The 57671-nt window shown below is 72.4% G+C and carries 49 protein-coding genes and 2 tRNA genes (2 of these 51 cut by a window edge); 38 read left to right on the top strand and 13 right to left on the bottom strand.

Annotated elements, in window-relative coordinates; translation table 11 throughout:
• The 4 genes in view from ACIPYW_RS14800 to ACIPYW_RS14785 are tightly spaced (each overlapping or abutting the next) and all read left to right on the top strand, a layout consistent with a single transcriptional unit that may run on beyond the window.
• Positions 1–782, top strand: the 3' portion of a protein-coding gene (locus tag ACIPYW_RS14800) for a glycosyltransferase family 2 protein (protein ID WP_400414784.1). The gene continues 181 nt to the left of window position 1, outside the view; 782 of the gene's 963 nt are visible here — the last part of the coding sequence; the start codon falls outside the window, past its left edge; its stop codon occupies positions 780–782.
• Positions 779–4537 carry a glycosyltransferase gene (locus ACIPYW_RS14795; RefSeq protein WP_400414781.1) on the top strand — a complete coding sequence of 1253 codons (3759 nt, stop codon included), beginning with the start codon at positions 779–781 and terminating at the stop codon, positions 4535–4537. Before ACIPYW_RS14800 ends, ACIPYW_RS14795 begins: the two co-directional genes overlap by 4 nt.
• Positions 4524–6941, top strand: coding sequence for a discoidin domain-containing protein (locus tag ACIPYW_RS14790; RefSeq protein WP_400414778.1), 2418 nt, complete (start codon positions 4524–4526; stop codon positions 6939–6941). Before ACIPYW_RS14795 ends, ACIPYW_RS14790 begins: the two co-directional genes overlap by 14 nt.
• Positions 6929–7867, top strand: a complete 939-nt coding sequence (locus ACIPYW_RS14785; RefSeq protein ID WP_400414776.1) for a glycoside hydrolase family 16 protein — start codon at positions 6929–6931, stop codon at positions 7865–7867. The genes ACIPYW_RS14790 and ACIPYW_RS14785 overlap by 13 nt, the downstream gene beginning before the upstream one ends.
• Before the next feature lie 184 nt (positions 7868–8051).
• Here ACIPYW_RS14785 and ACIPYW_RS14780 read toward each other — a convergent pair whose 3' ends face one another.
• The 4 genes from ACIPYW_RS14780 to ACIPYW_RS14765 all read right to left on the bottom strand — a co-directional run bounded on the left by ACIPYW_RS14780 (position 8052) and on the right by ACIPYW_RS14765 (position 11965).
• On the bottom strand, positions 8052–9242 hold the full coding sequence (locus ACIPYW_RS14780) for a glycosyltransferase family 4 protein (RefSeq protein WP_400414773.1): 1191 nt from the start codon (positions 9240–9242) through the stop codon (positions 8052–8054).
• Positions 9239–10771 (bottom strand): lipopolysaccharide biosynthesis protein, encoded by a 1533-nt coding sequence (locus ACIPYW_RS14775; protein WP_400414771.1) that lies wholly within the window; start codon positions 10769–10771, stop codon positions 9239–9241. The genes ACIPYW_RS14780 and ACIPYW_RS14775 overlap by 4 nt, the downstream gene beginning before the upstream one ends.
• Positions 10768–11712 carry a beta-1,6-N-acetylglucosaminyltransferase gene (locus tag ACIPYW_RS14770; RefSeq protein WP_400414769.1) on the bottom strand — a complete coding sequence of 315 codons (945 nt, stop codon included), beginning with the start codon at positions 11710–11712 and terminating at the stop codon, positions 10768–10770. The genes ACIPYW_RS14775 and ACIPYW_RS14770 overlap by 4 nt, the downstream gene beginning before the upstream one ends.
• Before the next feature lie 91 nt (positions 11713–11803).
• On the bottom strand, positions 11804–11965 hold the full coding sequence (locus ACIPYW_RS14765; protein ID WP_290131417.1) for a hypothetical protein: 162 nt from the start codon (positions 11963–11965) through the stop codon (positions 11804–11806).
• Between the two features lie 147 nt (positions 11966–12112).
• Here ACIPYW_RS14765 and ACIPYW_RS14760 point away from each other — a divergent pair, with 147 nt between their 5' ends.
• Complete coding sequence (locus ACIPYW_RS14760) at positions 12113–13429, top strand: glycosyltransferase family 2 protein (RefSeq protein ID WP_400414766.1); 1317 nt, start codon at positions 12113–12115, stop codon at positions 13427–13429.
• 386 nt (positions 13430–13815) lie between these two features.
• Here the strand turns inward: ACIPYW_RS14760 and ACIPYW_RS14755 are convergent, their stop codons facing one another.
• Positions 13816–15150, bottom strand: a complete 1335-nt coding sequence (locus tag ACIPYW_RS14755; protein WP_400414764.1) for a glycosyltransferase — start codon at positions 15148–15150, stop codon at positions 13816–13818.
• Between the two features lie 325 nt (positions 15151–15475).
• On the opposite strand from ACIPYW_RS14755, the gene ACIPYW_RS14750 reads away from it, so the two are divergent.
• The 13 genes from ACIPYW_RS14750 to ACIPYW_RS14690 all read left to right on the top strand — a co-directional run bounded on the left by ACIPYW_RS14750 (position 15476) and on the right by ACIPYW_RS14690 (position 28834).
• Positions 15476–16765: an ABC transporter substrate-binding protein gene (locus ACIPYW_RS14750; RefSeq protein ID WP_400414762.1), complete on the top strand. Its 1290-nt coding sequence runs from the start codon at positions 15476–15478 to the stop codon at positions 16763–16765.
• A 147-nt stretch (positions 16766–16912) separates the two neighbouring features.
• Positions 16913–17887: a carbohydrate ABC transporter permease gene (locus ACIPYW_RS14745; protein WP_290134219.1), complete on the top strand. Its 975-nt coding sequence runs from the start codon at positions 16913–16915 to the stop codon at positions 17885–17887.
• Positions 17884–18795 (top strand): carbohydrate ABC transporter permease, encoded by a 912-nt coding sequence (locus tag ACIPYW_RS14740; protein WP_290131421.1) that lies wholly within the window; start codon positions 17884–17886, stop codon positions 18793–18795. The genes ACIPYW_RS14745 and ACIPYW_RS14740 overlap by 4 nt, the downstream gene beginning before the upstream one ends.
• A gap of 5 nt (positions 18796–18800) precedes the next feature.
• The gene (locus tag ACIPYW_RS14735) at positions 18801–19244 is read left to right on the top strand and encodes a hypothetical protein (RefSeq protein ID WP_400414760.1); all 444 of its coding nucleotides are present in this window, start codon (positions 18801–18803) and stop codon (positions 19242–19244) included.
• Positions 19245–19264: 20 nt separating this feature from the next.
• Entirely contained in the window at positions 19265–20284 is a 1020-nt protein-coding gene (locus tag ACIPYW_RS14730) for a LacI family DNA-binding transcriptional regulator (RefSeq protein ID WP_400414758.1), read from the top strand.
• 109 nt (positions 20285–20393) lie between these two features.
• Positions 20394–21029, top strand: a complete 636-nt coding sequence (locus tag ACIPYW_RS14725) for an MBL fold metallo-hydrolase (RefSeq protein WP_400414756.1) — start codon at positions 20394–20396, stop codon at positions 21027–21029.
• A gap of 159 nt (positions 21030–21188) precedes the next feature.
• Positions 21189–21264: transfer RNA gene (locus tag ACIPYW_RS14720), tRNA-Glu, on the top strand.
• 70 nt (positions 21265–21334) lie between these two features.
• Positions 21335–21410: transfer RNA gene (locus tag ACIPYW_RS14715), tRNA-Glu, on the top strand.
• Positions 21411–21679: 269 nt separating this feature from the next.
• Positions 21680–23002: a reverse transcriptase family protein gene (locus ACIPYW_RS14710; protein WP_400414754.1), complete on the top strand. Its 1323-nt coding sequence runs from the start codon at positions 21680–21682 to the stop codon at positions 23000–23002.
• 83 nt (positions 23003–23085) lie between these two features.
• Positions 23086–24609, top strand: a complete 1524-nt coding sequence (locus ACIPYW_RS14705) for a pyridoxal phosphate-dependent decarboxylase family protein (RefSeq protein ID WP_400414751.1) — start codon at positions 23086–23088, stop codon at positions 24607–24609.
• Positions 24606–26039 carry a lysine N(6)-hydroxylase/L-ornithine N(5)-oxygenase family protein gene (locus ACIPYW_RS14700; RefSeq protein WP_400414750.1) on the top strand — a complete coding sequence of 478 codons (1434 nt, stop codon included), beginning with the start codon at positions 24606–24608 and terminating at the stop codon, positions 26037–26039. The genes ACIPYW_RS14705 and ACIPYW_RS14700 overlap by 4 nt, the downstream gene beginning before the upstream one ends.
• Complete coding sequence (locus ACIPYW_RS14695) at positions 26036–28375, top strand: GNAT family N-acetyltransferase (RefSeq protein ID WP_400414748.1); 2340 nt, start codon at positions 26036–26038, stop codon at positions 28373–28375. The genes ACIPYW_RS14700 and ACIPYW_RS14695 overlap by 4 nt, the downstream gene beginning before the upstream one ends.
• 51 nt (positions 28376–28426) lie before the next feature.
• On the top strand, positions 28427–28834 hold the full coding sequence (locus tag ACIPYW_RS14690; protein WP_400414746.1) for a RidA family protein: 408 nt from the start codon (positions 28427–28429) through the stop codon (positions 28832–28834).
• A gap of 13 nt (positions 28835–28847) precedes the next feature.
• Here ACIPYW_RS14690 and ACIPYW_RS14685 read toward each other — a convergent pair whose 3' ends face one another.
• Complete coding sequence (locus ACIPYW_RS14685; RefSeq protein WP_400414745.1) at positions 28848–29708, bottom strand: RimK family alpha-L-glutamate ligase; 861 nt, start codon at positions 29706–29708, stop codon at positions 28848–28850.
• 109 nt (positions 29709–29817) lie between these two features.
• Here ACIPYW_RS14685 and ACIPYW_RS14680 point away from each other — a divergent pair, with 109 nt between their 5' ends.
• Genes ACIPYW_RS14680 through ACIPYW_RS14670 form a run of 3 tightly spaced genes read left to right on the top strand, consistent with a single transcriptional unit; the run spans position 29818 to position 31225 of the window.
• Positions 29818–30252, top strand: coding sequence for a fluoride efflux transporter FluC (locus tag ACIPYW_RS14680; RefSeq protein ID WP_400414743.1), 435 nt, complete (start codon positions 29818–29820; stop codon positions 30250–30252).
• Positions 30249–30623: a fluoride efflux transporter CrcB gene (gene crcB / locus ACIPYW_RS14675; RefSeq protein ID WP_400414741.1), complete on the top strand. Its 375-nt coding sequence runs from the start codon at positions 30249–30251 to the stop codon at positions 30621–30623. The genes ACIPYW_RS14680 and crcB overlap by 4 nt, the downstream gene beginning before the upstream one ends.
• Positions 30620–31225, top strand: coding sequence for a histidine phosphatase family protein (locus tag ACIPYW_RS14670; protein ID WP_400414739.1), 606 nt, complete (start codon positions 30620–30622; stop codon positions 31223–31225). Before crcB ends, ACIPYW_RS14670 begins: the two co-directional genes overlap by 4 nt.
• Positions 31226–31307: 82 nt before the next feature.
• Here the strand turns inward: ACIPYW_RS14670 and ACIPYW_RS14665 are convergent, their stop codons facing one another.
• On the bottom strand, positions 31308–32375 hold the full coding sequence (locus tag ACIPYW_RS14665; RefSeq protein ID WP_400414737.1) for an FUSC family protein: 1068 nt from the start codon (positions 32373–32375) through the stop codon (positions 31308–31310).
• A gap of 206 nt (positions 32376–32581) precedes the next feature.
• On the opposite strand from ACIPYW_RS14665, the gene leuC reads away from it, so the two are divergent.
• The 6 genes from leuC (at position 32582) to ACIPYW_RS14635 (ending at position 39058) form a co-directional block, all read left to right on the top strand.
• On the top strand, positions 32582–34051 hold the full coding sequence (gene leuC, locus ACIPYW_RS14660; RefSeq protein ID WP_400414735.1) for a 3-isopropylmalate dehydratase large subunit: 1470 nt from the start codon (positions 32582–32584) through the stop codon (positions 34049–34051).
• Positions 34051–34647, top strand: coding sequence for a 3-isopropylmalate dehydratase small subunit (gene leuD / locus ACIPYW_RS14655; RefSeq protein ID WP_400414734.1), 597 nt, complete (start codon positions 34051–34053; stop codon positions 34645–34647). Before leuC ends, leuD begins: the two co-directional genes overlap by 1 nt.
• Positions 34647–36014, top strand: a complete 1368-nt coding sequence (gene murA, locus ACIPYW_RS14650) for a UDP-N-acetylglucosamine 1-carboxyvinyltransferase (RefSeq protein WP_290131437.1) — start codon at positions 34647–34649, stop codon at positions 36012–36014. Before leuD ends, murA begins: the two co-directional genes overlap by 1 nt.
• A gap of 5 nt (positions 36015–36019) precedes the next feature.
• Positions 36020–36838 (top strand): 1-acyl-sn-glycerol-3-phosphate acyltransferase, encoded by an 819-nt coding sequence (locus ACIPYW_RS14645; RefSeq protein ID WP_290131438.1) that lies wholly within the window; start codon positions 36020–36022, stop codon positions 36836–36838.
• Positions 36839–36929: 91 nt separating this feature from the next.
• On the top strand, positions 36930–37943 hold the full coding sequence (locus ACIPYW_RS14640; protein ID WP_400414841.1) for an NAD(P)H-dependent glycerol-3-phosphate dehydrogenase: 1014 nt from the start codon (positions 36930–36932) through the stop codon (positions 37941–37943).
• Between the two features lie 29 nt (positions 37944–37972).
• On the top strand, positions 37973–39058 hold the full coding sequence (locus ACIPYW_RS14635; RefSeq protein ID WP_400414731.1) for a D-alanine--D-alanine ligase family protein: 1086 nt from the start codon (positions 37973–37975) through the stop codon (positions 39056–39058).
• A gap of 190 nt (positions 39059–39248) precedes the next feature.
• On the opposite strand, the gene ACIPYW_RS14630 is transcribed toward ACIPYW_RS14635, so the two are convergent.
• Positions 39249–39734, bottom strand: a complete 486-nt coding sequence (locus ACIPYW_RS14630; RefSeq protein ID WP_400414729.1) for a DUF3515 family protein — start codon at positions 39732–39734, stop codon at positions 39249–39251.
• Positions 39735–39758: 24 nt separating this feature from the next.
• Here ACIPYW_RS14630 and thiL point away from each other — a divergent pair, with 24 nt between their 5' ends.
• Complete coding sequence (thiL, locus tag ACIPYW_RS14625) at positions 39759–40754, top strand: thiamine-phosphate kinase (protein WP_400414727.1); 996 nt, start codon at positions 39759–39761, stop codon at positions 40752–40754.
• Positions 40755–40877: 123 nt separating this feature from the next.
• On the opposite strand, the gene ACIPYW_RS14620 is transcribed toward thiL, so the two are convergent.
• Positions 40878–41441 carry an RsmD family RNA methyltransferase gene (locus tag ACIPYW_RS14620; RefSeq protein WP_400414725.1) on the bottom strand — a complete coding sequence of 188 codons (564 nt, stop codon included), beginning with the start codon at positions 41439–41441 and terminating at the stop codon, positions 40878–40880.
• A 96-nt stretch (positions 41442–41537) separates the two neighbouring features.
• On the opposite strand from ACIPYW_RS14620, the gene ACIPYW_RS14615 reads away from it, so the two are divergent.
• The 7 genes from ACIPYW_RS14615 (at position 41538) to ACIPYW_RS14585 (ending at position 50762) form a co-directional block, all read left to right on the top strand.
• Complete coding sequence (locus tag ACIPYW_RS14615) at positions 41538–43772, top strand: ATP-dependent DNA helicase RecG (protein ID WP_400414723.1); 2235 nt, start codon at positions 41538–41540, stop codon at positions 43770–43772.
• 33 nt (positions 43773–43805) lie between these two features.
• Positions 43806–44300, top strand: coding sequence for a pantetheine-phosphate adenylyltransferase (gene coaD / locus ACIPYW_RS14610; RefSeq protein ID WP_400414722.1), 495 nt, complete (start codon positions 43806–43808; stop codon positions 44298–44300).
• Positions 44301–44373: 73 nt separating this feature from the next.
• Entirely contained in the window at positions 44374–44946 is a 573-nt protein-coding gene (locus ACIPYW_RS14605) for a YceD family protein (RefSeq protein ID WP_400414720.1), read from the top strand.
• 44 nt (positions 44947–44990) lie between these two features.
• Positions 44991–45194: a 50S ribosomal protein L32 gene (rpmF, locus tag ACIPYW_RS14600; protein ID WP_022905230.1), complete on the top strand. Its 204-nt coding sequence runs from the start codon at positions 44991–44993 to the stop codon at positions 45192–45194.
• Positions 45195–45207: 13 nt separating this feature from the next.
• Complete coding sequence (gene rnc, locus ACIPYW_RS14595) at positions 45208–45978, top strand: ribonuclease III (RefSeq protein ID WP_400414717.1); 771 nt, start codon at positions 45208–45210, stop codon at positions 45976–45978.
• A gap of 3 nt (positions 45979–45981) precedes the next feature.
• Complete coding sequence (gene mutM, locus ACIPYW_RS14590) at positions 45982–46953, top strand: bifunctional DNA-formamidopyrimidine glycosylase/DNA-(apurinic or apyrimidinic site) lyase (protein WP_400414714.1); 972 nt, start codon at positions 45982–45984, stop codon at positions 46951–46953.
• Positions 46954–47018: 65 nt separating this feature from the next.
• Complete coding sequence (locus ACIPYW_RS14585) at positions 47019–50762, top strand: chromosome segregation SMC family protein (RefSeq protein ID WP_400414712.1); 3744 nt, start codon at positions 47019–47021, stop codon at positions 50760–50762.
• 181 nt (positions 50763–50943) lie between these two features.
• Here the strand turns inward: ACIPYW_RS14585 and ACIPYW_RS14580 are convergent, their stop codons facing one another.
• The gene (locus ACIPYW_RS14580; RefSeq protein ID WP_400414710.1) at positions 50944–51969 is read right to left on the bottom strand and encodes a TerC family protein; all 1026 of its coding nucleotides are present in this window, start codon (positions 51967–51969) and stop codon (positions 50944–50946) included.
• 208 nt (positions 51970–52177) lie between these two features.
• On the opposite strand from ACIPYW_RS14580, the gene ftsY reads away from it, so the two are divergent.
• Together ftsY and ACIPYW_RS14570 are read left to right on the top strand one after the other, a co-directional pair.
• On the top strand, positions 52178–53047 hold the full coding sequence (gene ftsY, locus ACIPYW_RS14575; RefSeq protein WP_400414707.1) for a signal recognition particle-docking protein FtsY: 870 nt from the start codon (positions 52178–52180) through the stop codon (positions 53045–53047).
• Positions 53048–53165: 118 nt separating this feature from the next.
• Positions 53166–53324: a DUF4175 domain-containing protein gene (locus tag ACIPYW_RS14570; protein WP_141399257.1), complete on the top strand. Its 159-nt coding sequence runs from the start codon at positions 53166–53168 to the stop codon at positions 53322–53324.
• Positions 53325–53566: 242 nt separating this feature from the next.
• Here the strand turns inward: ACIPYW_RS14570 and lipA are convergent, their stop codons facing one another.
• Together lipA and lipB are read right to left on the bottom strand one after the other, a co-directional pair.
• Positions 53567–54550 (bottom strand): lipoyl synthase, encoded by a 984-nt coding sequence (gene lipA, locus ACIPYW_RS14565; RefSeq protein ID WP_400414704.1) that lies wholly within the window; start codon positions 54548–54550, stop codon positions 53567–53569.
• Entirely contained in the window at positions 54547–55302 is a 756-nt protein-coding gene (gene lipB / locus ACIPYW_RS14560) for a lipoyl(octanoyl) transferase LipB (protein ID WP_400414701.1), read from the bottom strand. Before lipB ends, lipA begins: the two co-directional genes overlap by 4 nt.
• A gap of 95 nt (positions 55303–55397) precedes the next feature.
• On the opposite strand from lipB, the gene ffh reads away from it, so the two are divergent.
• Positions 55398–56963, top strand: a complete 1566-nt coding sequence (gene ffh, locus ACIPYW_RS14555) for a signal recognition particle protein (RefSeq protein ID WP_400414699.1) — start codon at positions 55398–55400, stop codon at positions 56961–56963.
• Between the two features lie 113 nt (positions 56964–57076).
• Here ffh and ACIPYW_RS14550 read toward each other — a convergent pair whose 3' ends face one another.
• Positions 57077–57671, bottom strand: the 3' portion of a protein-coding gene (locus ACIPYW_RS14550) for a glutamate--cysteine ligase (protein ID WP_290131454.1). The gene runs 536 nt beyond the window's last position; 595 of the gene's 1131 nt are visible here — the last part of the coding sequence; its start codon lies off the right edge, out of view; it ends in the stop codon at positions 57077–57079.

Below are 57671 nucleotides of genomic sequence, written 5' to 3'. Positions count from 1 at the left end.
ACACCGAGGACCGCGGGCTCTCCGGTGCCCGGAACACCGGCGTCGCGCTGACGGACGCCGACGTCGTCGCGTTCCTCGACGACGACGCCACGGCGGACGCCGACTGGCTCGGCCACCTGCTCGCGGCGCTCGACGACCCCGAGGTCGTCGGGGTCGGTGGACGGGCGACCCCCTCCTGGCCCGACGCGACCGGCTCCGGGCCCTACTCCGACGAGCTCCTCTGGATCGTCGGCTGCAGCTACACCGGCCTCCCCGAGACCGCGGGCGACGTCCGCAACGTGATCGGGTCGAGCATGGCCTTCCGCCGCGAGGCGATCCTCGCGGCCGGCGGCTTCCGCTCCGGCATCGGCCGGGTCGGTAACCAGCCCCTCGGGTGCGAGGAGACGGAGCTCTGCATCCGGCTCGCACAGGCCCGTCCGGGCAGCCGGATCCGCCACGAACCGCGCTCGAACGTGTCCCACCGCGTCTCGGCGGACCGCGTCACGATGCGGTACCTGCGCCGGCGCAGCTACTACGAGGGCATCTCGAAGGCCGTGCTGAGCCGCCGCGTGGGGACGGGCGACTCGCTGTCGAGCGAGTCCACCTACCTCACCCGGGTCATCCCCGGTGCCGTCGCCCGCGAGTTGCGCCGCTTCGGACGGGGTGGTGGCGTCCGTGCCGCCGCGATCGTGCTCTCCGTCGTCTCGACCATCACCGGGTACGCCGTCGGACGGATCCTCGGAGGCGTCGTCGTCTCCGCTCCCGTCACGCCCGCCGTCCGCCAACCGATCGGTACCCCATGACCAGGACGACCCTCACCCGGGTGCTCCGCCCGGTCGTCGACACCTCGCTCGTGCCGACCTGGGACGGCGCCGTCTGGATCGGCGAACTCGACCGGGCCGAGCTCCACGGCGCCGGACACCGCGACGCGATCGGGCTGGCCGGCGCCGACGGCTACGGCCGCGCCCGGCTCCTCGTGCGGGACCGCGGCGAGCCCGTCGGGTTCGTCGAGGCCGAGGTGACCGACCGTCGCCGGATCGGACCCTCGATCGAGCTCCGCACCCTCGAGCGTGCCGTCCGGCACATGCCCACCCCGGAACGACGACCGGCCGCTGATCAGGCGTTGCCGTCCGTCACCGTGGTGCTCTGCACGGACGGGGACGCGGGGGAGACCATGCGCTCCGTCCTCGCCCAGCGCGGCGTCGCCCTCGACGTCGTCGTGGTCTCCGCCGGAGCCGACGGCGACGGTCGCACCGAGATCGCCGGTCGGACCGTCACCACGGTGCCCGCCCCGACCGGCGGGCTCGCCGCCGCGCGGAACGCGGGACTCCTCGCCGCCACCGGCGACGTCGTGACCTTCCTCGGCTCCGGAGCGGTCGTCGACCCCGACTGGGCGGCGGCGATCGCGGCACCGTTCGTGCTCGACGACGACGTGGCCTGCGTCACCGGTCTCGTGCCCACCGCGGAGATCCGGACGCCCGCGCAGCGCTGGCACGACGAGCACACGCCCGCTGCCCGCACGATCCGCCGTCGGGTGTTCCGACTCGGCGACGAGCCCGGCGACACACCGCTGCACCCCTTCGCCGCGGCCGCCTACGGCACCGGCGCCAACCTCGCCGTCCGCCGACGGGCCGCACTCTCGATCGGGGGGTTCGACACCGCGTTCGGACCCGGGACCCGGGTCGGCGGCGGCGACGACCTCGACCTCTTCACCCGACTGCTGTTCGCGGGTTCCGCGATCGCCGTCGAACCCGCCGCGATCGCCTGGGTGCGGCCCGCGGACGACACCTCGTCGCTCCGCCGGACCGCCGCCGCGCACGGCCACGGACTCGGAGCCTGGATGACCAAGAACGCCCTCGACCGCGACACCGTCGCAGCGACCGTCGACTCCGTCCCCGAGGCCATCGCCGCGTTCGCGCGGCTGGGGCTCGAGCAGGGCGACGCGGTCACCGAGCTCGGCGGTGGGAGCGGTCGTCGTGCGGCGGGTCGTCCGGCCGTCGCTTCGGCTGCGTCCGGTGCGGATGCGGACGCTGGTGCTCGTGCCCGTGCCGGTGGTGCGCGTGCTGGTGCCCGTGCCGGTGGTGCGCGTGCTGGTGCCCGTGCCGGCGATGTGCGTGCTGGTGCCAGCGTTGCTGGTGCCGGCGCCGTGGCCGGGACCACCGGTGCATCCGGTGCCGCCGACGGCGCTGCGGCCGCGACTGCGGGCCCGGCGCTCGCCGGGGTCGAGGAGGCCTGGAACGACACGTCCCGCCGCCTGCGCCGCGTCGAGCGCCGCTCGGTCCTCGTGGCGCCGTTCCTCGCGCTCGCCGAGCGTCTCGGCGGAGCCGGCACGATCGACCGCACGCGACACGGCCGGCACGAGCTCGCCACCGTCGCGCCCGCGCCCGTGCTGCCCGGTGCGATGGGACCTGCGGCACGCCTGACCGCCGCCGGCCTGGTCGTCGTGACCCTGCTCGTCGCCGCGGTCGGCGCGGCGTTCGACCTGCCGGTGGTGCGGGGCTCCGCGATCGGCGTCTTCCTCTTCGCCGTGGTCGGTGTCGCGCCGATGCTGCTCCTGCGCCCGATGCCCCTCGCACGCTTCGCGCTGTTCGCGGTCACGACGTCGATCGTCGGCACCATCGCGATCGGCTACACGATGGCCACGGCCGGACTGTGGGCGCCCGTGGTGCCCTTCGCCGCGGTGGTCCTCCTGGTCGCCGTCGCGGTCGCCGCCGCGGTGCCGCGGGACCTCCGTGACCTGCACCGGCAGCGCCTCGAGCGCGCCGCCGCGGGCGGGGCGGAGCGTCGGTGGACCTGGACGACGACCGGCACGGTCACGTCTGCGTCGCTCGTCGGCCTCCTCGTCGTGGTGGTCACCGCGATCACGCACGTCGGCGACCCGGTCCCCGACGGACTCTTCGGGTCGCTGGGCATCGGACTGCCGATCGGCCTCGCGATCGTCGTCGCCGCCGCCGTGGTCGCCCTCGTGCGCGGCCGGGGTGTCGCCCTGCCCGTCGTCGTGCTCGGCGGTGTCGTCCAGCTCGCCCAGGCGATCACGTACGGCATGCCCACCGTCATGGCGGCCGCACGGCACGTCGGGGTGCTCGAGTACATCCGGCAGTTCGGCCGCACCGACCCCGCCGCCGACATCTTCCAGACCTGGTCCGGCCTGTTCGCCGGCGGTGCCTGGGTCGCCGACGTCGGCGGCATCGTGAACGCGATGACGATCGCCGCGTGGGTGCCCGTCCTGCTCGCGTTCTCCACGACCATCGGCGTGGGCGTGCTCGCCGCGCACTGGCTGCCGGGCGCACGGCGTCCGTGGATCGCAGCGTTCCTGACCGCCATGACCGGGTCGCTCAACACGACCTACTTCTCGCCGCAGTCGACCGGCATCCTGCTGTCGGTCGCGATCCTCGTGCTCGCCACCGGTGTGCTCCGGCGGGTCACCGTGACGGGGGAGGACGGGGAGCCCACGACGATCATGCGTCCGCAGCCGGTGGGGCTGTCGCGTCTGCTCGGGATCGGTGCGATCAGCGTCGTGCTCGCCGTGACGCATCAGATCTCCCCGTACCTCACCGTCGCCGCCATCGTCGTGCTCGTCGTCTTCCGCATGCTGCGTCCGTGGTGGGTCTCGCTCGTCGTGCTCGTGCCGGCCGTCGTGTTCGCCCTGCTCAACGGCAGCATCCTCGACAAGTTCCTGTCGCTCGCCGCCGTGGGGCAGGTGCTCACCAACGTGCAGCCGCCGTCGCACGACATGACCGTGCTGCCGAAGCCGCTCGTGACGCGGCTCGCGTTCGACGTGCCCGCCGCCGCCCTCGTGGTGCTCGGGCTCGCGGCGATCGTCACCGTGCTGCTCCGCCGCGACCGCGTGCACTGGGGGCTGCTGCTCGCTGCCGCGAGCCCGATCTCGCTGCTCGTCGCGACGAACTACGGCCAGGAGGGCATCTTCCGCGTGGTCCTCTTCGCGACGCCCTGGATCGCCGTCCTCGCGGCCGGACTCCCGGTGCCCGGCGGGCGGTTCGCCCCCGTCGGTCGGCTCGTCACCCTGGCCGGACGCCCGGTCGCCGTGCGGTTCGTCGCCGCCACCGCACTCATCGCGGGCATGGTCGCCGTCGGGTCGTTCGGACAGACCGCCCTGGACTGGAACCGCGTCCCCACGCGCAGCCAGTCGGAGGCCACGCAGTACTACGACGCGACGGCGCCGAAGGGCTCGATCATGCTGCTCACCGGCTCGGCGAACGCCGTCCCGAGCAACACCGGCGCCCGGTACTTCGACGTCGGAGCGCTCTCCCGCGAGGCCTTCGGGGCGTACCCGGCGAGCGAGGGCTACGACGCCACCGCGGACGTGTCGAACATCACGCGGAAGCTCGTGAGCACCTGGTCGGCGACGAAGTACTACGCCCTCGTGGCCGCACCGTTCGGCGCCTACGACGAGCGGTACGGCTACCAGAGCGACGCGGACTACCGGAAGCTCGCGGCCGCCATGGCCGACTCGCCGTACTGGACGCCCGTCTGGTCGAAGGGCACGACCGTGGTCTACGAGCTCACGACCGAGGGCATGCGCCATGCCGCGAGGTGAGGCACCGCACCGACGATCGCCGCGGACGGCCCGCCTCGTCACGGCGGCCGTCACCGCCCTGGCACTCGTGCTCACGGGGACGACCGTCCTCGGCGCCCGTGCCGCGGCCGGTGCCGTGACGACCGACCCGGTGTCCACCGCGGACTGCCGGGCCGGTCGCGTGCTCGACGTGGTCGCCCACCCCGACGACGACCTGCTCTTCCAGGGCACCGACCTCCGCGCCAGCATCGACTCGGGCGCCTGCGTGCGAACGGTCGTCGTGACGGCGGCCGACGGCGGGTACCCCGCGTGGTACTGGCGCGAGCGGCAGACCGGTCTCGTCGCGGCGTACGCGGCGATCGCGGGTGTCGACCCCGCCACCACGACGTCCACGCTGACCGTCGCCGGCAAGACGCTCCGGCTCGAGACCCTCACCGCGGACCCGCGGATCAGCCTCGTGTTCATGGACCTGCCGGACGGCAACCTGGGCGGCAACGGCTTCTGGGCGACGGGCTACACGGGCCTGCAGCAGCTCTACCAGGGCTACGCCTCGACCCTCGCGACCGTCGCGGACGCCCCCAACCCGGCGACCTACACGCTCGCCGAGCTGCGGGCGACGATCTCCGGACTCCTCGACGGGTACGCGCCGACGGCCGTCCGCACGCTCGACCACGCGGGCGGGTACGGCGACGGGGACCACAGCGACCACCACACCGTGGCGTACCTCGCGAACGAGGCGCAGCAGCGGTACACCGGCGCACACACGTTCACCGGGTACCTCGGCTACACGATCGAAGGGCGCCCGACGAACCTGACGTCGCAGCAGGTCGCCGCGAAGTCGTCCGCGTTCTTCACCTACGCCGCACACGACAGCGAGACGTGCGCCACCTGGGAGGCCTGCGCGCCGCCACGGCCCGAGTCGGCGTGGCTGCAGCGGCAGTACACCGTCGGACAGGCAGACCCCACCGCGCCGACGAACCCGTCGACACCGGGCAGCGACCGCACCGACGTCACCGGTTCGGCCACGGTCACCGCGAGCGCGCAGAACGCCGCCGACGGGCAGACCGCCGCCAAGGCCGTCGACGGCGTGGTGTCCGGCTACCCGGCGAACCCGTCCGCCGAGTGGGTCGCCCCGAACGGGCGCGCCGGCACCTGGCTGCAGCTCTCGTGGGCGTCGGCGAAGTCGCTCACGAGCGTCGACCTCGCCGACCGGCCGAACGGCGACGACCAGGTCACCGGCGGGACGCTGACGTTCTCGGACGGGTCGAGCGTGACCGTCCCCGCGCTGCCGAACGCCGGCGCGGTCCAGCAGGTCACGTTCCCGTCGCGGTCCGTGACGTGGGTGCGGTTCACCGTCACCTCGGTGAGCAGCAGCACGCAGAACGTCGGCCTGGCGGAGATCCGCGCGTTCACCGCCGCGTCGACGACCCCGCCGCCGACCCCCACGCCCACGACGTCGGACGTCACCGCGGCGGCGTCCGTCACCGCGAGCGCCGAGAACCCCGCCGACGGACAGACCGCGGCGAAGGCGGTCGACGGGGTCGTGTCCGGCTACCCGGCGAACCCCGCCGCGGAGTGGGTGGCGCCGAACGGTCGCGCCGGCACGTGGATCCAGCTGTCCTGGACCTCGGCGCGGAAGCTGGTCGAGGTGGACCTCGCCGACCGCCCGAACACGACCGACCAGGTGACCGGCGGGACGCTGACGTTCTCGGACGGGTCGAGCGTGACGGTTCCGGCGTTGCCGAACGGCGGTGCGGTGCAGAAGGTGGTGTTCCCCGCCCGGTCCGTGACGTGGGTGCGGTTCACCGTGACCTCGGTGAGCAGCGGGACGCAGAACGCCGGGCTCGCGGAGATCCGGGCGATCGCGACGTCGGACTCGACGACCCCGACCCCGACCCCGACTCCGACGCCGACCCCGACCCCGACTCCGACGCCGACTCCGACCCCGACGCCGACTCCGACCCCGACGCCGACCCCGACGCCGACCCCCACTCCGACGCCGACGCCTGGTGACGTCACGGGCTCGGCCACCCCGACGGCGAGCGCGCAGAACGCCGCCGACGGGCAGACCGTCCAGAAGGCCGTGGACGGCGTCGTGTCCGGCTACCCGGTCAACCCGTCGGCCGAGTGGGTCGCCCCGAACGGCCGCTCCGGCACCTGGATCCAGCTCACCTGGTCGTCGGCGCAGAAGCTCGGACGGATCGAGCTCCACGACCGACCGAACACGACGGACCGGATCACGAGCGGCACCCTCACGTTCTCGAACGGGACGAGTGTCCGCGTGGGATCGCTGCCGAACGACGGGTCGACCCTCAACGTCGACTTCACCGGTCGGTCGGTCACCTGGGTGCGTTTCACGGTCACGGGCGTCTCCTCCGGCACCCAGAACGCCGGACTCGCGGAGGTGCGCGCGTGGACGAGCTGATCCGCACCACGACCGCGGACCCCGGAGCGGTCCGGCCGTCGACGGTCGACCCCGCGGCGGCATCGGCGAACGGCGCACCGCCCGCACACGGCACCGGGCTCTCCCGTCACCGCCGTCCCGGCCGCCCGGGTCGCCGCAGCGTCGCCCTCACGGTGGGCGCTCTCGTCGTCACCGCGGGGATCGTCGCGGCGGCTGCGACCGGGTCGTCCACGGGCAGCGCCGTCGACCTGAGCGGTGAGACCATGCCCACCGCGGCCGCCTCGGGGTGGAAGCGCGTGTTCTCCGAGGACTTCGCCGAACCGACCGCGACCGGCGGCTTCGAGAAGCCCTACGCCGACCGGTTCTCCGTGTACCACGGCTTCGCGGACACCGCCGGCACCGGCCGGTACTCGGCATCCGCGCTGACGGCGCACGACGGCGTGCTCGACATGCGGATGCGCACCACCGCGGGCGGGACTCCCCTCGCGGGCGGCATCGTGCCGCTGGTCGACGGGAAGTGGGGCGGCCAGACCGCCGGCCGGTACAGCATCCGACTCCGGAGCGACGAGGTCGACGGGTACGGCGTCGCCGTCCTGCTCTGGAGCGACCGGAACGTCTGGGCCGACGGCGAGGTCGACTTCCCGGAGGGGGCGCTCGGTGCGCCGGCGTGGCTGAACGTGCACTGCCTCGTGGACCCGGCGGAGAAGTGCATCCACCAGGAGACGGCGGCCTCGCTCAAGGACTGGCACACGTACACGATCGACTGGACGCCGCAGCGGATGACGTTCTCGATCGACGGTCGGCAGATCGCGTCGACGGACAAGGACATCCCGACGATGCCGATGCACTTCGTCGTGCAGGCCGGCTCGCTCGGTGGGGTGCCGCCGAAGGCGTCGGACGGCTCGCTGCTCATCGACTGGATCACGGTCGACGTCCCGGAGTCCTGACCCGCGACGCGATCGGACGCGGCGTCTCGCCGTGACGGATCCGGCCGTGAGGCGGACGGGAGGCACGGATCACCTCCGCCACGCGCCGCACGATCGCCGTGGAGCTGGCTCCGCGCGAGCGGAGCGTCCGGCACGCGGGGCACGGGCGGCTCGGGCAGTGGCCGACGGCGGACGAGGGGCGCGGTCAGCGCCCCGCGTGCTCCTCGAGCGCCGCGAGCAGCGCCGCGACGTGTGGGGTCCGACCGTAGCGGGCGCTCACGTGGGCCCGGCCGCGCGCGCCCAGCGACGGGTCGGCGGCGGCCTCGGCGAGGACCTCGACGATCCGTCCGGCGAGGGCGTCCGGGTCGGTCGGGTCGACCGTGTACCGCGCCCACTCGTCGGAGAGGATCTCGGCTGTGCCGCCCGAAGCGGCCGCGACGACGGGCGTTCCCGCGGACATCGCCTCGACGACCGTGCGGCCGAAGCCCTCCGGCTCGATCGACGGCACGACGACGAGGTCCGCCGCGTGCAGGAGCGGCAGCACGTCGTCGCGCTCGGGGAGCACCACGACGCTGCCGTCGGGCAGCGCGTCGACCGCCTGCTGGACGGGTGCCGTCTCGTCGGGGTAGAGCGCGCCCGCGAGGACGAGGACCGGTGCGGTCGGCGCGGAACCGGCCGTGGACGGGCCGGCGACCCGCTCGCGGACGTGGGCCGCCGTGCGGACGCGACTCCATGCCTCCAGGAGGGCCACGACGCCCTTGGCTCGGCTGAGGCGACCGTAGTAGAGCACGACGGGGGCGTCGGCCGGCAGGCCGAGCCGCTCGCGGGCAGCGCGCGTGTCGTCGGCCGTCGGGGGCGGGAACTCGGCGGTGTCGACGCCGTTCGGGACGATCGTGATCCGGTCGCGCGGCGCGCCGACCGCGGCCCACGCATCGGCCATCGCCGACGAGACCGCGAGGTAGCGGGTCCGTCCGCCGGCGAACGGACGGAGGCGCCCGTAGTTCGGGGCGTGGTGGAGGTGGACCGCGAGTGGCACGCGCGACACCGCGGACAGGACGCGGCCGTAGGGCAGGTACTCGGGCCGGTTCAACCAGATCACGTCGGGTCGCCAGCTGCGGATGCGGAGGCCCTCGCGGACGAAGCGGAGGACGTCGCGGAACGCCGTGCGGACGCCGAAGCGCGGGTCGGTCCCGTGCACGAGGCGCACGCCGAGTCGCTCGTAGGGCGGGCGGCCCTCGCCGGGGCGGGCCATCTCGTCGTCCCGGTGCCAGACGACGACGTCGTGGCCGGCCGCGACGAGTTCCTCGGTGTCCTCGAGGACGCACCGCTCGAGCCCACCGGTGATCGCCAGCCCGGAGGTGACGAGGGCGATGCGCAGGGGGCGTGCGGTGGTCATGAGGACCCTCCTCGGGCAGCTCGGAGACGACGGATGAACCAGGGCAGGCAGGCGAGTGCCCCGGCGAAGCGGAACCAGTTCCAGAAGACGTCCTGCGGGACGAAGAGCGACGCGACGGCCACGGCGAGCGCAGCGGCGACCGGCACGGTGACGCGCCAGCCCGGACCCTTCCACTCGCGGCGGTCGGGGAGGGACGCCTGCTGCAGGACGGCGAGCACGACGTACGCCACGACGGTCGCCACGGCGGCGCCGGACAGCCCGAGCCACGGCACGAGGAGGAGGTTCGCGCCGATGTTCACGACGCCCGCGATCGCGGCGATCACCCCGACGGCGACACCACGCCGCTCGATCACGAGCAGTCGGCCGGTCGCACCGCTGGCGACGACGGGCAGGGCGGTGACGGCGACGATGAGGACGACGACGGTCAGCTCGTGGACGCGGTACGAGGCGGGCGCCAGGATCGGCAGGGCCACCGGCGAGACGAGGGTCACGGCGAGGAGCACGGGCGCGAGCATCTTGTAGAGCTCGTCACGGGCGTGCATGGCGAGCTCGCGGCGGGCGACGGCGTCGCGGAGGGCGGCGAAGTGCGGGGCCCATGCCTGGTTGGTGAACGACAGCAGGAGGATGACGGCCGACCCGACGACGTAGGCGATCTGGTAGCGCGCCACCTCTTCGGGGCCGAGGATGCGCTGCACGACGATGCGGTCGCCGGCGTTGAGGACGAAGTACGACAGGTTGCCGAGCGCGATCGGGATGCCGAGGCGGAAGGCGCGGGCGGTGGTGGCGCGGTCGAACAGACCGGCGATCCGGGGCCGGGTGGCCGCGACGCCGATCACCATCGCGATGCCCTGCGCCACGACGCCGCCCCAGGCGTAGGTGACGGCGTCGGCGTGCACGAAGGTGAGCAGCCCGAGGCCGATGATCGAGCCGCCGATCGACGACAGCAGGCTCGTGACGGCGAACACGCGGATGCGGTCCTGCGCGACGAGGAGCGCGAGCGACAGTTGCACGACCGCGGCGGGTCCGACCCAGAGCACGGCGATGAGGAGCAGCGGGTGCTGCCCGACGAAGCCGGCGGCGTCGCCCCAGACCGGGATCGACGCGAGCGCGACGACCGTGACGAGCACGGCGGTCGTGATGCCGACGCTCAGCAGCCCTCGCGCGCGACGGTCGTTCCCGTCCTCGGCGCGCTGCAGGACCGCGGCCTGGTCGAGGCCGGCGACCGCGAGGACGCCGAGCGCCTGGTAGAGGGCGATCGCGGACGCGAGCACGCCGAACTCGGCCGGCGGCATGAGGTGCGCCAGGACCGGGGAGATCAGGGACGAGACGACGAGCTGCATCGACCAGACGACGACGTACAGCAGGCCGCGCCCGAACAGCTTCGACGAGACCGTGCGGGTCGTCCCGGTGTCGGCTCCGCTGGTGGGCTCCGCGGTGCCGGACGGACCGGACGACGCGGCCGCACGTGCTTCCCGTGCCTCGCGTCGCGTCGCCGGCCGGTCCGTGCGGGTCTCCTGCGGCACGCTCACCGGACGACCGCCCGACGGTCGACGGCGGTCGTGTCGCGGCGGGCCGTCGCGCCCGCTTCACGCAGCCCGAACGCCGCGTCGACGAGGTCGAGCAGCTCCGAGCTCCGGTCCGTCGAGAACTTCCGGGCGAACAGCTGCGGTGCCCGACGCGCCTCGGCCGAGGGCTGCGTGCGCCACTCGAGCAGCCGTCCGGCGTCCGCGAGGGTCAGCCACGGCGGGCTCTTCATCGCGGAGCCGTCCCACCCGATCCACCACAGCGAGTGCGGCACGTGGGCGTCACGGAAGCCCGGCGTCAGCGACTCGGTCCAGAGCACGGACGGCACGAAGGTCTCGTCGGCGATCCACACGCGCTGCCAGAACCGGACGAGGTCGGGGCGGGTGTCGACGGCGCGGACGACGGCCTCGGCGTGCGCGCGGGCGAGGACCTTGAGCTGCGAGCCACCGGCCGGCGTGAGGTCACGGGGGAGTCGGCGCGGGACGGGCACGCGCACCATGTGCTTCCGCCACGCCCAGTGCGGGTAGCGGAGTCGCGGCAGACCGCCGCCCCGGCCCCACTCCGCGTACGGCAGTGGGTGCACGCCGAGGAACGACGTGCCACGGTGCTGCTCCAGCAGCGCCGTGAGCTCAGCGGGGTTCCCGAGCGGGTAGTCGCTCCCGGTCAGGACCGCGACGTGCGAGGCGTCGGTGGCGGCGAGTGCCGCCCGGTAGCCCTCGACCTCGGCGGCGACGTTCTCCCACTTCGCCCACCCGGTGCGCATCCGCGGCAGCAGCCGGACGCGTTCGGGCAGGTCGGTGGTCATCGCGGTCCACTCCGACTCGGGCGTGCGCGCGTCGACGTGCAGGAACACGGGGAACGGTGCGAGCGCCTCGATCAGGCGTCGGACGTGCGCCGGGTCCTCGTGGGCGAGGACGACGCACGCCACGGCGGGGGAGTTGGCCATGACCGCGACGCTACGGTGGCCGCAGGACCCCGACAAGGCGGGGTCGGACCGGGTGCGGGGAAGCAGCGGTTTCCCGCACCCAGGCTCCTGATCAGCGCTTCTTGCGGAACTTCGGGCAGTCGCAGAGCGCGCAGTCGGTGCCGGGGCGGTAGTGCTCGTGCGCCTCACGAGGGTGTCCGCACACGCACGTCACGGTGTCGTCGAGCACGACCTCGAGGAGCGTCCCGGACTCGTTCGTCGGGCCCAGCGGCATGCGTCCTCCTCGTGCCCCCGACCAGACGCCCGGGGATCCCCACGATCCTAGGGGAGCGGGGCTGTCAGGTGGCGGCAAACCGCAAGGTCCGCGCACCCGCGCGCGACCGTCGTTGACCGCCGCGCGACAGCACCGGAGCATCGGAGCATGACCGACCGTCCCACGATGACCGGCGTGCTCACCCTGCAGCCCGCGATGCCCGCTGCGGACGCACCGACCTGGTCCGGTGCCGCCTGGGTCGGTGCCGTCGACCGGGGCGAGGCGCTCGCGGCCGACGCCGTCGTCCTCGCCGGGGCCGAGGGGTTCCGCCGCGCGCGGCTCCTCGTCCGGGACGGCCGCGAACTCGCGGGCTCCGTCGACCTCGCGGTCGGCGCGGACGGTGCCCTCGACCCGGCCGAGACGGCACGCGCGCTGCGCGCCCTGCGCACCACGAGCCTCCCGGCCGCCCCGCAGGGTCCGACCGTCGGTCGGATCACCGTCGTCGTCGCGACCCGGGATCGACCGGACGACGTCCGCCGCTGCGTCGCCTCGGTGCTCGCGTCCGAGTGGGACGACCTCGAGGTGATCGTCGTCGACAACGCACCCAGCTCCCACGCGACCCGCGACGTGGTCGCGTCGTTCACGGAACCTCGCCTGCAGTACGTCCTGGAGGCCCGTGCCGGGGTCTCGCGCGCACGGAACGCCGGTCTCGCGGCGGCCACCGGCGACGTGGTCGCCTTCGTCGACGACGACGTGGTCGTCGATCGGTGGTGGGCAGCGGCGATCGCCGAGGCGTACGCCCGCAACGCGGACGTCGTCTGCGTGACCGGGCTCGTGCCGAGCGGTGAGCTCCGGACGCCGACGCAGCGCTACTTCGACGAGCGGGTGACCTGGGCGCGCAACACCGAGCGCCGCGTGTACCGGACCGCGGCGCCGCCCGCGGACCTGCCGCTCTTCCCGTTCTCGGTCGGCGCGTTCGGGACCGGCGCGAACATGTCCCTCCGTCGCGCTGCGGCCCTCGAACTCGGCGGGTTCGACGTCGCCCTCGGTCCGGGCACCCCCGCGCGTGCCGGCGAGGACCCCGACCTGTTCACCCGGGTGCTGTTCTCCGGTGGGGCGCTCGCCGTCGAGCCCTCGGCGATCGTGTGGCACAAGCACCGTGCCGATCGGGAGGCCCTGCGCTCCCAGGCCCTCGGCTACGGCACCGGGCTCGGGGCGTGGGTCGCGAAGCTGATGACCCGCCCGGGTACCGCGGTCGCCGTGCTCCGGCGAGCCGTGGGGGCGCTCCGGCAGCTCGGGGCGCTCGGCCAGGGCAACGGTGGTGCGGGTGGTGCCGATCAGGTGTCGGCGGCGGTGGACTCGGTCGGCGGGTGGCCGGTGGACGACGAGTTCCGCGCCGCGACGGCCGGACTGAAGCGCGCGGAGCTCACCGCGGCGCTCGGCGGCCCGTGGCGGTACGTGCGCGGGCGGCTCGCCGCGCGGTAGCGATCGGGCGGGCGCGGAGCCGGTGCGGGTCGGTGCGGGTCCGGGTCCGCCGGGCGACGGAACGCGCGCGTTCCGACGTCCCGCACGTCGATCGACGCGCGGATCGTCGCACGATGCGCCCGCACGGACCGGCGAGGGACGGTTGCGACGTCGCGTCGGTGTCAGGCCATCGCGGGTGGGTGCGGCGGGTGGGCCGCGAGTGCACCGCGGGTGCTCCGGCGGCCGCTGTGGATCGACGTCGTCGCGGTCGCACGACGACGGCCGCGTCGCTGGTTGCGGGCGCCGGTGTTGCACGCGCGCTGGAGCGACACGTCCGCTGTCGTACGACGACGGACGTGTCGTCCAACAGCGGTCCCGCGCGGCGCGCCACAGCGCCCCGCGCCGGCTCAGGGGCGGAAGCGCCCCTCCTCGACGTCCCGCCAGAACCGACGGCTCCGCAGGTACGCGGCCGGACCCGCCGGGAAGCCCCGGAACTCGTGGTACGCCAGGGACCGCGGGATGCTCGTGGTCGAGGCCTCCGTCACGGTCTCCGGAGCCGCGTCCCGCTTGCCCGCGAGCCGGGTGACGAGCTGCTTGAGCTTGACCTTCGCCGCGATCGGCATCAGCCGCGTGAGGGCCGTCAGGTGCCGTCGGTCCTTCACGATGAGCGCGCACATGAGCGCGGTGAACCCGACGCCGTTCGAGTGCAGCTGGTGGTGGAGCCCCTCGAGGTCGGCACGGTGGGTGTGGTGCACGACGGCCTTCGGTTCGAAGCCGATCCGGCCGCCGCCCCACAGGATGTCGATGAAGATCGCGAGGTCCTCACCCCCGCGGGCGGGGACCCCGGCGCCGAGCACCGGGTCGAACCCGCCGGCGGCACGGAACGCCGAGGTCCGGACGGCCCAGTTCGCGCCGGCTCCGTACCCGCCGATGCCGTACACGGCGAAGTGCTTCAGCACGCGGCCGTCGGGCGCGATCGCGCGGGCGCGGGCGTTGCGCATCGCACCGGGGACGTCGTCGGGGACGATGGTGACCGGCTCGAAGGTGCGCTCGCCGCTGAACCCGCCGTAGTACGCCTCGTACCAGATCTGCGCGGGGGTGGAGAGCTCCTCGGGCAGGATGAGCCCCGTCACCGCGGACAGCGCGGGTTCGCGGACGAACCGCGAGCCGATCATCCGGAGCCACTGCGGGCTGATCCGGACGTCGTCGTCGGTGAAGGCGATGACCTCGCCCTTCGCCGCCGCGACCCCGGCGTTCCGCCCGGCCGAGCACCCCGGGCGGCGCTCGACGACGAGGCGGACGTTGTGCCCCTCGAGGATCCGGGGGAGCTGGTCGTCCGCCGGCACCTTCACGCGGTTGTCGACGATGATGACCTCGTACCGCGGGTAGTCGAGCTGCTCGAGGACGGCCAGGAGCGTCGTGATGGTCTCGATGCGCGCGACGATCGTCGACACGACGACCGAGATGAGCGGGAGGTCCTCGTCGGGCACCGGCGTCGACGCCTCGGCGCCGGCCGTGGTCCCCGCGGTCTGCGCCACGAGCGGCTCGACGGCGCGCCGGGCATCAGCGGGGTCGTCGGTGAGGAGCACGTCGAGCGTCGTCACCGGGAACCCGCCGCGGTAGCCGACGACGAGCGCCGAGGAGCCGTGGTGGTCGGCGACGAGCTCCGGGAGCGGCGCGTCGAGGTCGAGGCTGACGACCCGACGTGGGCCGGGCACGGTGACGGGAGGGATCAGGGCCATGTCCGCGACGCTACGGAGCCTGCGGGCACCGGACAACGGCGCGACCGGGTGACGGCGGTGTTCGTGCGGAACCCCGCACCGGTGCCCCGCACCCCGCGCAGTGACGATCCCAGGAACGACGGGAGAGTGAGCGCACACTTTCGGCAGATTCGCAGAAACCTCCCGGTGGAAGGTCATCACGAGCAGGTCACGGAACCAATGCAACCGGTTGCGGAACGTCGTTCGCGGGCGTAGCTTCCTCCGTCAGCAGGCACCGCCGCCTGCTCCAGGCAGCGTCATCGCACCCGATCGGGGCTCCTGGTGATCTCGATGAGGAGACAACCCCGTGAAGACAACACGTGCCAAGGTGCGGTTCGCCTCGGTCGCCGGCATCGCCGCGATCGGGCTCGTGCTCACCGGCTGCTCGAGCGGCGGGTCCGCGAACTCCGGCGACGCCCAGAACGGCCAGGACAGCCGCGGACCGATCACCTACGTGCAGGGCAAGGACAACTCGAACGTCGTCCGCCCGCTGATCGCCAAGTGGAACAAGGCGCACCCGGACGAGAAGGTCACCTTCAAGGAGCAGTCCGACCAGGCCGACCAGCAGCACGACGACCTCGTGCAGCACTTCCAGGCGAAGGACGAGAACTACGACGTCGTCGACGTCGACGTCGTCTGGACCGCGGAGTTCGCCGCGAAGGGCTGGCTGACGCCGCTCACCGGCAAGATGAAGATCGACACGTCGAAGCTCCTCCCGGCGACGGTGAAGACCGCGACGTACAACGACACGCTGTACGCAGCTCCGCAGACGTCGGACGGCGCGCTGCTCTACTACCGCAAGGACCTCGTCAAGACCCCGCCGACCACGTGGGACGAGATGATGAAGGACTGCTCCATCGCGAAGGAGGCCGGCATCGGCTGCTACGCCGGACAGTTCGCGAAGTACGAGGGCCTCACCGTGAACGCCTCCGAGGCGATCAACGGCTCCGGCGGCTCGGTGCTCAGCAAGAGCGGCTCTCCGGACGTCGACACCTCCGACGCCAAGGCCGGTCTGCAGAACCTCGTCGACGCGTTCAAGGACGGCAACATCCCTGCCGAGGCGATCACGTACCAGGAGGAGCAGGGCCGCACCGCGTTCGAGAACGGCAAGCTCCTGTTCCTGCGCAACTGGCCGTACGTCTACAACCTCGCCAAGACCGACGGCTCGTCGAAGGTCAAGGACACCTTCGGCATCGCCCCGATCCCCGGCAAGGACGGCACCGGCGCCTCGACCCTCGGTGGTCACAACGCCGCGATCAGCGTCTACTCGAAGCACAAGGCGACCGCGCACGACTTCCTCGAGTTCCTGGAGTCGAACGACACGCAGAAGTTCTTCGCCACGCAGGGCTCGCTCGCCCCGGTGGTCGGTGACCTGTACACCGACTCCGAGCTGACGAGCAAGCTGCCGTACCTGCCCACCCTGCTGAAGTCGATCGAGTCCGCGGAGCCCCGCCCGGTCACGCCGTTCTACCCGGCCGTGACGAAGGCGATCCAGGACAACACCTACGCGGCCCTCAAGGGCTCGAAGAGCGTCGACGAAGCCCTGAAGGACATGCAGGACGCCCTGAAGACGGCGACCAGCGGCAACAGCAACTAGCGGCTCGCGCCGCGTCGGACGGGAGGCACGGTGCCAGCGTGCACCGTGCCTCCCCTCCGCCTCCACTCGCGTCCCGACACCCGGCAAGGAGGCCGTCACGTGTCAGCAGCAACCGAGATCCCCGCCGCCATCCCCAACCCGACGGGGATGGAGCCGCCGAAGCGGCGGAAGGGCGGCCTCAACGCCGAGCACGGCCGGTGGGCCGTGTACCTCATCGGCCCGACGATCGTGCTCCTCGCCATCGTCATCGGCTACCCCGTCGTCAGTGCCGTCATCCAGTCGTTCCAGCTCGACGCCGGTCTCGACAAGGCGACCGGGCTCTTCGTGGCCGGCGGCTTCGCCGGGGTCACGAACTACGTGCACTGGCTGGGGCAGCAGTGCGGCAACACCGCCTGCCCGCCCGGCAACCTCGGGTCCCAGTTCTGGACCGCGATGGGCAACACGTTCTTCTTCACGGTCGTGACCGTCGCCCTCGAGACCGTCATCGGCGTGTGGATGGCGATCATCATGAACCGCAACTTCAAGGGCCGTGCCTTCGTCCGCGCCGCGATCCTCGTGCCGTGGGCCATCCCGACCGCCGTCACCGCGAAGCTCTGGTACTTCATCTTCGACGCGAACGGCGTCCTCAACCACGTCATCGGGCACCAGGTCCTCTGGTTCTCGGGGGAGTGGGCGTCCCGGTGGGCGATCATCATCGCCGACACGTGGAAGACGACCCCGTTCATGGCGCTCCTCATCCTCGCCGGGCTCCAGCTGATCCCGGACGAGGTCTACGAGGCCGCGAAGATGGACGGCGCGTCGACGATGCAGCGGTTCTGGAACATCACGCTCCCGCTCGTCAAGCCGGCGCTCATGGTCGCGGTGCTGTTCCGTGTCCTCGACGCCCTCCGCATCTACGACCTCATCGCGATCATGACCGGCGGTGGTGGTGGGTCCGGCAACGCGACCGTCTCGCTGTCGGTGCTCGTCGTCGACCAGATCCGGCAGGGGTTCAACTCCGCGTCGGCCCTCTCCACGATCACGTTCCTCGTGATCTTCCTCGTCGCGTTCATCTTCGTCCGGTTCCTCGGCGCGAACGTCGTCCAGACCCAGGCAGCCCAGCAGAAGGGTGAACTCCGATGAGCATCGCAGCAGACCGGCCCCGTTCCACGACGCGGCCCCGTGAACGCGAGGTCGACCGCACCCAGGTCCGGATCCAGCGCCACACCGGCCAGAAGCTCCGGACCGGCATCCAGGCCGTCGTCATCGCCGTGTGGTGCCTCCTGCCCTTCTACTGGATGGTCGTGACGTCGTTCCGTGACGTCGGGTTCACGTTCGACCCGACACCGTGGTTCACGCACTTCACGTTCGCGAACTACGAGACGGCGTTCTCGACCGCGCTCGGCAACCACCTCGGACGCGCACTGCTCAACAGTGTGTTCATCGGCATCACCGTGACGGTCATCGCGCTGCTCGTCGGCACGAGCGCCGCGTACGCGCTGGCACGGCTCGAGTTCAAGGGGAAGTCGCTCATCGCCGGTGCGATCCTCGCCGCGTCGATGTTCCCGGGCGTCGCGCTCATCTCGCCGCTGTTCCAGCTCTTCACGGACATCGGCTGGATGGGCACGTACCAGGCCCTGATCCTGCCGAGCATCTCGTTCGTGCTGCCCCTGACGGTGTACACGCTCGCGAGCTTCTTCCGGGAGATGCCCTGGGACCTCGAGGAGGCGGCCCGCATCGACGGCTGCACGCGGATCCAGGCGTTCCGACGGATCATCATGCCGCTCGCCGCCCCCGCCGTGTTCACCACCGCGATCCTGGCGTTCATCTCCTCCTGGAACGAGTACCTCATCTCGTCCCAGCTGTCCTCGGACGCCACCCAGCCGGTCACGGTCGCGATCGCGTCCTTCGCCGGGTCGCAGCCGCACCAGGAGCCCTACACGGCGGTGATGGCGGCCGGCACGATCGTGACGATCCCGCTGGTCATCCTCGTGCTCGTGTTCCAGCGGCGCATCGTGGCCGGCCTCACCGCCGGCGGCGTGAAGGGCTGACGACGATGGCACAGCGCGGCCCCACCCGTCCCACCGCCCGGATCGAGGAGGCGATCGGCTTCGTCGGCACCTTCGGCGTCCTGTTCCTCGGGGTGACCGTGTTCTGCGAGGTCACGGGACGGCCGGCGCTCGGTTGGGCCCTCACCCTGCTGGCGGCCGTCGTGGCGATCGTGCTGCTCGACCGCTGGCGGGTGTCCGTGCTCCGGCGGCACCACGAGGCCACCGGCGAGGTCGACGGCGCCGGTGCGGTCCCCGGGCGGGCCGCGCCGGTCCGCCGCGCACCGACCGCACCGGACGGGCACGCGCACGTCGGCTGGGACGAGGTCGCGGCCCGCGGGCGTCGGCTCGGCCGCGACGCGCGCCCGACCGGCGTCGTCCGGTCCGCCTCGGTCGCACCGGTCGCCCCGGCCAGCCGCTCGGGGGCCGCGGGTCGCCCGGCGGACGGGTGACGCGCCTCCAGGCCGGACCCATGGGCATCCAGGAGATCGCCACCGTCACCGGACTGTCGAAGTCCACGGTGTCCCGCGCGCTGCGCGGCCTGCCGTCGGTGGCCGGACCGACGATCGACCAGGTGCGACGGGTCGCCGACGAGCTCGGGTACGTCCCGAGCTCGGCGGCGGCCGGCCTCGCCACCGGCCGGCAGCGCGCCGTCGGTGTCGTCGTCCCGGTGATCGACCGGTGGTTCTACGTCAAGGCGCTCGGCGGGGTCGACGCGGAGCTCCGCCGGGCCGGGCACGACCTGGTGCTGTACAACCTCGGCGGGGCCGGGGGCGACCGCGACCGAGCGTTCCGACGCTCGATGCTCCGGCACCGGGTGGACGCCCTCGTGCTGCTGTCGCTCGTGCTCGACGAGACCGAGCGGACCGAGCTCGAACTCACCCGCCACCCGATGATCGTCATCGGCGGACCGGCTCCGGGGCTGCGGAACGTCGGGGTCGACGACGCGGTGGTGTCGCACCTCGCCGTGCAGCACCTCGCGTCACTGGGGCACCGGTCGATCGCGTACATGGGCGGTCAGGACGAGGACGGGATGAACGTCGCCGTCCCGTACCTGCGGCACGACGGGTTCGTCGACGCCATGACGGCCGCGGGCTGCGACGTCCGGCCCGAGTGGATGGTCGACGGCCGCTTCTCGTTCGCGGGCGGAGCGGACGCCGGCGCCGCGCTGCTCGGCGCCGGCGTCGGCTCCGGGTCCGGCTCCGCGCGACCCACGGCGGTGTTCTGCGCGTCCGACGAGATGGCCCTGGGACTCCTGTTCGCGGCGCAGCGTGCCGGTCTCCGGGTCCCCGAGGACCTCTCCGTGATCGGGGTCGACGGCCACGAGTACGGCGCGACCGTGGGCCTGACCACGATCGCGCAGGACCCGGAGGCGCAGGGACGGACGGCTGCGCGTGCCGTGCTCGCGGAGGTCGAGGGGCACGGGTCGGAGCCGCTCGGGCCGGCGACCGCGGAGCTCGTGGTGCGGGGGACGACGGCACCGCCGCGGTGACGTGCAGCGCCGCCGCGGTGACGTGCAGCGCCGCCGCGGTGACGCGCAGCGCCGCCGCGGTGACGCGCAGCGCCGCCGCGGTGACGAGCCCGCGCGTAGGGTCGCGGGCATGGAGGTCACGAAGCTCGAACACGCGTGCCAGGTGCTCACCCGCGACCGGGCCCGGCTCGTCCTCGACCCGGGGAACCTCACCCGGCCGGTCGACACCACGGGCGTCGTGGGCGTCGTCGTCACGCACGCCCACCCCGACCACGTCACGCCCGAGCAGGTCCAGCGGATCCTCGCCGCGAACCCCGGCGCCGTCGTCATTGGCCCCCCGGGGGTCGCGGATGCGCTCGCGGACGATGGCATCCGGGTCGACGTGGTCACCGACGGGGAGGCCCGCACCGTCGGACCGTTCGACCTCACGTTCCACGGAAGCCGGCACAACGTCATCCACTCGAGCATCCCCGTGATCGACAACACGGGCGTGCTCGTCGACGGACGGCTCTTCCACCCCGGCGACGCCTACACGGTCCCCGCCGTCCCGGTCGAGGTGCTCGCCACCCCGATCGGCGCACCCTGGCTGCAGATCGGCGAGCTCATGGACTGGGTCGCCGCGATCGCGCCGAGCCGGGCGTACCCGATCCACGAGGCGACCCTCTCCGAGGTCGGCCTCGGCATGCACGTCGGCCGTCTCCGCGAGGTCGTCGAGCCCGCCGGTGCCGTGACCGTGCTCGCCCCCGGCGACACGACGACCGTCTGACGGACGGTCGCGGTGAGACGGCCTGGAGGCGCGCCTCCCGTCCGTCACGCACCGCCGCGTCACGTCGTGGCCGGGCCGCGGATCGACGGCACACCCGGGCGACACGCCTCGTTTTGGCGCGGAGCGAGCGCTGTGCCATACTTGTCGAGTTGTCGGAACGGCCCCATCGTACAGCGGCCTAGTACGTCGCCCTCTCACGGCGGTAACGCGGGTTCGAATCCCGCTGGGGTCACCAGCAGTGGGTCACCACAGGTGGCTCATTCCGAGTCCGACAACGAGTGCGTCCCGCTCCCGAGCAGGACCACGGCCCCATCGTACAGCGGCCTAGTACGTCGCCCTCTCACGGCGGTAACGCGGGTTCGAATCCCGCTGGGGTCACCACCGGAACGCCCCGCTCCTGCAGGAGCGGGGCGTTCGTCGTTCCGCGAGCGGTGCAGCCCCGGCGGCGCGTCGTCACCGGTCTCGCGTACGGTGAGCGCGTGGAGTTCCCGGGGGAGGCGGATGACGTACGCGGTGCGTCGTCCTCTCCGGGGTCACCCCGGGGTACGCAGGACCAGCAGGACACCACGCCCCGAGCGGGCGGGCGCGCTCCGCGCGCGCTGCCGCACGGAGGCACCGACGGGTCCCCCGGGAACGCCACGCCCCTCGACGTGATCGCGGTCGCCCTCGCCGACGGGTTCCTCGCGGCCGAGGGCTGGGACCTCGCGATGCTCCGGGCGGCGGGTCACGACGTGGTCGGACCCGAGCGGTCGTTCGTCGGCGCTGCCGTCGTGGCCGCACTCGAGGCGTTCCCCCGACCGCCGACGGACGCGCCCCGAGCCCTCGCCGACGTGCTCGTCACGACGCCCCGGCTCGTCTCCGAGCACGCGCGGCGGATCGGTCGTCGCCCGGTGGCCGTCCTCGCGCGGCGGGTCGCCCCGGTCCGGGCCGGACGGCACGTCGAGGGGCCGCTGGTCGTCGACACACTGCCCGAACTCGCTCACGCGCTCGACCTGACGGTGGGTCGGCTCCTCTGGCTCGCGGACACGAAGGGGTGGAACCGGCGTGCGGACCCCGACGGTCCGCTGCACCACTACCGGCACACGTGGACGGTCCGTCCCGGCCGGACGCCCCGGCTGCTCGAAGCGCCGATGCACCTGCTCCGCCGGGCGCAGCGGACGGTCCTCGACGAGCTGCTCGCGACCCTGCCGGTGCACGAGGCGGCGCACGGCTTCGTCCCCGGGAGGAGCGTCGTGACGAGTGCGGCGCTCCACGTCGGGACCGAGGTCGTCGTGACGATGGACCTCACCGCGTTCTTCGCCACGGTGCGGGCGCCGAGCGTGTACGGCGTGTTCCGGCGCGCCGGGCTCGCGGAGCCGCTGGCGCACGTGCTCACCGGGCTGTGCGTGCACGAGGTCCCGCAGCACGTGTTGCGTGCGATGCCGAGCGGTGGCGCCGGCTCCGTCGACGAACGGTCCGCGCTGCGCCGTGCCCTGGCCGAGGCGCACCTGCCGCAGGGCGCGCCGACCTCGCCGGCGCTCGCGAACCTCGTGCTCCGGCACCTCGACGCCCGCCTCGCCGGGTGGGCCGCTGCTGCCGGAGCGACGTACACGCGGTACGCCGACGACCTGACGTTCAGCGGGGGAGCGGCACTCGCAGCCCGGGTGGGGGCGTTCGTCGCCGGGGTCGAGCGGATCGTGCGGGACCAGGGCCACGCGGTCAACCCGCACAAGACCCGGGTCCGGCGTCGCGGGGTCCGGCAGTCGGTCACCGGCGTGGTCGTCAACGACCGGCTGTCGCCCGGCCGCGCCGAGGTCGACCGACTGCACGCGATCCTGCACAACTGCGTCCGGTCCGGTCCGGACTCACAGAACCGGGACGGCCACCCGGAGTTCCGCGCGCACCTGCTCGGCCGTATCGGATGGATCGGGCAGACGCACCCCGGGCGAGCGGCGCGGCTCCGGGCGGAGTTCGACCGGATCGACTGGGGCTGACGATCCGGGCCCCAGGGTGGAACGACCGTTCTTCCTCCGTTCGAGGTTCTCTTCAACGAGAAGTGAGGTTAGCCTTACCTAACGTGAACAGCGTTACACCTCAGCTCGAAATCCTCGACACCGACCGCGCCGACCGGTACCGCGAGGTCGTGCAGGCCACCGTCGCCCGCACGGCGGACCGGTTCGCCACGGTGTCCTCGCCCACCACCGACACCCCGGCACCGGAGCTCCGCGACCGGATCGCCGCGGTCGACCTCGACACCCCGCTCGGCACCGCCGAGGCCGCTGTGGACGAGGTCGACCGGCTCTTCAGCGCCGAGGCGGTCTGGTTCCACCACCCCGACTCGCTCGCACACCTCAACTGCCCCGTTGCCCTGCCCGCGGTCGCCGCCGAGGCCGTGCTCGCCGCGGTCAACCCCTCCGTCGACACGTGGGACCAGTCGCGCATCGGCACCGAGATCGAACGCCGGGTGGTCCGATGGGCCGCGGAGACGATCGGGTTCGCGGACGGCGACGGGGTCTTCACCTCCGGTGGGTCGCAGTCGAACCTGCACGCCCTGCTGCTCGCCCGCCAGGCCGCGACCAGCGCGCCCGCCGTGACCGGGCGGCGTGGCCGGCCGGTGCTCGAGGACCTCGTCGTGTTCGCCACCGCGTCGAGCCACTTCAGTGTCCGGAAGTCCGCGATGGTCCTCGGGCTGCCGGAGCACGCGGTCGTCGACGTCGCGACGGACCCCTCCGGCAGGATACGCCCGGACGCCCTGGCCCACGCGGTCGCCGACGCCCGCCGCGAGGGTCGTGTGCCGATGGCCGTCGTCGCCACCGCCGGGACCACCGACCGCGGCTGCATCGACCCGCTCGAGCCGATCGCCGACGTGTGCGACCTCGAGGGCGTCTGGCTCCACGTCGACGCCGCGTACGGCTGCGGGCTGCTCGTGTCCCCGACGCGCCGACACCTGCTCGCCGGCATCGAACGAGCTCGGAGCGTCACGGCGGACTTCCACAAGTCGTTCTTCCAGCCGGTGTCCTCGAGCGCACTGCTCGTCCGGGAGCCGGCGGACCTCCGACGCGCCGCGTGGCACGCCGACTACCTCAACCCTGAGGACGCCGTGGAGCCGAACCAGGTCGACAAGTCCCTGCAGACGACCCGCCGGCTCGACGCGCTGAAGCTCTGGGCGACGCTCCGGGCGAGCGGGGCCGCCGCGATCGGGCGGGCGTTCGACACCGTGCTCGACGTCGCCGCCCTGGTGCACGAACACGTCCGACGACACCCCGACCTCGAGCTCGTCGCCCGGACGCAGCTGAGCACCGTGCTGTTCCGCTGGCAGCCGGACGACGTGACCGACGACGAGGCGGACACCCTCGTCGCCCCGCTCCGGGCTGCGCTCCTGGCCGAGGGACGGGTGCTCGTCGCGAAGACCGTGATCGACGGCCGACCGTGCAACAAGCTGACGCTGCTGAACCCCGGGACGAGCGCGGAGCAGGTCGCCGCGGCGCTCGACCACGTGACCGCGACGGCCGGACGGCTGCACGCCGAGATGCGGGCAGCGCAGCACGCCGCCCAGCACGCCGCCCACCATGCCGCCCAGACGACGGGAGCCGCGCGATGACCGCCAGCACCGGCACCAGCACCACGAGCACCGGCACCACGGACGCCGTGTACGACGTCGTCGGCATCGGCATCGGACCGTTCAACCTCGGTCTCGCCTGCCTCACCGACCCGCTCGACGACCTCGACGCCGTGTTCCTCGACCAGGCCGACGGCTTCGCCTGGCACCACGGCATGATGCTCGACGACGCCACGATCCAGGTCCCGTTCCTCGCCGACCTCGTGACGATGGCTGACCCGACGTCGCCGTTCACGTTCCTCGCCTGGCTCAAGGAGACCGGCAGGCTCTACCCCTTCTACATCCGCGAGGACTTCCACCCCCTGCGCATGGAGTACGACGCCTACTGCCGCTGGGCAGCGGACCGACTCGACACCCTGCGATGGGGCCGTCGGGTCGTCGCGGTCGAGCACGACGAGGCCACCGACACCTTCACCGTGCACGCCGAGACGGCCGACGGACCGGAGCGCTACCGGGCCCGCCACGTCGTGCTCGGCGTCGGCACCGAGCCCGCCGTGCCCGAGGCGCTGCAGGGGCTCGGCGGCCCCGTCGTGCACTCCGCGGGGTACCTCCACGCCCGCGACGACCTCCGCCGCGCCGACTCGATCGCGGTCATCGGCAGCGGGCAGTCCGCCGCCGAGGTCTACCGCGACCTCCTCGAGGGCATCCGCGACGGCGGGTACCACCTCGACTGGATCACCCGCTCGCCCCGGTTCTTCCCGATGGAGGACACCAAGCTCACCCTCGAGATGACCAGCCCGGAGTACACCGACCACTTCCACGGCCTGCCACGCGAGGTCCGCGACCGACTCGGGCGCGAACAGCGCGGGCTGTACAAGGGCATCAGCGCCGACCTCGTCGACGAGGTCTACGACACGCTCTACCGCATCAGTGCGCGCGGCCCCGTCCCGACGACCCTCCGGACCGACACGAGCGTCGTCGCCGCCGAGTGGCTCCCCGACCGCGACCGCTACCGCCTGACCCTGCGGCACGGACAGCTCGGCACGGAGGCGACCCACGAGGTCGCCCGGCTCGTCCTCGCCACCGGCTACCGCCCACGCACGCCCGGGTTCCTCGCCCCGGTGGAGCACCTCGTGGCCCGAGACGACCGCGGTCGGTTCGCGGTCGCGCGCGACCTCCACGTCGACACGCTCGGCGGCCGCCTCTGGGTGCAGAACGCCGAGGAGCACACGCACGGCCTCACCGCCCCAGACCTCGGCATGGGCGCGTGGCGGAACGCGTCGATCATCCGGTCCGTCACGGGGCGAACCGTGTACGGCCTGGAGGAACGGATCGCCTTCCAGGAGTTCGGCCTGCCCGGTGGGCGGCCGGCGCCACAGCCGCGGGTCACCACCGACGCGCCGGCGACCGCCCGACCGGTGGACGGCGCGGCCGCGGCCGCTCGCCGCGCGACTGCGGGGGTCTCGGCGTGAGCGCCCCCGCGACGCTCGCCGACACGGCGGACGCCGCCACGGGCCTCCCGTCCGTCCAGCCCGTCGACCCGGACCGCGACGCCGCCGTCGTCCAGACGTGGCTCGCACACCCGGCGTCCGTGTGGTGGGGGATGTCCGACCACGACGTCCCGGCGGTGCGCGCGTCCCTGCGCGCTGTGCAGGACGACCCCGCGCAGCAGGGCTGGCTGCTCCTCCGACACGGTGCGCCGATCGCGTACGCCGAGACGTACGACCCGGCCGTGGTGCTGCTGACCGACGTGTGGGACGCCGTACCCGGCGACGTCGGGATGCACCTGCTCGTCGCGCCGCCGCCCGCCGACACCGCACCGGGCGGCGGCCGGGTGCACGGCCTCACCACCGCCGTGATGCGCGCCGTCGTCGAGCACTGCCGTGACGCGCTCGGCGCTCGCCGGGTCGTGATCGAGCCGGACGTCCGGAACACGGCGGTGCAGCGGAAGAACGCCGAGGTCGGGTTCCGGGCGCTCCGCGTGGTCGACGTCGACGGCAAGCGGGCGATGCTGTCGGTGCTCGACACGGCACGGATCGGGGTGCCCGACGACGACGGTCCGGCGGCGCACCTCCGCCCCGAGCACCTCGAGCCGGCCGAGCGGCACCTCGTCGCGAAGGCGATCGCCGAGTTCACCCACGAGCGACTGGTGAGTCCGCGCCCGGACGGCGGGGAGTGGGTGCTCGACGCCGGCGACTCGACCTACCGCTTCCGCGCCCGCGTGCACGCGCTCGAGCACTGGTCGATCGACGAGACGTCGCTCACCCGCACCCGCGACGGCCGCCCGGCTCCGCTCGACGCACAGGACCTCGTGCTCGCCCTGCACCACGTCCTCGGCATCCCCGACGAGCTCCTCGGCACCTACCTCGAGGAGATCGCGTCGACCCTCGCGAGCGCCGCCGCGAAGCACCGCCGCGGTGGACCGTCCGCCGCACAACTCGCCCGCGGCCGGACGGACGGCGACGTCGTCGCGTCGTTCCAGGACGCCGAGGCCGCGATGACCGAGGGGCACCCCGCGTTCGTCGCCGCCAACGGCCGCATCGGGTTCGGACTCGACGAGTACCGGGCCTACGCGCCGGAGTCCGGCGGCCGCTTCCGCTACCGGTGGCTCGCCGCCCGCCGGAAGCACACGCACCTGGCGCTCGCCGCGGGCCGCACCGAGGAAGCCCACTGGCAGGCCGAACTCGACCCGGCCACCGTCGACCGGTTCCGGGACACGCTCGAACGACGCGGGCTCGACCCGGACGAGTACACGTGGTTCCCGGTGCACCCGTGGCAGTGGCAGCACCGGATCGCCGTCACGTTCGCGCCGGACCTCGGCCGGCAGGACCTCGTCGACCTCGGCGAGGGACCGGACGACCACCAGCCGCAGCAGTCCGTCCGCACGGCGTTCAACCGGTCGCGTCCGGAGCGCTCGTACGTGAAGACGGCGCTCGCCGTGCAGAACATGGGGTTCCTCCGCGGGATGTCACCCGCGTACATGCGGAGCGCGCCGGCCGTGAACGACTGGGTCGCCGAGCTGGTCTCCGGTGACCCGGTGCTCGCCGACGCCGGGTTCTCGGTGCTCCGCGAGCACGCCGCCATCGGCTACACCGGCGACGCCTACCACCGCGTCGACGTGGTCTCGCCGCAGCGCAAGATGCTCGCCGCGCTCTGGCGCGAGAGCCCGGTGCCCCTGCTCCATCCCGGGGAGCGGCCGATCACGATGGCCGCACTGCTGCACCGGGACGCTCGGGGCCGGTCCGTCGCCGCGGCCCTCGTCGAGCAGTCCGGGCTGGACGCGGCCACGTGGGTGCGCCGGTACCTCGACGCCTACCTGCAGCCGGTCGTCCACTGCCTCACCGAGCACCAGCTGCTGTTCATGCCGCACGGCGAGAACCTCGTGCTCGTCCTGCGCGACGGGGCGGTGTCCCGGGTGTTCATGAAGGACATCGGGGAGGAGGTCGTGGTCGTCGGGGACGTCCCGGTGCCGGTGGGGACCGAGCGGATCGTGCAGCCGGTGGACGACGACGAAGCGGCGCTCGGCGTGTTCACCGACGTGTTCGACGGGGTGCTCCGGTACCTCGCAGCGATCCTCGACGAGGACGGGGTGCTGCCGGGTGCGGTGTTCTGGCGGCTCGTCGGGGAGTGCGTGGACGCTGCCGCAGTCGGACGGGCGCGGCCGATCGACCTCCGCGCGCCGGACTTCGAGCACTCGTGCCTGAACCGGTTGCAGCTGAAGAACACCGTGCAGATGGTCGACCTGACCGGGCAGACGGAGTCGCTCATCCGGGCGGGGCGGATGCCGAACCCGATCGGACGTCGCTGACGGCGGGGCGTCGGCCTGGCGCTGCCACCGGGAGCCTGGCAGGGTCGGACCATGCCCTCCGCCGTGCAGCTCATCCGGTCCGCAGCGCTGAGCGACGTCGCGGAGTACGCGTACGCCGCGACGGCACCGGCGGGGGCACGGCTCGTGTTCCTCGCCGGAGCCTGCCCCCTCGACGCCGACGGTCGGACCGTGGCTGTGGGGGACCACGCCGGACAGGCCGGACAGTGCGTCGCGAACCTGCGGACGGCGCTCGCCGCGGCGGGGGCGTCGGTCGAGGACCTCATCAGCACCCGGGTGCTCGTCGCGTCGTCGCGGCAGGCGGACCTCGTCACGGCGTGGGAGGTCGTGCGGCGGGCGATGGGCGACCACGACGTGCCGAGCACGCTGCTCGGCGTCACCGTGCTCGGGTACGACGACCAGCTCGTGGAGATCGAGGCGGTCGCAGCGGTCGTCGACTGAGCGGTGCCCGGCGTCAGCCGGTCAGTGCCGCCGCGAGTCGGTCAGCGGCGCCCGGGTCGGCCTGGGGCAGGAAGAGCGAGGGTTCGACGAGCTCGACCTCCAGCACGAGCGAGGACCCGTCGTCCGCGCGGACGAGGTCGACCCGGGCGTACGGCAGGACGCCGAACCGGGCGGTGACGACGGCCACGGCTGCCCGGGCGACCTCGACCTGCTCGGCCGTCGCCACGTGCGGTGCGTTCACCTCGGCGGCGAACAGGTCCTCGATGAGCGCGGCCTCGGGCAGGGCGACCCGCTTGCTCGCCGCGTGGCTGTACGTGCCGCCGAGGAACACGAGCGGCCACTCGCCCTCGACCGGGACGGAGTGCACGAACGGCTGGACGAGCACGACCTGGCCGGCGTCGTGCAGCGCCCGCACGTGGTCGGCGGCAGCGCCGTGCTGCGTCGGCCCGTACGCCGCCGCCCCGCGACTCCCGGCGCCCACCGCGGGCTTCACGACGAACCGGCCGTCGGGGAACGCCGGGGTCTCGCCGGGTCGGACGAAGGTGGTCGGCGTGATCGGGACCTCGGCGTCGGCGAGCTCGCCGAGGTACTGCTTGTCGGTGCTCCAGAGGACCGCGGGCAGCGGGTTGACGAGCTCGGTCTGCTGCTCCACCCGGTGCAGCCACGCGACGAACTCGTCGAGTCGGTCGTCGTAGTCCCAGGTGGACCGCAGGACGACCCGGTCGTGGGCGGACCAGTCGACGTCGGGATCGTCCCAGTCCACGACGTCGACGGTGACACCCGTCCGTCGGAGTGCCGCGAGCGCGAGGTCCTCGTCCTCGTCGAGTCCGCGAGCGGGGGCGGTGGTGACCCAGGCCAGGGTGGAGATGCGCACTCCGCCAGTGTGGCGGCTCCGAGTACGCGGCGCGCTACAGTGCACCCGCCGCGGTTCCGTGCCCGTGCCCGTGCCCGTGCCCGCGCCGTCGTCCCTCGAAAGGAGACCCGTGCCCCACGACCGACCCGTCCACCTCCGCTGGCGTTCCCTCGGCCTCGTCGCCGTCGGCGGTGCGATCGGCACCGGCCTCCGTGCGCTGCTCGCCGCTGCGTTCCCACCGGGCGACGGCATCAGCTGGACGATCCTCGTGATCAACGTCGTCGGAGCGTTCTGCCTCGGGCTGCTGCTCGAGGCCCTCGCGCACCGCGGTCCCGACGTCGGCCGGCGCCGCGGTCTCCGGTTGTTCGTCGGGACGGGCGTGCTCGGCGGCTTCACGACGTACAGCACCCTCGCGGACGACACCGCGCAGCTGCTCGACGCTGGTCGCTGGGCGGCAGGGAGCGGCTACGCGCTCCTGTCGGTCGTGCTCGGACTCGCGGCGGTCGTCGCCGGGTTGTGGCTCGCCGCGGTGCTGCGGCCGCGTCGTGCGGGGGGTGCCTCGTGAACCCGCTCGAACTCCTGGTCATCGCGGTCGGGGGCGGGGTGGGGGCTGCCCTGCGCTTCGTGCTCGACGGTGCCGTGAAGGCGCGGGTGACCGGGTTCCCGCTCGGCACGCTCGTCATCAACGTCTCCGGATCGCTCGTGCTCGGCGTCCTCACCGGGGCGGGACAGTCCGGAGCGCTGGCCCTCCCGGTGGTCGCCGTGCTCGGGACGGGCATGATGGGTGGGTACACGACGTTCTCGACGGCGAGCGTCGAGACCGTGCAGCTCCTCCGATCCGGCAAGCCCCGGCTCGCCGTCCTGAACGGCCTCGGGATGCTCGTCGTCTCGGTCGGCGCAGCCGCGCTCGGCCTGCTCATCGGAAGGAACACATGACCTCGGAACGCCCCGGCGAACTCGTCCTCGTCCGTCACGGAGAGACGGAGTGGTCGAAGAGCGGGCAGCACACCGGCCGCACCGACATCCCGCTCACCGAGAACGGTGTCGAGCAGGCGGAGCGAGCCGGCCGGTACCTCGCGGACCGCACCTTCGCGCTCGCGCTGTCGAGCCCCCTGCAGCGCGCTCGACGCACCGCGGAGCTGGTCGGGGTGGACCCGGAGCTCGACGAGGACCTCTACGAGTGGGACTACGGCGCCTACGAAGGACTGACGACCCCGCAGATCAAGGTGCTGCGTCACGGCCCGTGGGACCTCTGGACCGACGGGGTCCCCGCCGGCGAGACACCCGGTGAGAACGCCGCCGAGGTCCGGGTCCGCGTCGAGCGCGTCCTGAACCGTGTCCGTCCGGTGCTCGCCGAGGGTGACGACGCGATCGTGGTCGCGCACGGACACGTCCTCCGCGCGCTCGGGGCCGCCTGGATCCGTCTGGCGCCGCAGGACGGGGCGGTGCTCAAGCTCGGCACCGCGACGGTGAGCTCGCTCGGCTACGAGCACGGCCGCCCCGTCATCGACTCCTGGAACGTGGAGCCGCGCGACTGAACTCCCGCCGGAACCAGGGTCCGGACACCACACCGCGGGATGGCGCGGTGCTGTGTCCGGACCCTGGTTCCGCGCGTCCGCCTCAGACGGTCGGGATCGCGCTCGTCGCACCCAGCGGACGGCCCCGGCGACGTTCGATCGCGCGTCCGACGAGGAGCAGCGCCACGCTGACGAGCGCCCCGAGCACGGTCTGCGCGATGCGGTCGAGCGCGAGGAGCTCCGGCGCCTCGGGCAGGCTCAGCCACGACACCGCGAGGGCGAGCGGCGTGAGGAAGAGCAGCGTCACGGCGTACCGCCGCGCGACGAAGATCTCGGCGAAGAACTGCCCCACCACGGCGATCACGACGATCCACCACACGCTCGGCTCGAGCAGCAGGATGCCGACCGCGATGACCGTTCCGCCGACGGTCCCGATCACACGCTGCCACGCACGGCGGAGCGTGTGCCGCTGCCGGAGCGCCGGGAGCGTGGACACGACCGCGATCACCGCCCAGTAGGGGTGCCCGAGCCCGGGGAGCGCCTCGGCGATGCCACCCGCCACGAGCGACCCGACGACGTTGAGGGCGACGGTCTCACGGAGTGCCGGGGTGCGGAGGACGTCGAGGGAGCGGTGCTTCCGCGGCGCGAGCGGCCGGAACCGGTGCGGTGCCCGCGGGTGGAGCACCCGTCGGAGCACGGCGCCCGACATCGCCACCGCCCACGCCCACGCGACCGAGCAGATGATGACCACCAGCACCGTCGGGACGTCGGCCGGCCGGAGCGGCACGAGCGCGGACACCACGAACGCGAACACCGGGAAGATCGGCTGTGCGGGGATCGTCCGGAGCACGGTGAGCGTGCACACGGCGACGACGAGCACGACCACGAGTCCGACCGCCTGCAGCCAGAGCGGGTGCCCGAGGAGCGCGACGCCCACGCCCGCGAGCATGCACACCGTCTGCAGTGCCCCGGCGACACCCGTCGTGACGGCGCGCTGCCGGTAGGGCTCGGTCGCACCGAAGATCGCGGTGAACCCGGCGAACATCGCGAACGCCGCGTAGCCGGGCATCCCGAGGGCGATGAGCACGGCGAGCGGTGCGCCACCGGCGATCGCGGCGCGTGCTGCGCCCTCGAGGTTCACGGTCCGGGTCGAGTGCGCAGGTGTCGTCATGTCGTGACCCATCCTCCCACCGCGACGGGTGTCGCCGACCCGCGCCGTGCCTCCCGGCGGTGGGGGCAACCCGCCCTGAGGCTCGTGGCGGGGCCCGCCACGGGCCTCCAGGCAGTGCGGACGCACGTTGGTATACCAACCTGCTAGACTCGGCGGACCGAGCCGCGACAGCGGCGTACCGACGTCAACGAGGAAGGGCCGGGCCGATGGGAAAGACGCTCGCCGAGAAGGTGTGGGACGACCACGTCGTGGTCAAGGGCGAGGACGGCAAGCCGGACCTCCTCTACATCGACCTCCACCTCGTGCACGAGGTCACGAGCCCGCAGGCGTTCGACGGTCTGCGCCAGGCCGGCCGGCCGGTGCGACGCCTCGACCTGACGATCGCGACCGAGGACCACAACACGCCGACCCTCGCGATCGACCGGCCCATCGCCGACCCGACGAGCCGCACCCAGATCGAGACGCTCCGGCGCAACTGCGCGGAGTTCGGCGTTCGCCTGCACTCGCTCGGTGACGAGGAGCAGGGGATCGTCCACGTGGTCGGTCCGCAGCTCGGCCTGACGATGCCCGGCATCACCGTCGTGTGCGGCGACTCCCACACGTCGACCCACGGCGCGTTCGGCGCGATGGCGTTCGGCATCGGGACGTCCGAGGTCGAGCACGTCCTCGCGACGCAGACCCTGCCGCTCAAGCCCTTCAAGACGATGGCGATCACGGTCGAGGGCACCCTGCGCCCCGGCGTGACGGCGAAGGACATCATCCTGGCGGTCATCGCGAAGATCGGCACCGGCGGCGGGCAGGGCTACGTGCTCGAGTACCGCGGCTCCGCGATCCGCGCGCTCTCGATGGAGGGCCGCATGACGATCTGCAACATGTCGATCGAGGCCGGCGCCCGCGCGGGCATGGTCGCTCCCGACCAGACCACCTACGACTACGTGCAGGGCCGCGACCACGCGCCGACCGGGCAGGACTGGGACGACGCCGTCGCGTACTGGGAGACCCTGCGCACCGACGACGACGCGGTGTTCGATGCCGAGGTGTTCATCGACGCGGACGAGCTCGAGCCCTTCGTCACCTGGGGTACCAACCCCGGTCAGGGCGTCTCCCTGTCCGAGAACGTGCCGGACCCGTCCGACTACAGCGACCCCAACGACCAGGCCGCCGCGTCCCGCGCGCTGGAGTACATGGACCTGCAGGCCGGCACGCCGATGAAGGACATCGCCGTCGACGCGGTGTTCATGGGCTCGTGCACGAACTCCCGCATCGAGGACCTCCGGGCCTTCGCGTCGATCATCCAGGGCCGCACGAAGGCACCCGGTGTCCGCGTGATGGTGGTGCCGGGCTCCGCGCGCGTCCGGCTCGAGGCCGAGGCCGAGGGGCTGGACAAGGTGTTCACGGACTTCGGTGCCGAGTGGCGGTTCGCCGGCTGCTCGATGTGTCTCGGCATGAACCCCGACCAGCTCGCGCCGGGGGAGCGCTGCGCCTCCACCTCGAACCGCAACTTCGAGGGCCGGCAGGGCAAGGGCGGGCGGACCCACCTCGTGTCGCCGCTCGTCGCCGCCGCCACGGCCGTGCGCGGGACGCTGTCGAGCCCGTGGGACCTGGAGACCGACGATGCGATCGCGGCGGCGACGGCCGCCACCGCCACCGCCACCGCCACCGAGGGGAAGTTCTGATGGAGAAGATCACCACCGTCACCGGGATCGCCGCGCCGCTCAAGCGCTCGAACGTCGACACCGACCAGATCATCCCCGCGGTCTACCTCAAGCGCGTCACGAAGACCGGCTTCGAGGACGCCCTGTTCGCCGGATGGCGCCAGGACCCCGACTTCGTCCTGAACCAGCCCGAGTACCAGGGCGCGAAGGTCCTGGTCGCCGGGCCCGACTTCGGCACCGGATCGTCCCGCGAGCACGCCGTCTGGGCGCTCCGCGACTTCGGGTTCCAGGTCGTCGTGTCGTCCCGGTTCGCGGACATCTTCAAGGGCAACGCCGGCAAGCAGGGGCTCGTCACGGCGATCGTGACCGAATCGGAAGTCGAGGCGCTCTGGGCCGAGATCGAGCGGAACCCCGGGGTCTCCGCGACGGTCGACCTCGAGGCGCAGCGCGTGTCGCTGGGCGATGTGAACGTGCCCTTCGAGATCGACGCTTACACTCGTTGGCGGTTGATGGAAGGGCTCGACGACATCGGGCTCACCCTCCGTGACGAGACCGCGATCACGGAGTTCGAATCCCGCCGCTCCCGTTGGCGGCCGAAGACATTGCCGGTGAAGTAGTGAACTCTCTCGTACAGGACGCCGCAGCCGCTGGGGCTCGCGTGGGGCTCAAGTCGGACGAGATCGTCATCCGTGGCGGCAAGCCGCTCGTGGGACGCATCGAGGTCCGCGGGGCCAAGAACCTCGCGACGAAGGCCATGGTGGCGGCACTCCTGGGCGACACCCCGTCGATCCTCAAGGACGTCCCGGACATCTCGGACGTCAAGGTCGTCCGCGGCCTGCTCGAGGTCCACGGCGTGCGCATCACGGATCCTGCACGAGGCGAGCTCATCCTCGACCCGTCGAACGTCGAGTCGGCGCACTTCGCCGAGATCGACGCGCACGCCGGGTCGAGCCGCATCCCGATCCTGTTCTGCGGCCCGCTGCTGCACAAGCTCGGCGAGGCGTTCATCCCCGACCTCGGCGGCTGCCGCATCGGCGACCGCCCGATCGACTTCCACCTCGACGCCCTCCGGGCGATGGGTGCCGTGGTCGACAAGCAGGTCAACGGCATCCACCTCACGGCACCGGACGGTCTGCGCGGCGCGAAGATCGAGCTGCCCTACCCGAGCGTCGGCGCGACCGAGCAGGTGCTGCTCTCGTCCGTCCTCGCCACGGGCGTCACCGAGCTCCGCAACGCCGCGATCGAGCCCGAGATCATGGACCTCATCGCGATCCTGCAGAAGATGGGCGCGATCGTCACGGTCGAGCCGAACCGCACGATCTTCATCGAGGGCGTCGAGTCGCTCCGCGGCTACACGCACCGCGCGATCAACGACCGCAACGAGGCCGCGAGCTGGGCCTCGGCCGCGCTCGCGACCAACGGCGACATCTTCGTCGAGGGCGCGAAGCAGCAGGAGCTCATGACGTTCCTCAACGTCTTCCGCAAGGTCGGCGGCGGGTTCGACATCCAGGAGGACGGCATCCGCTTCTACCGCGAGCGCGAGGTCCTCCGCCCCGTGGTCGTCGAGACGGACGTGCACCCCGGGTTCATGACGGACTGGCAGCAGCCGCTCATCGTGGCACTCACGCAGGCGGACGGCCAGAGCATCGTGCACGAGACCGTCTACGAGAACCGCTTCGGCTTCACCGACGCGCTGAACGAGATGGGCGCCGACATCGTCGTCCACAAGGAGGGGCTGCCCGGACACGACCGTCGCGTCGCCCGCCGCCCGTTCGAGCAGGCCGCGGTCATCACCGGTCCGACCACGCTCCACGCCGCGGACGTCCGCGTGCCGGACCTCCGCGGTGGCTTCAGCCACCTCATCGCGGCGCTGACCGCCGAGGGCGAGTCGCGCATCTCCAACGTCGGCATCATCAGCCGGGGCTACGAGCACTTCATCCCGAAGCTCCGCAAGCTCGGCGCCGACTTCGACTTCGCCGGCTGAGCGTCGTGGCTGCTTCGGGTGACGGCCTGGAGGCGCGGCGCGGCTCCGCCTCGCAGGTCTCGACCGGTCTGCCCAACCCTGGGCGCCGGTGGCGCCGCGGTGAGCTGAACACCGCGTTCCGCATCACCGCGTCGGTGGTGATCCCGGTCTTCCGGTTCTCCGCGCGCTACCACTGGCACGGGCCGAAGCGCCTGCCCGAGGGCGGCGCCTTCGTGCTCGCACCGAACCACTTCACGAACATCGACCCGCTCGTGGTGGGCACGGCCGTCTGGCTGTCCCGCCGCGCGCCGCGGTTCCTCGCGAAGGCGTCACTGTTCAAGGTCCCGGTGTTCGGCAAGCTCATGTCCGGCATGGGGCAGATCCCGGTCGAACGCTCCGGCCGGACCCGGCTCAGCGACCCGCTCGGCGGCGGCAAGTCCGTCATCGAGCAGGGCGGTGCGATCATCGTCTACCCCGAGGGCACGCTGACCCGTGACCCCGACCTCTGGCCGATGCGCGGGAAGACCGGCGCGGTCCGGATCGCCCTCGAGAACGACGTGCCGCTCATCCCCATGGCCCACTGGGGCACGCAGGGGATCATGGCGCGCTACGGGAAGAAGCTGAAGCTGTTCCCGCCGACCCGTGTCGACGTCATCGTCGGCGACGAGGTCGACCTCTCGGCCTACCGCGGCCGTCCGATCGACCAGCAGATGCTCGTCGAGGCGACCGGGATCGTCATGCAGCGCATCACCGAGCTGCTCGAGGAGCTCCGCGGCGAGCAGGCGCCGGCGACCCGCTGGGACCCGGCCGCGAACAACCAGAAGGAGACCGGCAAGTTTGAGTGACCAGGGACCGGGCCTCCGCCCGCACGAGGACCACCCGGACCCCGCGGTCGCCGCGCCCGGAGCCGTCGACACCGCAGCGATCCGCGTGGTCATGCAGACGACCGACAAGCCGCGGGTCGCCGTGATCGGCGCCGGCAGCTGGGGGACCACCTTCGCGAAGGTGCTCGCCGAGGGCGGGGCCGACACCATCGTGTGGGCGCGTCGCCCCGAGGTGGCGCGCGAGATCACCGAGACGAAGCGGAACTCGGAGTACCTGCCGGGCATCAACCTGCCACGGACGCTCACCGCCTCGACGTCGCTGTCCGCCGTGCTCGACGGTGCACAGCAGGTCTACGTGTCGGTGCCGTCGCAGTCGCTGCGGTCGAACCTCGCCGCGATCGCGCCGCTCCTGCCCGAGGGGGTCCCCGTCGTCAGCCTCATGAAGGGCGTCGAGAAGGCCACCGGGCTGCGGATGAGCGAGGTCCTGCACGAGGGGCTCGGCATCGACCGTGACCGCATCGCCGTCGCGAGCGGTCCGAACCTCGCCCTCGAGATCGCCCGCCGGCAGCCCACCGCGGCCGTCGTGTCCTCGTCGTCGCTCGACACCGCCACCGCGGTCGCCGCGGTCGCCACGAACCCGTACTTCCGGTCGTTCATCAACACCGACGTGATCGGCACCGAGTTCGGCGGTGTGCTGAAGAACCTCATCGCGGTCGCCATCGGCATCGTGGACGGCGTCGGCTACGGCGAGAACACGAAGGCTTCGATCATCACGCGCGGCCTCGCCGAGATGACCGAGTTCGCGGTGTCGCTCGGCGCGCAGCCCTCGACGCTGTCCGGTCTGGCCGGCCTCGGAGACCTCATCGCCACCTGCCAGTCGCCGCTGTCCCGCAACAACACCGCGGGCCGTCTGCTCGGCCAGGGCTACCGCTTCGACGAGGTCGTCCGGCAGATGAACCAGACCGCCGAGGGGCTCGCGTCCGTCGCGCCGATCCTCGAGCTCGCGGCCGCGAACGGCGTCGACATGCCCATCGTCAGCCAGGTGGGCGAGGTCCTCGCCGGTAGGCTCGACCCGCGCAACATCGCGCCGCACCTCACCGAGACCGACGAGCCCCAGGGCGAGTGACGGGTCCGCGACCACCCAGGGGGTCCTCCATGGCCAAGACCACCGTCGCCGTCCTCTTCGGCGGCCGTTCCAGCGAGCACGCGATCAGTTGCGTGACCGCCGGCGGGATCATGGACGTCGTCGACCGGGACGCCTACGACATCGTGCCGATCGGGATCACGAAGGACGGCGCGTTCACCCTGCAGGTCGACGACCCGGCGCGCTGGGCGATCCACGACCGCCACCTGCCCGAGGTCCTCGACAACGGCACCCGGGTGGCGTTCCCGACCTCCCCGGCGTCGCGGGACCTCGTCGTGTCGCACGCCGACGGCACCGTCACGACGGTGCCCGACGTCGACGTGGTGTTCCCGATCCTGCACGGTCCGTTCGGCGAGGACGGCACGATCCAGGGTCTGCTCGAGATCGCCGGCCTGCCGTACGTCGGCGACGGGGTGCTCGCGAGCGCCCTGGCGATGGACAAGCACGTGGCGAAGGCCGTCCTCGAACACGCCGGCCTGCGGGTCGCTCCGTGGACGACCGTGCTCCGTCGGCAGTGGGCGTCCGACCCGGTGGACGTCGCCGAGTCGGTGGCCGCGCACGGGTTCCCGGTGTTCGTGAAGCCCGCCCGGGCCGGTTCGAGCATGGGCGTCTCGCGGGTGGACGAGCCGTCGCAGCTCGGTGCCGCGATGGACCTGGCGTTCGAGCACGACTCGAAGGTGATCGTCGAACCACGGGTGGTCGGCCGCGAGGTCGAGGTCGCCGTGCTCGAGGGCCGCGACGGGGTACCGCGCACGAGCCTCCCCGGCGAGATCGTCGTGCCGGAGGACGGCTTCTACGACTTCGAGTCGAAGTACCTCGGCGGCGACGAGTCGCTGCTCTGCCCGGCGCCCCTGACCGAACCGCAGACCGACGAGATCCGCTCCATCGGTGCCCGAGCGTTCGAGGCCGTCGGCGGGGCCGGGCTCGCCCGGGTCGACTGCTTCCTGACCGACGACGGCTTCGTGGTCAACGAGGTGAACACGATGCCGGGGTTCACGCCGCTGTCGATGTACCCGCGCTGCTGGGCGGCCACGGGTGTCTCGTACGGCGAGCTCGTCACCGAGCTCATCGAGCTGGGCCGCGCGGCCGTTCGCTGAGTCGTCGCCGGCCGGGGTGGCGCGGGCGGGCCGGACGCCGCGAGCCGAGTCTCGTGCTGGGCGACAGGTCTCGCGCGCATCGGCACGAGATCGGTCGCTGGCCACGAGACTCGTGCCCATGGCCACGAGACTCGTGCCCATGACGACGAGACTCGTGCAGGCGCGGCCGAGTCTCGTACCCGCGAGTGCGTCAGCCGTTGACCTCGGACGGGTCGAGGCATCGGTGCCCGTCCTTCGGCAGCGTCGACACCGCGGTCCCGATGTCCTGCAGGACCTGGTCGGTCGCCTTCGAGGACTCGATGACGACCTGCACCGCAGGAGACCGGCCGAAGGTCGTGTACACGATCTGCGCGCCACGGTCGTCCCGGATCCAGTCGACCGACCCCTTCGAGAAGCACGGCAGGTCGGACACGGTCGGCACCGCGACGCCGCAGTGGTAGATCGCCACAGCCGGGTCGCCCCACGCGGCGGTCGACTGGGCGTCGGTGTTCCGCAGCGCGGCGTCCTGGCCGACGACGCTCGGCAGCCGCACCTGGGCGTCGGCGCACGCAGCGGCGTTCGCGGACGGTGCCGCGGTCATCGAGACGGCGTTCGTGCACCCGGTGAGCCCGGCGGCGAGGGCGATCGCCACACCGACGATCGCGGTGGTGCGGGTGGTGCGGCGAGCGGTGTCCATCGACGTCCAGGCTACCGTTCTCGTGTGGACGCGCAGCACCGGGACCAGCCCGCACCGACCGTTGGGGAGGTCGGCGAGCTCGACGTCCTCGACCGCATCGTCCGACGACTCCCGGTCGGCGCCCCGATCGTCGGCCCGGGTGACGACTGCGCGGTCCTCGCCGCTCCCGACGGCCGGTACGTCGTGACCACGGACATGATGGTGCACGGCCCGGACTTCCGCTGGGCGTGGTCCTCGCCGGAGGACATCGGCTGGAAGGCCGCCGCGACGAACCTGTCCGACGTCGCCGCGATGGGCGCCCGGCCGACCGGGCTCGTCATCGCGCTCGCGGCCCCGCAGGACACGCCGGTGACCGTGCTCGAACGGTTCGCCGACGGGGTGCGTCTCGCGGTCGAGGCCCTCGCCCCCGGCTGCGGCGTCGTCGGCGGCGACCTCTCCACATCGTCGACGTTCACGGTCGCGGTCACCGCGTTCGGTGACCTCGCCGGTCACGCGCCGGTGCTCCGGTCGGGCGCACGCCCCGGTGACGTCGTCGCGGTGTCCGGAGAGCTCGGCCGCGCCGGCCGCGGGCTCGCACGGCTCTTCCGCGACGGGGTGGACGGGGCCGGGGAGCCCTCGCGCACCGCGACGGTCGCGAGCGGTGCCGACGCCGATCCGGACGTCGCCCGGCAGCGGCGCCCGGTCCCGCCGATCGGTGACGGCGTGCTCGCGGCGGAGTCCGGCGCCACCGCGATGCTGGACCTCTCGGACGGGCTGGCGATCGACGGTGGACGGCTGGCGCGGGCGAGCCGGGTGACGCTCGACCTCGATCCGCGGGCGGTCCCGGACGCGTTCGTCCTGCACGGCGGCGAGGACCACGGGCTCCTCGCGACGTTCCCCGCCGAGGCCGTCCTGCCCGGGGGCTTCCGCCGCGTCGGGGAGGTGCGGGACCGTGCCGGGCACGACGTCCTCCGCGGCGGCGAAGCGGTCCCGACGACCGGCTGGGACCCCTACGCGGACTGGGACGGTGCGACGGGCTGAGCTGCGCCCGCACCGCGCGCGACACGACCTGCCTTGCGACCTGTCCCGTCCCGTCGGCGGAGGCGAGCTGAGCAGGCGGAGCCGACCCGTGCCTCCAGGCCGGCCACACGACGAGCGTGACGCTCAGACGGCGGCGACCACGGCCTCCCACGCGACGGTCTCCCCGTAGCTGCGCTTGCTGAACGGCTCGAGGCCCGCCGGCCACGTCGGCTCCGGGGACCGCTTGCTGCGCTCCACGACGACCACGGCGTCGCGCGTCAGCCGTGGCACGAGTGCCTCGAGCACCTCGCCGATCTCGTGCTCGGTGACCTCGTACGGCGGGTCGATGAACACCAGGTCGAACGTCCGCACCGTCTGCCGCAGGAACCCGAGCGCGGGTTGCGCGTGCACGTCGATCCGCACGCCAGGCACGCGCTTCTGCACCGCGCGGGCGTTCTCCTTGCACACCGCCGCCGCGCCGGACGCGCGGTCGACGAGGACGACCTCGACCGCGCCGCGCGACGCCGCCTCGAGCCCGAGGGCACCCGTGCCCGCGTAGAGGTCCGCCACCGCCGTGTCGTCGACCAGCCCCCGCGACTCGAGCGACGAGAACAGCGCCTCGCGCACGCGGTCGCTCGTCGGCCGGGTGCCGGACTTCGGCACCCGGAGCGTCGTGGAGCCTGCGGCGCCGGCGATGATGCGGGTCATGCAGCCACCGTACCGGCCCGCGACGACGCCCCGGCGTTCTCCACAGGCCGGCCTGGAGGCACGGTGCGCGTCGGTCGTGCCGGGTAGCGTTGTCGTGTGGTCACCACCGGTCCGAACGCTGCCCCGGCCGCGCCCGCGCCGTCTGCCGACGGCGGGCTCGACACCCGACTGTCGAGCGTGCTCGGCGGCCGGACCGCGAGCGCCGTCGAGAAGGCCTTCGGGTACCGCACGGTGGGGGAGCTCCTCGAGCACGCGCCGCGCCGGTACGCCGAGCGTGGCGCCCTGACCGCGCTGGACTCGCTCGCGATCGGCGAGTCGGTGACCATCGTCGCCGAGGTCGTCGACGTCCGCGAGCGCACGATGCGTGCCCGTCGGGGGTCCATCCTCGAAGCCAAGATCGGCGACGGCAAGGGCCTGCTCACGCTCACGTTCTTCAACCAGGGCTGGCGCACGAAGGACCTCGTGCCGGGGGCGCGCGGGGTCTTCGCCGGCAAGGTCGGTGACTACCGCGGTGCCCGGCAGCTCGCCCACCCCGACTACGAGCTGTTCGACCGCGACGACCCCCGCTCGCTGGCCGACCCCGGCTCGGACGAGGCCATCCGCTGGTCGCGGCAGCCGATCCCGATCTACCCGGCCACCGCGTCGCTGTCGTCGTGGCAGATCGCGAAGGCCATCGGCGTGGTGCTCGACACCCTGCCCGACCTCGACGACCCGATCCCGGCGTCCGTCCGCGCCCGGCTCGACCTCGTCCCCTACCGACGTGCGCTCGAACTGCTGCACCGACCCGAGAAGGTCGCGGACTTCAAGCGCGCGCAGGACGCCCTCCGCTACCGCGAGGCCTTCGTCCTGCAGACCGCCCTCGTGCAGCGCCGGATCGCCGCACGCGCGGTGGCGTCGACCTCGCGGTCGGCGTCGCCGGGCGGCATCCTCGACCGTTTCGACGCGACGCTGCCGTTCACGCTCACCGACGACCAGCGCTCCGTCGGGGCCGAGATCGCGTCGGACCTGGCCGGCACCTGGCCGATGCACCGGCTGGTCCAGGGCGAGGTCGGATCCGGCAAGACCCTCGTGGCGATCAGGGCGATGCTCACGGTGGCGGAGTCCGGCGGGCAGTCGGCGCTCATCGCCCCGACGGAGGTCCTCGCCGCGCAGCACCTGCGGTCGATCGTGAAGTTCCTCGGGCCCGACCTCGCGGCCGAGCTGCGTCCGGTGATCCTGACCGGGTCGCAGTCGACTGACGAGCGTCGACGTGCCTTGCTCGCGGCGGCGTCCGGCAGCTCACGGCTCGTCGTCGGGACGCACGCGCTCCTCGGTGACCGGGTCGACTTCGCCGAACTCGGACTCGTGGTGGTCGACGAGCAGCACCGCTTCGGCGTCGAGCAGCGCGAGGCCCTGCGCACCAAGGGCCAGACGCCGCCGCACGTCCTCGTCCTCACCGCCACGCCGATCCCGCGCACGGTCGCGATGACGGTGTTCGGCGACCTCGACGTCTCCACCATCGCCGGGGTGCCGTCGGGCCGCGCCGGCGTCGAGACCTTCACCGTCGGGCTCGCCGAGCACCCCGGCTGGGAGACGCGCATCTGGTCGCGCATGGCCGAGGAGCTCGCCGCCGGGCGTCAGGCCTTCGTGGTGTGCCCGGCGATCGACGACGTGCACGCCGAGGACGACGGCGAACCCGCACCCGAGGCCCCGGCCGACGACGACACGCCGAAGCGCGCCCCGGCGACGGTGCTCGCGACGGCGGAGCGCATGCGGCAGATGCCGGTGCTCGACGGCCGCCGCATCGAGGTGCTGCACGGGCGGATGACCGCCGACGAGAAGGACCGCGTCATGACGATCTTCGCCGCAGGGGGCATCGACGTCCTCGTCGCGACGACCGTCATCGAGGTCGGGGTCGACGTGCCGAACGCCTCGATGATGGCGGTGCTCGACGCCGACCGGTTCGGGGTGTCGCAGCTGCACCAGCTCCGTGGGCGCATCGGCCGCGGGCAGTACGCCGGCGTGTGCCTGCTCGTGACCACGGCCGAGCCCGAGTCCCCGTCGCGGGAGCGCGTCGACGCCGTGGCCGCCTCCGACGACGGGTTCGAGCTCGCGCGGGTCGACCTCGAGCTCCGGCGCGAGGGCGATGTACTGGGCGAGCGGCAGTCCGGCGGTCGTTCGTCACTCAACCTGCTGCGCGTCGTCGAGCACGCCGACCTCATCGTCGACGCTCGCGAGGAAGCCGAGCGTGTCCTCGAGCCGGACCCGGAGCTGGAGGGGCACCCGGCGCTCCGGGAAGCCCTCGCCCGACGCCTGGACGAGTCCGACGCGGCCTTCCTCGGCAAGAACTGAGCCGTCTGCCGGGCGCCAGGTAGGGTCGCTGGCATGGCGCAGATCGCGGTCGTCCCCGGCTCCTTCGACCCCGTGACCCTCGGGCACCTCGACGTGATCGGGCGTGCGGCGGGACTGTTCGACGAGGTCCACGTCCTCGTGGTGCACAACCCCGACAAGAAGCCCGCGATGTTCGAGGCCGCCGAGCGGGTCCGGCTCATCGAGGAGTCACTCGTCGAGACCGGCGTGCGGGACAACGTGCGGGTCGGAGAGTGGACCGCCGGGCTCCTGGTGGACTACTGCCGGCAGGTCGGTGCGACGGTCCTCGTGAAGGGTGTCCGCTCGGGCGAGGACGTCGCGTACGAGACCCCGATGGCGATCATGAACCGACACCTCGCCGACGTCGAGACGGTGTTCCTGCTGCCCGAGGCATCACGCGCCCACGTGTCGAGTTCGCTCATCCGGCAGGTGGCGACCCTCGGGGGCGATGTCACCCCGTACGTGCCCGAGGTGGTGGCGCGCGCCCTGTCGGAGCAGACGGCCCGCTGACCCGGGCATCCGGCGAGGACACGCGGGCCGCCCGCCTCGACGTACCGTCCGGATGCCGCTAGGCTTGTCGATCGTGTCTTCCCCCGTGAACAGCCCCTACGCCCTGCGCGTGCGCGACCTCGCGCACCGTCCGGGCGAGATGCGCGAGCACTCGCTCGACGTCGAGGTGCCGGACGCGATGGGTGCCGGGGTCATCTCCGTCCGTCAGGGCGCGCCGATGCACCTCGACGTCCGCCTCGAGGGGCTGCGCGAGGGCGTCCTCGTGTCCGGACACGCGTCGGCCGAGGCGTTCGGGGAGTGCTCCCGGTGCCTGATCGAGATCAGCGAACCCGTCGAGGTCGATTTCGCGGAGCTCTTCGCGTACGATGTCTCGGAGGATTTCGACTTCTTCGTTCGCGATGACCACGTGGACTGCGAACCGGTCGTTCGAGATGCGGTGGTGCTGTCGCTGCCGTTCCAGCCGGTCTGCCGACCGGACTGCCCAGGCCTCGACCCGGAGACGGGTGAGCGTCTGGCTGACCTCGAGGAACACACCCCTCGCGAGGTCCTGGACCCGCGCTGGGCCGCCCTGAGCGGTTTCCAGCCGACCGACGACAGCAACACCCCTGACCAGAGCCCCGAGGGCGACGGCCGCACGTCGGCCTGAACCGCCCTCGCCACTGACCACCGACCAACCGAAAGAGAACCACCATGGCCGTTCCCAAGCGCAAGCAGTCCCGTGCCAACACGCACGCCCGTCGTTCGCAGTGGAAGGCCGCGCCGGTCCAGCTCGTGAAGACGATCGAGAACGGCAAGGTCACCTACAGCCTCCCGCACCGTGCGAAGGTCGTCGAGGACTCGGCCGGCACCCCGCTGTACATGGAGTACAAGGGCCGCAAGGTCGCCGACGTCTGATCGGACCGAACGCATGACCACGACGTCCGGCGCCACGGGGTCCCGCCCCGTGGGGCCGGACGTCGTTCGTCTGCGCGGGCAGCTCGCCGTCGACATCGACCTCGAGCTGCTCCAACTCGCCCTGACGCACCGCTCGTACGCGTACGAGCACGGTGGCATCGGGCACAACGAGCGGCTCGAGTTCCTCGGCGACTCGATCCTCGGCCAGGCCGTGACCGTGAAGCTCTTCCGGTCGTTCCCCGACCTCGACGAGGGCGAGCTGGCCAAGCGCCGTGCGAGCCTCGTCTCGACGGTCGCCCTCGCCGAGATCGCCCGCATGATCGGGCTCGGTCAGTACCTCCGCCTCGGCAAGGGCGAGGAACAGACCGGCGGCCGTGACAAGTCGTCGATCCTCGCCGACACCGTCGAGGCCGTGATCGGTGCGACGTACCTCTCCGCGGGTCCCGACCCGGCGACCGAACTCGTGCTCCGCCTGGTCGAGCCGCTCCTGGTCGACCCGGACCGCTTCGGTGCGGCGATGGACCCGAAGACGAGCCTGCAGGAGCTCGCTGCGACGCTCGCGCTCGGCAACCCCGCGTACCGGGTCACCGAAGAGGGTCCTGATCACGACAAGACCTTCCACGCCACCGTGGTGCTGCAGGGCGAGGACGTCTCCGCCGGCGCCGGATCGAGCAAGAAGGCTGCCGAGATGGCCGCAGCGCTCCAGGCCTGGACGAAGCTATCCGGCCGCGACGGCTCGCCGCGCGCAGGTGCCGACGCCGACAGCGCGGCCCGGACCGCGTAACCGGTGCCCGAGCTCCCCGAGGTCGAGGTCGTCCGCGCCGGCCTCGAACCCGCCGTCAGCGGTGCCCGCGTGCTCCACGTGGACGTCGTCGACGACCGCGCACTCACCCGGCACGACGGCCCGGCGGAGGACTTCGCCGACCGCCTCACCGGTCGCACCATCGCCGCGGCCGTCCGACGCGGCAAGTTCCTCTGGTTCCCGCTGCGCCCCGAACACGAGGGCGAACGGCCCGAGGCGCTCGTCACACACCTCGGCATGTCCGGCCAGGTGCTCCTCGGTCGCGACCGACCCGCGGCGAAGCACCGGCGCATCCTGATCGACGTGCAGCCGACGGGCACCGATCGCGACGGGGTTCCCGAGGCCCCCGTGCAGCTCGAGTTCGTCGACCAGCGCACCTTCGGCTCGATGGCGCTCGACCCGATGGTGCCGACCGTCGACGGCGCTCCCGCTGGTCACGCCGGGCACGTCGACGAGACGAACCCGGCTGCGCCGTGGCGTCGGAGCATCCCGCACCAGGTGTCGCACATCGCGCGCGACCCGCTCGACCCGGCGTTCGACGACGACCGCTTCATCGCGGCGGCGCGGAAGCGCGCGAGCGGGATCAAACGTGTGCTGCTTGACCAGGGCGTCGTGAGCGGCATCGGCAACATCTACGCCGACGAGTCGCTGTGGGCCGCGAAGCTCCACTACGACCGACCCGCGGAGCGCCTGACCCGGGCGGACCTCCGTACGGTCCTGACCGAGGTCCGGAGCGTCCTCGGGCGGGCACTCGAGGACGGCGGCACGAGCTTCGACGCGCAGTACGTCAACGTGAACGGGCAGTCCGGGTACTTCTCGCAGCGGCTCAACGTCTACGGACAGCAGGGGAAGCCGTGCCCCCGGTGCGGCACGACGATCGTCCGTGAGGCCTTCATGAACCGGTCGAGCCACATCTGCCCCGTGTGCCAACCGCGCCCCCGCGCCCGCAGGCGTTAGCCTGCCCGCAGCAGCACAGCCAGCAGCACAGCCCGCAGCAGCGCAGCAGACCGCCCGGAGACCGCATGTACTTGAAGAGCCTGACCATCAAGGGGTTCAAGTCCTTCGCGCAGCCGACGACGTTCGCGTTCGAGCCCGGTGTCACGTGCATCGTCGGGCCGAACGGTTCCGGCAAGTCGAACGTGGTCGACGCCCTCGCGTGGGTGATGGGGGAGCAGGGCGCGAAGACCCTCCGCGGCGGCAAGATGGAGGACGTCATCTTCGCCGGCACCTCGACCCGCGGTCCGCTCGGTCGCGCGCAGGTGCTCCTGACGATCGACAACACCGACGGCCTGCTGCCGATCGAGTACTCCGAGGTGACGATCTCCCGCACCCTCTTCCGCAACGGCGGGAGCGAGTACGCCATCAACGGCGAGAACTGCCGCCTGCTCGACGTGCAGGAGCTCCTCAGCGACACCGGCCTCGGGCGGGAGATGCACGTCATCGTCGGCCAGGGGCAGCTCGACAAGGTGCTGCACGCCACCCCGGAGGACCGGAGGGGGTTCATCGAGGAGGCCGCGGGCATCCTCAAGCACCGCCGCCGCAAGGAGAAGACGCTCCGCAAGCTCGAGGCGATGCAGACGAACCTCACGCGGCTGTCCGACCTCGCGGGGGAGATCCGCCGACAGCTCAAGCCGCTCGGACGACAAGCCGAGGTCGCGCGGAAGGCCCAGTCGGTCGCGGCCGTCGCCCGGGACGCCAAGGCGCGCATCCTCGCCGACGACGTGGTCCGGCTCCGGCGGGAGCTCCACGAGCACCTCGAGGTCGAGACCGGCCGGAAGTCCGAGCGCATCGTGCTGCAGGAACGCCTCGACCGCACCCGCGCCCGGCAGCAGCAGGTCGAGCAGAGCATGGTCGGCGACGACGTCGACCGTGCCCGCACGGTGGTGCACCGGCTGGAGAGCGTCCAGGAACGGCTCCGCGGCCTGTCGAGCCTCGCGAACCAGCGCCTGATGTTCCTCGCGCAGCAGGCCGACGCCCCGCAGCAGGGTCCGACGGTGACACCGGAGCGTGTGCAGTCCGTCCGCGACGAGGCCGACCGGCTCGAGACCCGCGCCGAGGAGATGGCCGCCGACTCCGGTGCCGCCGCGGCCCGGGTGCAGGAAGCGCGGGCCGCGCTCGACGCCCTCGACGAGCAGATCGCCGCCCAGGCCGCCCTGGTCTCGCAGCACGACCTCGAGGCACAGCGGCTGGCGTCCGCCGTCGACGTCGCCCGGTCCGAGCGCGGCTCGGCGGTGGCCGACCGGGAGCGCCGCGAACGCGCGCTGGCCGAGGCGACCGACCGCGCCGAGCGTGCCGCCGCGGCCCTCGCCGACATCGGGGCCGACCCGTCCGAGGGTGTCGACGACGCTGCGCTGACCGCCGCCGTCACGACCACCCGCGAGCAGCAGCAGGCAGCCCAGACGACGCGCGACGAGCTCCGCGACCGACTCCACGCCCTCGAACGCGAGCGGGACGCGCTCGACGCCCGGGTCACGGCCCTCGCGATGTCGATCGACGTCCGCGACGGGTCGCAGGCCCTCATCGAGGCCGGCCGTGCCGGCATCGCCGGCCGGCTCGCGGACAGCCTCACCGTCGAGCCCGGCTACGAGGGCGCGGTCGCCGTCGCCCTCGACGGACTCGCCGACGCCGTGCTCGCAGCGGACCGGGCGGTCGCGCTCGACGCCGTCGAGCACGCTCGGACCGCGGACCTCGGGCGCGTCGACGTGGTGGTCGCGGATCCCGACCCGGCCGCCTCCGCCGGCGCGGGGACGCTGCCCGACCGGCTCCCCGCCGGGGTCCGCCGCGCCGTCGACCTCGTGCAGGGACCCCCGGCGATCGCCGCGATACTGCGGGCCACACTGATCGCGGTGGACGAGGACGTCGACCTGGAGGCCGTGCTCACCGCCGCCCCGCAGGCCACGGTCGTCACGCGGTCCGGTGACGTCGTCCGGGCCGTCCGGGTCACGGGCGGCGGGGAGCGGATGACCAGCCGCATCGAGCTCGTCGCGGAGCGCGACGCAGCCGTGACCCGGCGGGACGCGGTCGCGAGCGACGTCGAGGACGCCGGCACGCGCCTCCAGGCCGCTCGTGCCGCCGTCGACGAGACGAGACGCCGGGCGGAGGAGGCCGACCAGGCGTCCCGCGCGCACGCGAAGGCCGCAGCCGAGTACGACCGCAGCAGCGCGTCGTCGCGGGCGCGCGCCGAGAACGCGGCGGCCGAGGTCGACCGTCTCCGAGCAGCCCTTGCCGAGACGGACGGTGCGGTCGAGTCCGCCGAGGCCGTGCTCGCCGAGGCCGACGCGGCCCTCGCGGCGTTCACCGACCAGCCGCGGCCGACGGTCGACGCGTCCGGACGTCCGGCCCTGCTGGACGCACTCGAGGCGGCCCGTGCGGCCGAGATCGAGCAGCGCATCCAGGTGGAGACGGTGCGCGAGCGGGTGCGGGCCGAACGGAACCGGGCCGCCGGCCTCGAGCGCCAGCTCCGGGCCGAGCGGGCCGCGGCGGAGGAAGCCGCCCGACGCGCCGTCGTCCGACGCGGACAGATCGCCGTCGCCGAGGGGGTCCTCGCCGATCTCCCCGGTGTGCTCGGTGCGGTCGACCGGTCGCTCGCCGAGGCCCGCGTGCGCCTCGCGAACGAGGAGTCCGAGCGGTCGAAGCGCAACACCGAGCTGCAGACGATCCGGAACGAGGAACGCGAACTCCGCGACCGCCTCCAGACCCTGACCGACGGCGTGCACTCCCTCGAGATGGAGATCTACGAGAAGAAGCTGCACGTGTCGGGCATCCTCGACCGGGCGCAGAGCGAACTCGGGCTGGTCGAGGCGGTCCTCGTGGCCGAGTACGGTCCGCACGTGCCGGTCCCCGTCGACGTGCTCGTGGACCCGCGGGTGCTCGCGCGGAAGCACCGGGAGGCCGAGCGAGCGCGGGCCGCAGCGGCAGCCCCTGCGGTGACCCCGGACGACGAGGCCGAGCCGGTCAGGGTTGACGAGGACGAGGCCGATGCGGTCCTCGTCGACGCCGAGTCCACCCTCCCCGGTGGTCCGGCCCTGCCCGAGTACGACGCCACCGACGACGTCGACCCCGACGCGGTCGAGACCGTCCCGTACGTCCGGGCCGAGCAGGAGCGTCGGCTGAAGGCAGCCGAGCGCGACCTCGGCCAGCTCGGCAAGGTGAACCCGCTCGCACTCGAGGAGTTCCAGGCGCTCGAGCAGCGGCACGCGTTCCTCGCCGAGCAGCTCGAGGACCTGCAGAAGACCCGGACGGACCTCATGACGATCATCGAGGAGCTCGACCAGAAGATGCAGACCATCTTCGAGGCCGCGTTCCACGACACCCGCGAGGCCTTCGACGTCATCTTCCCGATCCTCTTCCCGGGTGGCTCGGGGTCGATCACGCTGACGAACCCGGACGACCTGCTCGCGACCGGTATCGACGTGCAGGTGAAGCCCGCCGGGAAGAAGATCGACCGGCTGACCCTGCTGTCCGGCGGGGAGCGGTCCCTGGCGGCGGTGGCGCTCCTCGTCGCGATCTTCACCGCGCGCCCGTCGCCGTTCTACATCATGGACGAGGTCGAGGCGGCGCTCGACGACGCGAACCTCGGGCGGCTCCTGACCGTGTTCGAGCGGCTCCGGGAGGCGTCGCAGCTCATCGTCATCACGCACCAGAAGCGGACGATGGAGATCGCGGACGCGTTGTACGGCGTGTCGATGCGGCAGGACGGCGTGTCCGCCGTGGTCGGGCAGCGCGTGCAGGCCCGATCAGCGGAGCCGGCGGACGCGGTCGCGTAGCGGCCGGGGCCGAGACTCGCGCTGAGCGACAGTACTCGCGCTCGGGAGGGCGAGAACTGTCGCCCAGGCGGAGACTCGGCGCGCGCGGGCTCCCGGCCGCGCACCTGACGGACGGGCGCGCCCCGCCCAACGCTTCGCGTTGCCGCTGAGCGGGGCGCGCCCGTCCGTCAGAGGGTGACGACTACTTCGCGTCGGCCTCCACGGCCTCCTTCGGCTGCCCCGTCGGGGTGAGCCCGCGCTCCTGCCGCTTCTTCGAGACCACCAGCGAGGCGACCGTCGCGACCGCGATCGTCAGCGCGATGAAGCTCAGCGAGAACCAGATGGGGATCTCGGGGGCCCACTCGATGTGCTCACCGCCGTTGATGAACGGCAGCTCGTTGACGTGCATCGCGTGGAACACGAGCTTCACGCCGATGAAGGCGAGGATGACGGCCAGGCCCTGGCCGAGGTAGATGAGGCGCTCGAGCAGTCCGGCGATGAGGAAGTAGAGCTGGCGCAGACCCAGGAGCGAGAACGCGTTCGCGGTGAACACGATGAAGGCGTCCTGCGTCAGACCGAAGATCGCCGGGATCGAGTCGAGGGCGAAGAGCACGTCCGTGAGGCCGATCGCGACCATGACGAGCAGCATCGGGGTGAAGAGGCGCTTGCCGTCGATCTTCGCGGTGAGCTTGTCGCCGTGGTAGTCGTCGGTCGTCGGGATCACCTTGCGGAGCGTCCGGATGAGCTTCGAGTCGCCCTCGGAGTCGTCGTGCCCGCCGCCCTTCGCCTGCGACCAGGCGAGCCAGAACAGCAGTGCGCCGAACAGGTAGAACACCCACGAGAAGTTCTCGATGATCGTGACGCCGAGGGCGATGAACACACCGCGGGCCACGAGGGCGATCGCGACGCCCACCAGCAGGACCTTCTGCTGGTACTCCTTCGGCACCGCGAAGCTCGTCATGATGATGAGGAAGACGAAGAGGTTGTCGACCGACAGCGCCTTCTCGGTCAGCCAGCCGGCGAAGTACTCGCCACCGGCCTGCCCGCCGCCGAAGACGAGGATGCCGACACCGAACAGGATGGCGAGGCCGACGTAGAACGCGGACCAGAACGCCGATTCCTTGATGTGCGGGACGTGCGGTGTGCGCACGTGCGAGTAGAAGTCGAAGATCAGCAGGCCGAGGATGCCGGCGATGGTGATCAACCAGACGAGGATGGGGACGTCCACGGGTTTCCCTTCAGGTCAAGAGCGCGCAGCGCGCGCAGGAGCCTGAAGGTCTCTTCCACCCGTCGGTCCGTGTGTCGGGCCGGGGGCCGGTGCCCCGGGTCCGGATCGTTCCGGACCGTACTGACGAGGTCACCGAGGAGGAATACTCCCCTTCAGGAGTCGAGGATACCGGGCACGGCGCACACCCGTCGCGCTCTAAGCTGGGAACATGGCGAGTTCCTGGTCACTGTCCTCCCGGCTGCGCGGGCTGTTCCAGCGCAAGACGATCGACGAGACCACGTGGGACGACCTCGAGACCGCGCTCATCGGCGCCGACTTCGGCCCGGACATCTCCGAGGCGATCATCGAGGACCTCCACGAGCGCGTCGACCGCTACGGCACGACGGACCCCGCCGACCTGCAGCGCATGCTCCGCGAGGTCCTCGAGGAACGGCTGTCCGAACTCGACACCACGCTGAAGCTCAGCAACCGGCCGGCCGTCGTGCTCGTCGTCGGCGTGAACGGCGTCGGGAAGACCACCACCATCGGCAAGTTCGCGAAGTTCCTCAAGACGTACGACCGCACCGTCGTGGTCGGCGCGGCGGACACCTTCCGTGCGGCCGCGGTGGAGCAGGTCGCGACGTGGGCGGAGCGCGCCGGCGTCGACGTCGTGCGGCCCGCGCAGCCCGGGCAGGACCCCGCCTCCGTGGCGTACCAGACGGTCGAGAAGGCGATGCGCGAGGGCACCGAGATCGTCGTCATCGACACCGCGGGTCGGCTGCACACCAAGGCCGGGCTGATGGACGAGCTGTCGAAGATCAAGCGCGTGGTCGAGAAGCAGACCGAGATCGCCGAGGTGCTCCTCGTGCTCGACGCCACGACGGGGCAGAACGGGCTCGCGCAGGCACAGGCCTTCATCGAGGGCGCGGGCGTCACCGGGCTCGTCATCACGAAGCTCGACGGCTCCGCGAAGGCCGGGTTCGTGCTGAGCGTCCAGGAGAAGACCGGCATCCCGATCAAGCTCATCGGGCAGGGCGAGGGCATCAACGACCTCACGGGCTTCACGCCGCACGTGTTCGTGCAGAACCTCGTCGGCTGAGGATCACCGTCTGGGCGGCTGCGCGACACCCGTCCGCGAACGCGGTCACCTGGTGACGAGTAGCGTCTCGGTCGGCCCGGGCACCCGCTCGGTCTCGTTCCAGGGATTGGAGACCCCCATGCCCGCACTGCTGATCATCGCGATCATCGTCGGCCTCGTCCTGCTCTTCAGCGGCATCTTCGTCGGTGCCCTCAAGTTCCTGCTCTGGGTGGGCCTGGTGATCGTGATCCTCGCGATCATCGGGTGGCTGCTCCGGAGCATCCGCGGTCGCGCCTGACGCGACCCTCTGACGGACGGGAGGCGCGTTGCCAGCTGGCACCGCGCCTCCCGTCCGTTCTGTGGTCTCGCGCGTTCGCGAAAGCGACAGTTTGCGCTGCACCGTTCGCGTGGTCCTGTCGCTTTCGTGCTGCGAGCACTGTCGCTTTCGCGAGAGCGACTGTGTGCGCCCGGCCGTCCACGTGCTCCTGTCGCTTTCGCGGGACCCATCGCCCCGCGCCCCGCGCCCGCGCGCCCCGGGCCTCAGACGGCCTGACGGCCGGCCGGGGCCTCCAGCAGGTGGGACAGGTGCTCCGGCACCGAACCGCCCCGCGCCACCGTCGCACGCGCCCAGAGGCGCCCGGCCCGGTAGGACGACCGCACCAGCGGTCCCGCGAGCACGCCCGCGAACCCCATGTCCTCGGCGATCTCGCGGAGGTCGACGAACTCCGCAGGGCTCACCCAGCGCGCGACCGGCAGGTGCCGCGGCGACGGCCGGAGGTACTGGGTCAGCGTGATGATGTCCGTGCCGGCCTCGTACAGCTGCTCGAGCGCGTCGATGACCTCGTGCCGCTCCTCGCCCATACCGAGGATGAGGTTCGACTTCGTCACGAGACCGGCGTCGCGGCCCTGCGTGATGACGTCGAGCGAGCGCTCGAAGCGGAATGCGGGGCGGATCCGCTTGAAGATCCGCGGGACCGTCTCGACGTTGTGGGCGAACACCTCGGGGCGGGCGTCGAACACCTGGCCGAGCTGGTCCGGCTGGCCGTTGAAGTCCGGCACGAGGATCTCGACGCCGGTGCCGGGGGAGTGCTCGTGGATCTGCCGGATCGTCTCGGCGTAGAGCCAGGCGCCGCCGTCGTCGAGGTCGTCCCGGGCGACACCGGTCACGGTCGCGTACTTGAGGCCCATCGACACGACCGAGTCCGCGACGCGCCGGGGCTCCCCACGGTCGAGCGGGCTCGGCTTGCCGGTGTCGATCTGGCAGAAGTCGCACCGCCGGGTGCACTGCGAGCCGCCGATGAGGAACGTCGCCTCGCGGTCCTCCCAGCACTCGAAGATGTTCGGGCAGCCGGCCTCCTGGCAGACGGTGTGGAGCTGCTTGTCCCTGACGAGGGCGGACAGGTCGCGGAACTCCGGGCCCTGGGTGGCGCGGGTCTTGATCCACGCGGGCTTCGTCTCGATCGGGGTCTCGGCGTTCCGGGCCTCGACGCGGAGCAGGCGGCGGCCTTCGGGAGCGAGCGTCATGCGGGGACCTCCTGCAGGTCGGTGGTGCGGTCCGGGTCGGACGGGAGGCGCGGCTCGCCACCGGCTGACCGGTCTGGGCTGGCGGGGTGGCCGGCTGATGCGATCCGTCGGCCTGCGTGCATGCCGTCGAGGGCCGCCTGCACGAGCGGTGCGACGAGACCGGCGACGGCGTCGACGGTGACGGGACGTCCGGCCGCGCGACTCAGGGTCGTGACCCCGGCGTCGGCGATGCCGCACGGGACGATCGCGGCGTAGGCGTCGAGGGCGTTGTCGCAGTTGATCGCGATCCCGTGACTCGTGACGCCCTCCGCCACGTGCAGGCCGATGGCACCGACCTTGTCGTGGTTCGAGCCGTCGGGACGGGGAACCCAGGCCCCGCTGCGGCCGTCGACCCGTTGGGCTGCGACACCCACGGCGGCGGCCGCGTCGATGAGGACCTGTTCGAGGTCGCGCACCCACGCCACGACGTCGATCGGCCGAGCCAGCCGGACGATCGGGTAGGCCACGAGCTGCCCGGGGCCGTGCCAGGTGATGCGGCCGCCGCGGTCGACCTCGACCACCAGGGAGCCGTCGGTGGGCAGGTCGCTCGGCTCGGTGCGGCGCCCCGTGGTGTACACGGACGGGTGCTCGCAAAGGACGAGCGCGTCGGGGGAGCGACCGGCCACGACGTCGGCGCGGAGGCGCTGTTGCAGTGCGAGGCCTTCTGCGTAGGCGAGCAGCCCCGGCACCCGGACGATCTCGAGTTCCGGCATGAGCGTCAGCGTACGGCAGTTTCTGGACGCCGTACAACAACCGCTTCCCCCCTCGGTCGGGACGGTCGGTGGTCGCCTTGTAGAATCGACGGATCATGGCGCAATTCGGTTCACTCTCCGACCGGCTGACAGAGACCTTCCGCAACCTGCGGAGCAAGGGTCGCCTGTCCCCGTCCGACGTCGACGGCACCGTCCGCGAGATCCGACGGGCGCTCCTCGACGCCGACGTCGCGCTCGAGGTCGTCAAGTCCTTCACCGCCTCCATCCGCGAGCGTGCGCTCTCGGACGAGGTGAACAAGGCGCTCAACCCGGCGCAGCAGGTCGTCCAGATCGTCAACGAGGAACTCGTCGGCATCCTCGGCGGGCAGCAGCGCCGCCTCGAGTTCGCGAAGCGTCCGCCGACGGTCATCATGCTCGCGGGCCTCCAGGGTGCGGGCAAGACGACGCTCGCGGGCAAGCTCGGCAAGTGGCTCAAGAAGGACGGCCACACCCCGATGCTCGTCGCGGCCGACCTCCAGCGTCCGAACGCCGTGCAGCAGCTGCAGGTCGTGGGCGAGCAGGCCGGCGTGCACGTCTTCGCCCCGGAGCCCGGCAACGGCGTCGGCGACCCGGTGAAGGTCGCGAAGAACGCGATCAAGGCCGCGGTCGACCAGCAGTACGACACCGTCATCGTCGACACCGCCGGTCGCCTCGGTGTGGACGCCGAGCTGATGAAGCAGGCCGCGAACATCCGCAAGGCCGTCGACCCGGACGAGGTCCTGTTCGTCATCGACGCGATGATCGGTCAGGACGCGGTGGCCACGGCCCGCGCCTTCCAAGAGGGAGTGGACTTCACCGGCGTCGTCCTGTCCAAGCTCGACGGTGACGCCCGCGGTGGTGCGGCCCTCTCGGTCGCGAGCATCACCGGCCGCCCGATCATGTTCGCGTCCACGGGCGAGGGGCTCGACGACTTCGAGCCGTTCCACCCGGACCGCATGGCGAGCCGCATCCTCGACCTCGGCGACATCCTCTCGCTCATCGAGCAGGCCCAGCAGGCGTTCGACGAAGAGGAAGCTCGCGCGGTCGCCGAGAAGATCGCGAGCGACTCGTTCACGCTGGACGACTTCCTCGGCCAGATGCAGCAGCTCCGCAAGGCCGGCTCCATCAAGGGCATGCTCGGCATGCTCCCGGGCGCGAAGGGCATGCGCGAGGCGCTCGACAACTTCGACGAGGGCGAGATCGTCCGGACCGAGGCGATCATCCAGTCGATGACGAAGCAGGAGCGCCAGCTCCCGAAGCTCCTCAACGGCTCGCGTCGTCTCCGCATCGCGAAGGGTTCGGGGACCACAGTGACCGAGGTCAACGCCCTCGTGAACCGCTTCGAGCAGGCGGCGAAGATGATGAAGACCGTCGCCCGCGGTGGCGTGCCGCAGATGCCGGGCATGGGTCCCATCCCGGGCATGCACGGCGGCAAGAAGAAGCAGCAGCAGCAGGGCGGTGCGAAGAAGAAGAAGGTCGGCAACCCCGCGAAGCGCGCCGCGCTCGCGTCGGGTGCGGCGGCGCAGCCGCAGCAGCAGGCGCCGCAGGGCTCCGGTTTCGGCTTCGGTGGTGCCAACGCGAAGAACCCGAAGGCGCCCACCGAGGAAGAGATGCAGTCGCTGCAGAAGTTCCTCGGCCGCTGACGCGAGGTCGCTGACGCGAGGTCGCTGACGCGAGGTCGCTGACGCGACCCGGAGCGGACGGGAGGCCCGTGGCGGATTCGCCACGGGCCTCCCGTCCGTCTGTCTGGTGGCGTCTAGAGCGAGTCGCGCAGCTCGGTGACCAGGTGGCGGACGACGGCGCGGAGGTCCCCGCCGTTCTCGCGCGCGACCTGGAGCTGCCGCTGGTACGACGCCCCCTGCTCGATCATCGTGTCGAGGTGGTGCAGCTCCTGCTGGCAGCCGAGCCGCTCCGCGATCGGGTCGAGGCGCTCGACGAGGTCGTGCACCTCGTCGGTGACGAGCCGTTCGTCGCCGGCGGCGTTGGTGATGATCTCCGCCTCCATGCCGTAGCGGGCCGCGCGCCACTTGTTCTCACGGATGAACCACTGCTGCATCGACGGCAGGACCTCGCCGCGGTCGAGCCGGTCCGACAGCGCGGTGACGAGGCACTGGACGAAGGCGGTGACCGCGCCGACCTCGTGCAGGGTCGAGATGCCGTCGGACACCCGGTTCTCGAGCGTGCCCCAGCCCGGTGAGGGACGGATGTCCCAGCGGAGGTCCTTGAACCCGTCGATCACGCCGGTCTTGGTGAGGTCGTCGACGACGGTCTCGAAGCCGCTCCAGTCGTCGATGCCCGGCGGCAGTCCGCCCGTCGGCAGCTGCTGGAACATGAGTGCACGGTTCGAGGCG

This window comes from Curtobacterium sp. NPDC089689 (genome assembly GCF_044749145.1).
Taxonomy (GTDB): Bacteria; Actinomycetota; Actinomycetes; order Actinomycetales; family Microbacteriaceae; genus Curtobacterium.
The sequence above is the reverse complement of the archived record's forward strand: the minus strand, read 5'-3'. Positions and strand labels throughout refer to the sequence as shown.

Bases quoted from the DNA above. Each gene is read 5' to 3' on its own strand.
- lipB (WP_400414701.1), bottom strand. From the start codon at position 55,302: ATGCCGGAACTCGAGATCGTCCGGGTGCCGGGGCTGCTCGCCTACGCA.
- rpmF (WP_022905230.1), top strand. From the start codon at position 44,991: ATGGCCGTTCCCAAGCGCAAGCAGTCCCGTGCCAACACGCACGCCCGT.
- ACIPYW_RS14690 (WP_400414746.1), top strand. From the start codon at position 28,427: ATGCCCTCCGCCGTGCAGCTCATCCGGTCCGCAGCGCTGAGCGACGTC.
- ACIPYW_RS14665 (WP_400414737.1), bottom strand. From the start codon at position 32,375: ATGACGACACCTGCGCACTCGACCCGGACCGTGAACCTCGAGGGCGCA.
- ACIPYW_RS14770 (WP_400414769.1), bottom strand. From the start codon at position 11,712: ATGGCCAACTCCCCCGCCGTGGCGTGCGTCGTCCTCGCCCACGAGGAC.
- ACIPYW_RS14735 (WP_400414760.1), top strand. From the start codon at position 18,801: ATGGCACAGCGCGGCCCCACCCGTCCCACCGCCCGGATCGAGGAGGCG.
- coaD (WP_400414722.1), top strand. From the start codon at position 43,806: ATGGCGCAGATCGCGGTCGTCCCCGGCTCCTTCGACCCCGTGACCCTC.
- ACIPYW_RS14760 (WP_400414766.1), top strand. From the start codon at position 12,113: ATGACCGACCGTCCCACGATGACCGGCGTGCTCACCCTGCAGCCCGCG.
- ACIPYW_RS14755 (WP_400414764.1), bottom strand. From the start codon at position 15,150: ATGGCCCTGATCCCTCCCGTCACCGTGCCCGGCCCACGTCGGGTCGTC.
- leuC (WP_400414735.1), top strand. From the start codon at position 32,582: ATGGGAAAGACGCTCGCCGAGAAGGTGTGGGACGACCACGTCGTGGTC.
- ACIPYW_RS14780 (WP_400414773.1), bottom strand. From the start codon at position 9,242: ATGACCACCGCACGCCCCCTGCGCATCGCCCTCGTCACCTCCGGGCTG.
- ACIPYW_RS14640 (WP_400414841.1), top strand. From the start codon at position 36,930: ATGCAGACGACCGACAAGCCGCGGGTCGCCGTGATCGGCGCCGGCAGC.
- ACIPYW_RS14730 (WP_400414758.1), top strand. From the start codon at position 19,265: ATGGGCATCCAGGAGATCGCCACCGTCACCGGACTGTCGAAGTCCACG.
- ACIPYW_RS14630 (WP_400414729.1), bottom strand. From the start codon at position 39,734: ATGGACACCGCTCGCCGCACCACCCGCACCACCGCGATCGTCGGTGTG.
- ACIPYW_RS14620 (WP_400414725.1), bottom strand. From the start codon at position 41,441: ATGACCCGCATCATCGCCGGCGCCGCAGGCTCCACGACGCTCCGGGTG.
- ffh (WP_400414699.1), top strand. From the start codon at position 55,398: ATGGCGCAATTCGGTTCACTCTCCGACCGGCTGACAGAGACCTTCCGC.
- ACIPYW_RS14745 (WP_290134219.1), top strand. From the start codon at position 16,913: ATGGAGCCGCCGAAGCGGCGGAAGGGCGGCCTCAACGCCGAGCACGGC.
- ACIPYW_RS14585 (WP_400414712.1), top strand. From the start codon at position 47,019: ATGTACTTGAAGAGCCTGACCATCAAGGGGTTCAAGTCCTTCGCGCAG.
- leuD (WP_400414734.1), top strand. From the start codon at position 34,051: ATGGAGAAGATCACCACCGTCACCGGGATCGCCGCGCCGCTCAAGCGC.
- rnc (WP_400414717.1), top strand. From the start codon at position 45,208: ATGACCACGACGTCCGGCGCCACGGGGTCCCGCCCCGTGGGGCCGGAC.
- ACIPYW_RS14670 (WP_400414739.1), top strand. From the start codon at position 30,620: ATGACCTCGGAACGCCCCGGCGAACTCGTCCTCGTCCGTCACGGAGAG.
- lipA (WP_400414704.1), bottom strand. From the start codon at position 54,550: ATGACGCTCGCTCCCGAAGGCCGCCGCCTGCTCCGCGTCGAGGCCCGG.
- ACIPYW_RS14795 (WP_400414781.1), top strand. From the start codon at position 779: ATGACCAGGACGACCCTCACCCGGGTGCTCCGCCCGGTCGTCGACACC.
- ACIPYW_RS14765 (WP_290131417.1), bottom strand. From the start codon at position 11,965: ATGCCGCTGGGCCCGACGAACGAGTCCGGGACGCTCCTCGAGGTCGTG.
- ACIPYW_RS14790 (WP_400414778.1), top strand. From the start codon at position 4,524: ATGCCGCGAGGTGAGGCACCGCACCGACGATCGCCGCGGACGGCCCGC.
- ACIPYW_RS14740 (WP_290131421.1), top strand. From the start codon at position 17,884: ATGAGCATCGCAGCAGACCGGCCCCGTTCCACGACGCGGCCCCGTGAA.
- ACIPYW_RS14725 (WP_400414756.1), top strand. From the start codon at position 20,394: ATGGAGGTCACGAAGCTCGAACACGCGTGCCAGGTGCTCACCCGCGAC.
- ACIPYW_RS14570 (WP_141399257.1), top strand. From the start codon at position 53,166: ATGCCCGCACTGCTGATCATCGCGATCATCGTCGGCCTCGTCCTGCTC.
- ACIPYW_RS14635 (WP_400414731.1), top strand. From the start codon at position 37,973: ATGGCCAAGACCACCGTCGCCGTCCTCTTCGGCGGCCGTTCCAGCGAG.
- ftsY (WP_400414707.1), top strand. From the start codon at position 52,178: ATGGCGAGTTCCTGGTCACTGTCCTCCCGGCTGCGCGGGCTGTTCCAG.
- ACIPYW_RS14700 (WP_400414750.1), top strand. From the start codon at position 24,606: ATGACCGCCAGCACCGGCACCAGCACCACGAGCACCGGCACCACGGAC.